Here is a 57242-nt window from a genome sequence, read left to right on the forward strand (position 1 = left end):
CCTGCGCAGTCAGAATTGCCATGAAGTACAAGGTTTTTATTATCACCAACCTTTACCTGCCGAACAACTCGAGCAGCTGTTGATGAAGTCGGCGGAAATCAAAACCAATTCGCAAAGGTGATTCGATGAAAAAGAGAGTGTATACCCTGCTGGTCGAACATTTTAAAAATTGGGGAATTACGCACGTATTCGGCATCCCTGGAAAGTCCATTTCCCCGCTCATGCTGGAGCTCGAGCGTTATGGCATTGAATACGTGCTGGGGCGGCACGAGGCCGGCAGCGGATTTGAAGCGTCGGGCTATGCGCTGGCGAAAAAAACGATGGGGATCGCGATCGGCACTTCCGGACCGGGAGGCACGAACCTGATCACGGCAGCGGGGCAGGCCAAGGAGTTCCAGGTGCCTGTATTGTTCATCACCGGACAGCCGTCGATGCAAGAAACCGGACGCGCTTTAAGTCAAGACTCAAGCCAATTCGGCGCGGATCTGGTTAAGATGTTCGAACCCGTCACCTTGTTCAGCGCTCGCATCGAGCGGGGGGGGATCTTCTTCACCTGTACCTGAAGCATGCTTTGGAAAAAGCCTACACGGGCGAAAAGGGTCCCGTTCATCTTTGCATCCCGTTCGATGTGCTGATGGAGGAGGTGGAGTCCTTCTACCTGCCTTTGCCGGACCACATTTCGCCTGTCGTATCGCGCGATATCGATAAGGCCCTAGCGCTGATCAACGATGCGAAGAAGCCGGTCCTCTTCTTGGGCAAAGGCGCCGTCATGTCGGAGACCTATCCCCAATTGCGGACGATTGCCGAGCACTGGGGCATTCCCGTCATGACCACGCCTGGCGGAAAAGGGGCATTTCCCACCAATCATCCCTTATATTTGGGCGGGTATGGTCTCGGCGGATCCAAGCATGCGACGGAATACCTGAAGTCCGGCATTGACCTGATGATCGTCGTCGGCAGCAAGCTGTGCGACATGTCCCTGTCCGGATTTACGGCCGACATGGAGCCGGAGAAGGTTTTGCAATTCGAGTACGACCTTAAGTTCGCGGGCAAAACCATTCAAGTACCGACGCAATTGGTCCTTGGCGATATTCACTCCAACCTGACGCAGCTCATTTTGCAAAGCGGCGCATCGTCCAAAGCGCACGAAGCGTTTGCATCCCGGGCCGAAGCGGCGGCAGCGGCCGCCTCCGGCACGGAATCCGCGTTATCGGCGGGAACGGCGTTCCGGAGCTTGCGGTCCGTGCTTCCGAAGGACGCGGTTTTGTTCGGGGATGCGGGGAGCCACTCCTTCCATGCCGTACAAAATTTCGAAATTATCGAGCCCGGGACGTTCTTCTTCGATGAGGTGTTCATCGCCATGGGCGCGGCCATCGGCTATTCGATCGGGGCCAAAATCGCCATGCCCGACCGCCCTGTCGTCTGCGTGACCGGCGACGGCTGCATCATGATGCACGGCACCGAGATCTCGACGGCCGTTAACCATGGCATTCCGGTTATTTTCTTCGTCCTGAATAACGGTCGTCTGGATATGGTGGATAAGGGAATGTCCTACAACACGGGGCGCTCCGTCGGCGCTGTCTATGAGCGGCCGCTGGATGTCAGCTTGTTTGCCCAATCCATGGGCGCATTGGCCTATCGTTGCCACACCGGAACAGAAGTCGAGCGCGCGGTTCAGTCCGCCTTGCAGTCCCATACGGCAACGGTCATCGAGGTCATGGTGGATCCGCAAGAAATCCCGCCGATTCTGACCAGACTGCTTAGCTTAGATTAAAGCTTACGGAGGACGCATATGGACACGAATCGTCACGATAAAGGAATCGAAGTTTTAAAAAAGATGGTCAGCGAAGAGACGTTGAACGCCACGGTTAAACGAATGGAACAATTCAGTCCGGATATGGCCAAGCTGATCGTCGAGTTCCCTTACGGCTCGCTTTATGCCCGGCCAGGCCTGGATTTGAAACAAAGAAGCCTGCTTACCATAGCGGCTATGCTTGCTTCGGGAGCTGCCAGTCAGCTTGATTTTCATATTAAAGGGGCTCTGAATGTCGGGCTTACGCCAAACGAGATTGTAGAGGCCGTCATGCACTGCGTCTCCTATGCGGGCTTCCCCAAGACGCTGGATGCCATGTTCGTGGTCATGAAAGTGTTCGATGAGCAGGGAATTACATACGAAGAAGGGTGACGCCCGAAGGATGACGCCAGCCGTCATCCTTTTTTTATTGCCATACCAGCGTTAACGATTTATACTAGATTCCATTCGTATAACCTCGCAGGCAGATGCAAGACACAGGGCGAGGGTCTCTACAGGAGCCTAAACTTCCTAACTACGAAGCCACGAGACAAGCTTAACGCTTGTTTCCGGCGACGGGGTTAGGATTTTTTTGCGTTCAAATCGTTGAAAGGGAGTTATTGAAGCCATGAAATATTATGCGGCCGTTCTCGCGGGAGCGATGAGCTACGGCATCTTATCGACGATCGTGGTCTTGGCATACGGGCGGGGCTATCGGCTGGGCGAAGTCGTGGGCAGCCAGCTTTTAACGGGCGTCATCCTATCGTGGCTGCTCGTCATCTATATCGGATTCAAGCGGCGCCTTAACGCTCGCAAGGAAGGACATGAGCAAGGGGCAGCAGGCATGACTCGGGTTTTCCCGCGGCTCAAGTGGAAGCAGCGCCTCATTCTGATGATTGCGGGCACGCCCACTGTCGTCACGGGGCTGGTTTATTATCAATCGCTCCGGTATATTCCCGCATCGCTCGCGATTATCCTGTTGTTTCAATTCACATGGATAAGCGTGCTGATTCAGGCTCTAATCAAGCGCCAGCGGCCCGATAAGGTAACGCTTCTTACGCTTCTGATCTTGTTCGGCGGCACGCTGGTCGCTGCGGGATTCCTGGAGCAGGGGCTTAGCCGGGTCAATGCCTGGGGCATCGCATTGGGCCTCATGTCGGCGGTGAGCTACTCGCTGTTCGTCCTGTTTAGCGGCAAGGTCGTGCCGACGGCGCATCCCGCTTACCGAAGCGCTTGGATGGTGACCGGCGGCTTCATTCTGCTCTGCATCTTGTTCCCGCCGACGTTCCTCTTTAACGGATCGATCTGGAGCCCGCTGCTCCTGATCGGCTTGCTGCTCGGCTTCTTCGGCGCGTTCATCCCGCCCGTCCTGTTCGCGTTCGGCGCTCCTCATATCGGCGGGGGGGATGGCCGGAATCTTGGGGGCGATCGAGCTTCCGGTGGCCGTGCTTATGTCCGCGACCGTACTTCGCGAGCAAGTCAGCGGATGGCAGTGGTTAGGCGTGGCCGTCGTGCTGATCGGCGTCGCGCTGCCCGAATGGTACCGTTTTTCGAAGGGGCGGAAGGCTCATCGATATAGGCGAATCGGCGCTTATGCCGACCGCTGATTTTGTTTGTCCGGCGGTGCGCATGGCTTGCTATCTCGCGGTTCGCTCCATATAATTTCCATATCATACAAAATTCCGATTGGAGGAATCATCGTGCTTCGGAAAAAAGTACCCCGCTAAGCCCGTGCTCCGCCTCCTTTCTTTTTTGAGTCTTGCATCATCGGACTAAAAAAAAGAGAGGAAGAGCAAGATGAGACCTGCGCTGATGGATTGGAAGGAACTCCGGTTTGGCGTCGAAATCGAGTTCGTTGGCGGTAACCCCGAGCGTGTCGAGCTGTTGCCGGGCTGGATCATGTCGTTCGATGAACGACAGATCGATGATACTGGAGCTGAATCGGGCAGCGAGCTTAAGCCGCCTCCGATCAAGTGGGAGGATCGCGGGCAAATTCGCGAGATGTTGGCGAGGCTCCAAGCTTATTACCGGCAGTCCTATATGGGAGAATCGGCGGAGGCGGACTATAAAGCCGATATCGGCGGCGATTATACCTTTTACCGCAGAATTGTGCGGATTGGAGACTAACCCATAACCTACACGCATTTGGGCAGATTAAAAGCAACCGAGGATTCCGACGATATTTGACTCGAGGCTTGGACGAGGTAAGCCTCGAGGTCTACCGAACTCGTTCCAGGCCAAAAGATCGCTTGGCACATTGTAGAAAACTACTTCAACTTCGTAAAGCATAAGAGCGAGTGGACGGATACCGACATTGTCTTTGAAATCGCCAAGAAGGGCGAACAAACATGGTATAGCAAACGCTTAAAAACCCCATGCCATAGACCGAAGTTCGGCGCTTAGCAACCAACGCTTAAGGTTCTCCTTTACGGTTCTATCGGGGAAATAAACGGCGGCCCTGCGGCCCCCGTTCTTATATTAGGGCTAATCCATGGTATGATTGGATCAAAGTTGTCCGTCAAAAGGAGACCGCGATACGTGCCGGATTGGTCTTATCAAACCTTGTTTCGCCCGCTGCTGTTCCGTCTTCCGGCTCGAACCGCGCGGCGAATCACGCTCCATGCCTTCGGGGCTGTCGGACGCATGCCAGGCGGCGCGTTCCTCATTAAGACGCTAGGCCACCAGGAGCCTTCCGCTTTGCTCGAGACGGGATGGTCGGCGACGCCGGTAGGCTTATCCGGCACGATCGATCCGCTCGGGACGGCCCAACGCGGGCTTGCCAGGCTTGGCTTCGGCTTCGTGGAGATCGGTCCGGTCACCGTGCACCCGATCGAATCCCGCGAACCGCTCGGACTCGATGCGAAGCAAGAGCGGATTCGTTTTCCCGAGCCGCTCGAAAACGAAGGCCTGGCAGCCGTCCTGCCAAAACTCGCGAATGCAGGACACGATCTGCCCAAGTACATACGGATCGCGCCAATGCCCGGGGCTTCCGACGATGAAGCCGTTACCCAGTTGGTTCACCTGATCGACCAGCTGGCGGCGGTTGGCGTCGCGGGTTTTTATGTAGATACCGCATCCTTTAATTGGGACTCTCCTTCGTGTTATCGCATACTGAACCGAATGACCGATTCTTTGAAAATAAATGGCTCGCTTTTTTTATACCTGCCGCCTGACTTATCGGAGGATCAACTTCGTAATCTGCTGCAGCATTTGGATTGTTATGCCTGGGACGGCGTCGTGGTCGGGGGAGAGCAGTCTGTGGAAGGCGGGGCCGCGGTCCAAGGGCTTTGCGTGCAATCCTCGGGCCTCGAGACGCTTCGGCTCGTGCGGCAGCTCGGCCCTGCAACTTGGATCGTCAAAGTCGCCGCCGGCGTCCACGAGCCTCAGGATGCGACGCTTCTGCTGCAGAACGGCGCGGATGCCGTGCTTCTGGGCAGCGGATTTATTTTCGCCGGGCCCGGCCTGCCTAAGAGAATTAACGACGCGGTTATTCACGACAAGGTAAAAAAGCGCCGCCAAACCTGAAACGCCATCCTTCTGGAGGCATTGGGGCTGGATGTGTCTGCTGGGGATCGGCATGATCGTCGGTGGGTTCATGGCTTGGATGATCGCATTATCGAGCGTGCTTCTTCCTTACGACCTGAGCTTCCTTCAGATGAAACGGGACGAGCTCCTTGCCTTCAACGCGCACTTGCTCCACTTTATGTCCCACGACCGCATCACCTTAAGCGGGACGATGGTCTCCATTGGCATACTTTATTACCAGCTGGCCAAGCATGGATTGCGCGACGGATTGCATTGGGCCAAAACGGCTGTTGCAGCCTCTTGCATGGTCGGCTTTCCAAGCTTCTTTCTCTATCTGGGCTATGGCTTCTTCGATCCCTTGCACGCCGCGGCGGCCATCATCCTATTGCCGCTGTTTCTTCTGTCGCTGAGAAGGAACCCGGACCGGCCATACCGGGGATCCGTTAGTTTAGTTAACGATCGAATTTGGAAACGAGCGATGTGGGGACAGTTCTGTTTTGTCGTGCTGGGCGTGTCTTTAGCCATCGGCGGTCTGACGATTGCCGCAATCGGCGTGACGCGCGTATTCGTGCCGACGGACTTAACGTTCATGCAGGTGACTTCCGCAGAGCTGAACGCCTTCAATTCCCGGCTCGTTCCGCTCATCGCCCACGACCGCGCAGGCTTTGGCGGCGCATTATTCTCAGACGCCGTCGTGCTGTTAATTACGGCTTTGTGGGGGATTCAACGCGGACAAAGCTGGCTGTGGAGAACCCTCCTCTTCGGCGGCATGCCCGCTTTTTTCGCCGGTCTAAGCGTCCATTACGGGATCGGCTACACCGACTTCATCCATTTGCTGCCCGCTTGGTTTGCCTTCGCGCTTTATGTCGCCGGATTGATTTTGTTGTATCCGTATATGCATGGCAAGGATTGAGGAGCTTATGCTGGCAGGGACAAGCTGTCGGAGCTTGCCCCATGATCGTCGCCGGCAGGAAGATCGCCCAAGGCGCGCCTTCTCCGCTTAGGACTTGCCTAGCTGCTCGCGCCACCTGTACTTCGGCTTCCAGCCGAGCAGTTTCATCGCCTTCTCGCTGTTCAACAACGCTTCATAGCCTTCCAGGGGCGCGCGGAATTCCGTCACCTCCGGGTAACGCGCGGCCATCAGTTCGCGGCTGGGCACATCCATGCTTGTCTCGTCCGAACCGAGATTGAGCGCCACGGAGCCCAGGCCCTCCGCTTCGATCGCCAAGCGGCAGGCTTCCGCGGCGTCGCGGGTGTCGATGTAGCTCCACAAAATCCGCTCCCGCTCCTCGGGGTTATGCATCCAAGAGGGGGAAGCGCTCGTACCATTCCGGCGGAATGACGTTGCCGAGCCGCAGGGAGACGACCTGAATCCCGGAACGGCGGTGGAACATATCCGCAGTCAGCTCGCCCACGACCTTGGACAAGCCATAGCTGTCCTGCGGAAGCTGCGGATGCGCCTCATCCATCGGCACGTATTGCGGACCAAAAGGATGAACGGCGAAGCAGATGCCGTATGACGACTCGCTGGAGGCGATGACCGCCTTCTTGATGCCGAGCCCTGAAGCCGCTTCCAACACGTTGTACGTGGACATCACGTTATTGCGGAACGTGGCTTCGGGAGGCACCATGCCCGCTCTCGGAATAGCCGCCAGATGGACGACCGCGTCCGCGCCGGCCAGCGCGCCGTAGGTCTGGCCCAAGTCTTCCAGATTCACGATCAGCGTCGGACTGACCGGTTCTTCGGGCTGTCTCGTATCGACGTTCAGCACCTCATAGCCTTGCTCGACGAAATGCTTGACTACCCAACTTCCCAACATCCCGCTGCCGCCGGTAACGACGACTTTTTTTCCTTGGTTCGCCATGGATCGGTTCCCTCCGTGTCTCGAATGCGCTAGCTTTCTATTGGCGGTCTATTCGAAGGTCTGCTTGACTAGATTATCAGACTTTGTTTATCCAGTAAACAATTATGAGGCTCTATGTGGCATTCCGCCACGACGTTTCTGGGATAGCTTCGTATCTCGATTCATGATCTGTCACAATTCGACAAATCGTAGTATAATTGAACCGTATAACCTTCGATAGAGGCAAACTGGCCGAAAGGCCAGGACGCAAAGCTGCAGGCCTAAAGGTGAATGCCTATGGCGGCTGAGTTGCCGGAAGTTTGAATTCTTGCCAAAAGCAACCCTTCTTACTTTGCGGGAATGACTTTTAATTTCAGCTATGAATGACTCACCCGTGGAGTGAACGATATGCGCGAACGGTACAGATCCAGCATGCATGTCTATTTTACTGTGGCCTTCATCGTTATTTTCTTTGCCTGGACCGCTGCTTTTCACGACCATAGACTGCTGAAAAGTGTCGGCATAACGCTATTCCCCGTTATCGGAGCAGGTTTTGCCTTCGCCTGGACGCTCCGTACCTCCCTTCGCTTGACCGATAAATCGAGATATACCTGGCTGCTGTACGGTATCGGCATGCTATGCTTTATTGTCGCTCAAGGCACCTGGTTCTATGATTTGCTATTCTCCGATGAAGCGATGTCCTACCCGAGCGCGTCGGACTTCTTCTGGCTCATGCAGTATGGCCTGAATTTAATCGCAGCGCTATATCACTTGACTTTGATTCGAAAAGTAACGAGAATCCGTTTTATTTTTAATACGGTCATTTTTATGGTTGTCGCATCATCGCTAAGCTTTCAATTCCTGATTAAGCCGATCCTGGAATCGAACGAACGATCGATGCCGGCACTCATCACTTCTCTTTCCTACCCCATCCTGGATCTCGGCGTTCTCCTTGCGACGATAAGCCTTTACTATCATTCTAAAATCAGCCTGCATAAAAAAAACCATGCTCCTCCTGGCCGCCGGATTCACGCTCCAGATCGTCGCCGATAGCGTGAATAATTTTCTGATCGCGACCGGACAATACCAGCCCGGCAATTGGAACGACCACTTATGGACGGTTGCCGTTCTCCTGGTAGGGTTGGCTGCCGTATATGCGAGACGGCATTCGGCATCCGACTGCAAGGAACAGGATGCCTCTCTGCCGATGGAATCCAAGTATGATTTTCTTCCCTATGCAAGCGCGATTACGCTCTTGTTGATCTTTGTCTTCCTGCAAGATCGCGATGGCATATCCCCGCTTGAAATGGGGCTGTTTACCGTGATCCTGTTCATATTGGTTCGGCAACTATTAATGACCGCGGATAACGGAAAGTTGCTCGTGCGGTTACGGGATAAGAACGAAGAGCTCGGAAAAAGCGAAGAACGGTATCGCGAGCTCGTGGAAATATCGCCAAGCGCGGTGACCGTCATTCAAGAAGGGAACATGGTGTACGTGAATAAAGCAGGGTTGAAGCTGTTCGGCGCAGCCTCGCTCGATGACATCGCAAACATGCCGTTGCTAGAGATCATACATAAAGATCATTGGGACCAGATTCTGCTGCGCAGTCAGTTGGCGAGGGAAAATGGGAACGCGACCAAACCGACTGAATACAAGGTCAATCGGCTGGATGGCCGAACGATATATATTGAATCGGCAGTGACAACCTTTAATTATAACGGCAAAAGCGCGTTGTTGTCCGTAGCGCAGGACATCACCGCTCGCAAGCTGGCGGATGAGAAAATCCAACGCTTGGCCTATAACGATCTGCTGACCGGATTGCCTAACAGAGCGCGTCTTCATGACCGGCTCTCCGAGCAACTAGCGGCGGCCGGTCACAACGGCGCCAGGTTGGGCGTTCTATTCATCGATCTGGACCGGTTTAAGTTTATCAACGATTCGCTCGGGCACAACATTGGCGATTTGTTTCTATGGCAAGTGTCGGAACGATTAACTTCCATTCTCGGCCTTAACAGCGTTCTCTATCGGCATGGCGGGGACGAATTTTGCGTCATCGCGGAGGTTGAAGGCCGGGAGGAAGCCCGCGAGATTGCCGAGCAGATCATTGAAGGTCTGTCGGCGCCGTTCCTTTTAAACCAAAGGGAGCTTTTTTACGTCTCCCAGCATCGGCATCAGCGTGTACCCGGACGACGCGGAGGATCAGGGAACCCTGGTCATGTACGCCGATATCGCGATGTACAATGCCAAGCAGGAAGGGGGCAATTGTTATCGATTTTACGATTCGGCCCAGGACGGCGCCAACGCAAGCAAACTGAATATCGAAAATGACCTCCGGAAGGCGCTCGATAAAGGCGAGTTTATCATTCACTATCAGCCGAAGGTCGATCTATGTTCAGGTGAAATTACCGGGCTGGAAGCGCTCGTCCGTTGGCAGCATCCTGAACGCGGACTGGTGCCGCCTCTTGAATTCATACCGGTAGCCGAGGAGACGGGTCTGATCGTACCCCTCGGAAAATGGGTTCTCGAAGAAGCGTGCAGACAAATGAAGCAATGGCATGAGCGCGGATATGCCAAGCTCGGCATCGCCGTCAATTTCTCGTCACGCCAGTTTAGGGATAAAAACATGGTGAGCCATGTTGCGCGCACCCTGCAGCTCTCCGGTCTCGATCCGGAATGTCTGGAAATTGAACTCACGGAAAGCATTATGCAGAACGTCAAGGAGTCTTTGGTCATTTTGAGCGAGTTGAAACAGCTCGGCGTTCATATCTCGATTGACGACTTCGGAACCGGGTATTCTTCCCTAAGCTATCTGAAGCACCTGCCGATCGATACCTTAAAGGTCGACAAATCCTTTGTAGACGACATCGCCCTCAGCCCTAAAGACGAGGCGATCATTAGAACGATCGTCGATATGGGGAACCACTTGCAATTGAATATCGTGGCTGAAGGCGTTGAAAACAAGCAACAAGCGCAAGCCTTGATGGCCTGCCGCTGCAAAATCGGACAGGGTTATTACTTCAGCAAGCCGCTGCCGCACAACGAAGTGGAACTGCTATTTCGCAACGTGTATTTAAATTCAGACGAATAGTTTTTCCCGATCCACCGGGTTGCGCTGGTTTCCAAAGGGCCATCCTTCAGCCGGATGGCCCTTGGAATCGCGATGGCTTGCACGCTTCAATATTCGCCTTTAATGACGAAGAACGAACCTCGGATGGTACCGGCCAGCTTGGACTTCTGCCTGGCGAATTTGAACTTCTTCTCTTCCAGCTCCCGAGGCACTTCCATGCCCTCGGACAGCTTAAACCCAACGGCCCGCTTCTTCGGATCGTCCAGCGTATACAGCACGTTGACCGCCAGGCCGTCCTCATAGAAGACGAACGCCCAGTCGATATTTTCGACTTGAAAACGCGACGTTTCCAGCGGTCGGGCCGCAAACGCAATACCGCGTTCTTCTTTCAAAATCCGTTCCACATAATCCAGCGTCTCCCGGCTTTCGCCGGCGGGTACGACCGCGAATTCATGCTTGTATTTGTTCATGAAGTAACGGGCCTCGTTCGCGCGCAGACCGGCCAGCGCTTCTGCGACCGGCGAAGATTCCAATCCGGCGGTAGATACGTTTTTATAATCGACGATAGCGGGCATCTTCATTCCTCCTCTGATCTCTTTTACTTTTCGACGACCGGAACCCACATCTCGCCATAGACGAGGCCGTCCCGCTGCCCCATCTCGACCGTCGTATTGGGCCCGCCCACATAGGCGTATTTGTCGGCTGCCGGCAGGGCTTGACCGAAGGCAATGCCCGTCAGCATGCTGCCGAGCTCGTCGGCCGACTTCCCTTCGCCTCTAACGACGAGGTATGGTCCCTTAGGGAACTGGATCACTCTGTGCTCTTCCGGTACCGATGCGTCCGTCATAACGCCGGCGTAATACATCATCTTATGATTGACCGCTTCGTTGACGGCAAAGATGTAGTCGTTCGCGGCGACCGCCTTTAACGTGTCGAGCCTTCCGTCCTGCTCCACGGATCTCCAGAAGCTTTCTTTCTCCTTATTTATGCCGGCATAATCCGTGTAGTCGCTCTTCAGTTCCGTTCCGATCCCAAGCACGATAAAGCTGTCTTTTTCCTCGAAGGTATACGTTGCCATGATTCCAGCTCCCTTTTTTTAAATGTTCGATTGTCGATTGGATGCGTTTCTTCGCTTGATAGGTCTATCATAACCATAAATCGTGTCAAAATCTGCTACGTTTAACGCGCGGCCTTTTAAAGTTTGCGGCTTTTCGGACGCAGCGCCCAGGAGGCGATGGCAAGCGCGGCATAAAAGAGCGGGAGAATCACGTGGAATCCGCCGTCCCCGTAATCGTGGGCGAACATATGAGACAAGGACGCGCCCGTCATGAGGAAGAAGATGCCGCTATACGCCCATTCCTTCAGCCGGGGGGAAGCCCGGGATGAGGATCGCGATGATGCCAAGCAATTTCCACGTCCCGAGGATGTTCGTGATGTATAACGGGAAGCCGATAGCGGTGACCAGATCGACGTTGCCGCCATACCGCATCAATTGCCCGATCCCGCTTAACGCGATAGAAAATGCGAGAATGACGGTGACGATCCAATAAGCGGCCGTTCTTCCGATTGGAGGGGCTTCAACCTTCGCGATTTTCTCATTTCCGGTCATCGTACTCATATCCATTCCTCCTGTGGTTTCGTTTACTTCTTGTTTTTTCTCTTGATGAGCTTATAATAACGATTAATCATGTCAAAATATGATACTGTTTAGAGGCCCCCATGAGAAAAGTTGAACGGATTAACGTCATCATGCGGTACATCAACAACCGCGCCCACTTTACTATCTCGGAAATCATGAATGAGTTCAACATCTCCCGCTCGACGGCAATCCGGGACATCCGGGAGATCGAAGCGATGGGCATGCCGCTGGTCGCCGAAGTCGGCAGAGACGGGGGCTACTTCGTGATGAGCAACTCCGTCCTGCCCACGGTCCGCTTTACCGACAATGAGATTAAGGCGCTTTTTTATCGCCTTCATGGCCACGCGCAATCTGCAGCTCCCTTATCTCAAGAGCCGCCACTCTTTAGCCGAAAAATTGCTCGGTCTCATCTCGCAGAATCAGCAGGACGATCTTGTTCTGTTGAATCAAATCCTGCTCTTCGAGGGCACTAACCCTCATAATCCGGACCTGCTCGACCTATCGGACCTGCCCCATCCGATGTTAGAGCTGCTCATCCGGATCCTTCTTCAAGACCGCTACTTAATGGCTTCGGTCGAAGAAGGGAGGGAAGTCAAGTCTTATCCCATCTATCTCATGCGCCTGTATCGCGAAAAAAGCGCTTGGCAAATCGAAGGCTTCGACCTGGAAGAGGAGAAACGGCTGATTATTCCCGTCGACTATCTCGTCGATGTCAAACCTTATCCCGGGAAAAAAAGATTAAGCCCGAAGAAGATGGCAGAACAACTACGCAAACAGGAAGAAGCCGTCAACCTCGTCGTGGAGCTTGGTCCCAAGGCGATTGCCCAGTTCAAAAAAGTACCATCCTTTAAAAATGACGATTTCCTATACGAATCCTTATCAGACCACGGCGATCTTAAAGACGTTCCTCCATGTCCATCATCCGGAGGAATTGACCGAGATCACGAATTGGCTGCTTTTCTTGGGTGCGGATATCAAGGTCACGGAGATCCCGAAGGAAGTCGTGGAGGGATTGCAGGAGAGATTGGATGTGTTGGGGAGCAATACGCCAGAGAAATGAAGAGCAGGCAGGCCCCCCAAAGCGAACAAGGGAACCCCGAAGGATTCCCTTGTGGCGCTCTTATTTTAATCAGGGGGGTCGTAAGTTAAAGCAGCTTAATCAGCTCTTCCAGCTCATCGACCCATCCTTTTGCAAGTTCAAAATCCGTATCTTTCAAAGCCGATTCTATTTTCATTTCAACCGATTTTTTCTTTTCCTCATTTTCCAGATAATCCCGATCAAAATGGCTGGCATAAATCATCTGCTTAAATTTTCGCATGCTCATTTTTCTGATCGTCTTATCTTCAACGATTAACACATAATCCATCCCGTTTACAACCGAATAGAAATCATGGGAAATCATGAGAATCGCGCCTTTATAGCCTTCAATGGCTTTCTCCAGCGCGACTTGCGTATAGGTGTCTAAATGGCTGGTCGGTTCGTCAAGAAGCAATACGTTTGCTTTACTGGCAGCTACTTTAGCGATTTGAAGCAAATTTTTCTCTCCGCCGGATAAAGAGGCTATCTTTTGATTAACGATTTCTCCTTCAAAGCCATAGTTTGAAAGATAGGACCTAATCTCATCGTAAGTTTTAAATCCGGCCTCGATGAATTCCTCTAATATCGTGTTCGAATCCGTTAGCACTTCGCCTTGATTCTGAGATAAGTAAGCCGCTTTAACATCAGCGTTGATTTCAATTGAATCATGGTTGTTTTTGAAGATATCCCGGAGCAACGTCGTTTTCCCGGTACCGTTTGCGCCGATGATGGCTACTTTATCCGTAGATTTGATCTCGAAGTTAACCTGTTCTAAGAGCAGTTCATCAAAGGCAACCCTGTAATTGCTGACCTGTATAACGGTGCGATCTTCAAGTTCATGATCCAGATCGAAACGGATCGCCGGCTGCTTCAATTCAACGAACGGCGCTTTAATTCTGCGCGCTTCCAATCTCTCTTGAAACCTAACCCGCGCTTTTAAAGCTCTGCCTCTGGAGGCTTCTGAATTATAAGTCGCAATCACGCGCAGATTTTGGATGACTTTCTCGTTTCTCTCGCTTTCTTCGGCCTCGGCGACTGCGAGTTCTTGCAACTCCACTTTCGTCTGAAGCAAGGAGAAGTTATAATCCATATACCGCCCGTCAAACTCCTGGATCTCCGTGTTTTCAAGGTGCAGGATCTTGTCGAAGCAATGATTCAACAGATATCGGTTGTGCGTAACGACCAGCAGCGTGCCTTTGTGAGCATTAATCAGGTTTTTAAGCGCATTGAGGTTGTCAAAGTCCAAAAATACATCCGGCTCGTCCATAATCAGGACGTCCGGACGACGAAGCATTTCCTTCATCACTTGGATAAGTTTGAATTCCCCGCCGCTCAGGTCGGATACCCGATGATCTTTGAGGTTCATGAGGTTGGCTAGATTTAGTTTCTTATTGATGCTGCTTTCAAAATCATCGCCGCCGATTGAATCTAATGCGTCTAAAGCGAGTTGATACTTTTCTAATAACGAATCCATATCCGAGGAGGATTCCATTTCCATACAAATCGCCGTGATTTCATTTTGGATCTTATTGAATTCTTCCCCTAGATACTCGAAAACGGTTGTTTCTTTCGTTTGATCGATTTGCGAGAATTGACTGACAAGCCCCATTTTGCAAGTCGGGTCAATCTCTAACAGGCCTTCGAACATATATTTTTCCGGATCCGTCAGCATGTCTATCAATGTACTTTTCCCGTTGCCGCTTGTTCCGATAAAAGCGCAGTGTTGTCCCTCTTGCAGCGTAAATGAAATGTTCTGATACAGTTCTTTTTGCGGAAAGGAAAAAGATAGTTTATCGACTTTGATCATCGTATTACCTTTCTTTATATGAAATAGAGACGATGGGCAGATGCATTCAAAACATAGCGGTTGCGTTTGCCGTTGTTAGCGTAACACTGATCACAACCAACATCAATCGCAATTGCATCCCCTCCTTGGGGATCAAAAAATCTCCGGGCAGCTTTGCCCGGAGATTTTAGCGCTTTACGCTTGCACAACCTCATGCATACGCTTGCCTCCAAGCGTCGACCAGCCGCTTCTTCTGCAGCAGATGGTGGCGGTAATGCATCTCGACCAGTTGGAACCACTCGAGCGCATTCAAGCCGCCGAGTCGCGGGTGAGCAACCGTATTTTGCGCGAGTTCGAATGCTGCGTCCTTAGCGGCCGCCACCCTCGGCTCGATCTCGGTCATCCGGCTCACCGTATCGCGCAGCCCGGCTACGATTTGTTCCTTGCTGTCCGGCTGCGGCGGCGTGTACTGCGGCGATGGGGGGAACTTGAATGCGTTCCGGCGGAAAGCTTCCCGCCTTGAACATTTCCTCCGCCTGCATGGTCTTTCCCGCAGGAGAACCGGCCGGATCGTCATTCGGCGCAAGGCACAGCGCTACATTCCGCAATTGCATAAATTGCGCGGAGCCGATCAAATGCATATGCATCTGGCCAAGCGACCATTCCTCTTCTGCCGGCTTCCATAGCAGCTGTTCGAGGCTGAAGCCCTCCAAATCCCGAATATAGCCGTTCACGGTAACCTCGAATTTACGCAGCGTTTCCTTCGTATCCATTGCCGAAACCTCTCCTTTGAACTGAGTTGGCTTCAGCATACAACAAGGCTCCTGACACAAGGTTGTCAGTACCTTTTTTCGCATGTTTTCGATTTCCGCGCGCATGCGATCCCGCAGCGATTCAGGCTCCAGCACGCGCACCGCCGCGCCCCAGCCGAGCGTCCACTGAAGCAGCTCCTCGACCTGCCGCACGCGGAACGTCGCCAGCCAGCCTTCCTCCCCCGGCTCGAACGTCTCCATATAGAAGTTGTCCGATCCCTGAACGAGGTCCGCGACAGCCGGATCGACCAGCATCCGCACGATGACGTTCCGGTTGTCCACGTGTCGGCGCTCCTGAAGGTTAAAGCCGGGAAGGACTTCAAACGATGCTTCGAGTATCCTGAGCGCATTCATGCGGGACAGACGGAAGTGGCGAATGTCGCGCCTCAGATCGCAGAACGCGGTAAGCACCCAAGCCCCCCTGGGAAAAAACGAGTCCGTAAGGGTCGGCCGTACGCTCGCTGTGGCGATTGCCATCCGGTCCCGGCAGGTTTTTGGCATAGTTGAAACGAATCTTGCGCTTCTGCACGATCGCCCGGCGCAGCTGTTCGAACGTATTCTTCTCCTCCCCGCGCGTTCTCGCCGTTCTATCGTTCAGCAGCCGAATCGCCGATCGCAACCGGGCTGTCTCCTCGCGCACGCTCTCCGGTAAAATGGCCTCGATCTTCTCCTGCGAGCTGCGGGCGCTCGAGCCGTACTCCGCGTCCAGCCTCATGGCAACGAAGTCCGCGCCTATGAGCAACGCGGTCGCTTCCTCCGCCTTGAAGCTTACCGGGGGAAGAAAGTAGCCCTCCATCAGGGAGTAGCCTACGCCCGGCGCGCCTGCCACCGGAACGCCCATCTCGCTAAGCGCTTGCATGTCGCGGTAAATCGTGCGGACGCTCGTCTCGAACCGGCCGGCCAAATCTTCGGCGCGCAGCACCCCTTTTCGCTGCAGCTCGATGACGATGGCCAACAATCGCTCGGTTTTATTCATCGTCGTCCACTTCCTTTGCCACGCCTACTTTCGTCTAATATATCGCGATCTGTGGGGCTGACGAGCGCCGAACAAAACTGGGACAGACTCGTTCCCGTTTTTTTCTTGAACATTTTGCCGAACGTATGAACGTCGGCGTATCCGACTTGTCCAGCGATCTCGCTGACCGACAGGTTCGTCTGGAGCGCCAGCTCTCTCGCCTTCTGGATGCGCACCCAGGTCAAATATTGCATCGGGGTCAGACCGAACTGCCGCCTGAATTGCACGATGATGTAGTTGCGGCTAAGCCCCGCGATCCGTTCCAGGTCGCCGTGCTGGACATTCTCGGCGAAATGCTCGCGGATGTAATTTTGCAGCAGCAGAAGTTTAGCCTTCGTTCGAGCCTCCACTGCGGAGTCGTCCCGCGTCGTATTCAGCCCTGCAGCCGCCTCTCCGAGCACCTCGAGCAGCAGGCCTTGTGCTTGCAGCTGCGAGGACAGCCCCGGCTGCCGATACAGGTGTACGAGCCGATTCAGTTTTTTCTCGAGCTCGGTACCCGCGTAGTTGCCGAGCAGGTGCGCGTCTCCGAACAGCCGGCGTACCGGGAATTCGCTTTCCCCGAAGTGGAACACGAAGGAGAGGCACACATAAGGCTCTCCCTCCAGGGTGAGGATCGAATGCGGCTCGCCAGGGCGGTGGAACAGCAGGTCGCCTTTAACGGTAGGATACGCATGCCCGCCGACCGGGTAATCCGCCCTCCCTTCCACTACATATTGAAGCACGTACTGCCCCATCGTCCGGTTGCGGATCGACCACCCCTTAGGCGCATCGAACATATGCGCCAACGTGATATAGGGCGGATAAGGGAAGTCCGGCAGGTCCGAAGTCGTATCGCCCGGCGACTGACGGTCCGCGTCCGGTCGTTCTATGTCCTCATCGATCATAGCCAATGCCTCCTTTCCCTCTATCGTATCGGAAAGTGATTTTGGCAACAAGAATCCATGTCCGGACCAAATACTTCGGATCTCTTTTTCGATACAATCTTACTCGAGAGCACGCCCGCGAGACGCAAAAAAAGCGAAAAAAAGGAGACGATTCGATGAGCAAGCCGCAGATAGATATGCGCTACGCCGACGCGCGTACGCAAGACTGCATTACGGAGGAGCAGGCCCGTTTTTTCCTGGATAACGGATTCCTCGTCATTAAAGGGGCGCTTCAGGGGGAAGAGCTTCGGACCGTTCAAGCCGAGATGGAAAAGCAGGTGGCCAAAGGCGTCGCCGGCGTCCAGGACGACCCGGACTATATGTACGGCAAAGGCGGCAAAACCGGCCGCAACGTCCTGCGCCGCATTGAGTATGTCATCGACAAGAGCGATCCGATGAAGGCGCTCCTCGGTCATCCTTTTATTCTGCGCTCGGTCGAGAAGCTGCAGGGTCGCAGCTTCATCCCGACCTGGGACTCGATGGTGCTCAAGATGCCGGGCGAAGGCATCGTCGTACCGTGGCACCGCGACGCGGAAGTTCCGGCCGGCTGCACGGATCCCCGCCCCATTTTTAACGTCGACTTCTACTTGGATCCGGCGGACCTCGCCACCTGTCTATGGGTCATCCCCGGCAGCAACAAGTGGTCGATCGAGGCATGCCAAGCGCGGATTCAACGGGACGGCGCCGAGCGGTTCAGCACGGAGGACGCGATCCCGGTTCCCCTGGAGGCGGGCGACGCCATTTTCCACGACATCACGGTGCTGCACGGTTCTCCGGCGGGAGACGGCAATCCGCTGCGCCGCACGGTCTATTACGAATTCCGCCCGGGCGAGATCGAATGGAACTACGGACCGCATACGCGCGAGTACCTCGGACTGAAGCAGCAGATGCTGCTCGAGTGTCTCGATCGCCGGGCCGCCGCCCCTTATGCGCAAGGCGAGGAGCCGTTCGTCTACAATCCCGAAGGCGACCTTGCCCTCGGCGAGCGTACGAAGGCGGATACGTTCCGTTATCCGCATCTGGCGTATTGGCGGGATTGATCCGGAGGGGCCGTACGGTTCTCCGCGCGACCTGCAACGGCAAATAATAAGGCCATCCTTGGCGGGATGGCCTTAGCTTTTCAGATAGATCCGCTTATTCAAGCGCTACTGGGCAAGAGACAAGATCCCGTCTTCCATATGGTACACCTTGTCGCAATGTTCAAGCATGCGTTCGTCATGGGTAACCATGATCGCGGCCTTTTGACGCGACTTTACTTCTTGCGCGATCAATTTGACCACCTCATAGGCACGCTTGGTATCCAGACTCGCAGTCGGTTCGTCGGCCAATATCACGCTTGGATTATTGACCAACGCCCGAGCGATCGCAACCCGTTGTTTTTCGCCGCCGGACAGACTTTCCGGGAGGCTTTTCAGCTTCGAACCAAGTCCCAGGCCGTCCAACAACTGTCGGGCAAGCGCTTTGTCCGCAGTCGTTACTTTTCCGCCCATCCTTTTCACGACAAGCAGTTGGTCCAGTACGTTCAGATAAGGCACAAGATTCGATGTCTGCATAATAAAGCCGATCTCCTTCAAACGGACGGCGGACAATTCCCGCGCCGATAGCCGGGAGATCGAATGGCCATTTACCTCAACCTCCCCCTTCCGATGCTTGAAGAAGCGCGCCTGCTACGGACAGGAAAGTGCTCTTGCCAGAACCGGATGGGCCGACCACAGCCACAAATTCGCCCGGTTCCACTTCAATAGACACACGATCGAGCGCCGTCAATCGGTTCATGCCCTCGCCGTAATATTTCGTGACATGTTGGATATGCAATCCTTTTGGCATTATTCGACCCTCCCTAGCGCTTGCAGCGGATCTATTTTGGTCATTTTGCGAACGGAGATCAACGAACTGAGCAACGCGATAGCGAGAAGAATAATCGAATATAGAATGACAAGAGCCGGGTTCAGCTGAAACGGCATTTCTATAGGCATGACCGCCGCCGTAGCATAAGTGAGCAATATCCCGACCACAATACTGCTTAAGGACAATACGAATACTTGCGATACGATCGCTCGGCCGAGAAATCCGTTCGTTGCTCCGATGGCTTTCATGATTCCGAATGCGTTCGATTTTTGCATCGTCATCACGTAGAAGAACACGCCGAGCACGAATGCGGATATCGTCAGCAAAAAGGCAAGCATCATCATAATGGAGCCATTTTCTTCTTTATAGCCTGGCAGGCCTTGTACGGCAGCCGCGCGGGTTACGGTATCCGTACGCGATAGGCTGGCTTCAATGTCGCCAGGGCGAATATGTTTGCCTTGCAGCATAACGGCGTTGACCGGATTGGAAATTCCTTTGTCCGACCCGGGAGCCGCGAAAGCGATTTTCCTCCACTCCGATAAAGGAGCAAATACAGATGCCACGTGATTATAGGTCTGATCTTGAACAAAGCCCACGATGGTCAGGGATTCCGTCGAGCCGTCCAATTGAAAGCGGTCCCCCAGCCGGAAGCCTTTGTCCTTCAAAGTCGTATTGACAATGACGCCTGCGGGTTGATCGGGTGACAATCCTTGTCCCTCAACGACTCTCGGCTCTAAGAAACTTCCCGGGATAATGCCGATAATCGCGATATCTACCTTATCCTCATTCCTGCCGCTCTCCCCCTTCAGGGCGGTGGCCATCGAAGTGCCCATCGGCGACGCCGCTTTTACGTTCGGCAATTGTCCGGCCTGCCCTGCCAACTGTTCGGATAATAACGACTTGCTCATGGAAGATTGCGACCCTTGTTCGAAGACGACATAATCGGCATCCATGTTTTTAAACGTCGAGGCTGCGAGCGTAGATAGTCCATTGCCTAACCCGGACAAAATGAAAACCAGCCATGCCGTAAGCACGAAAATAACGGTAATCATGAAAAATCGCATTTTACTGTGAGCGAACTCTCTGATGGCTAAAAACATGATCTCGTACCTCCCTTATAAATTTATGACACATGTGTCATTTTCGGCGCCTCGGTATCGTCCCTTCGAATATTAAACACCATTTTTGACACGTGTGTCAAATAATCTTATTGGCCAGATCCTCCCACCCACATATCGAACAGCATTTGACTCCATTGTAATGCAGGAGCGTTCAGCATATTGGGCGTGTTGAACAGATTGAAGAACGTGCCGACCAGCACGGGAAGAGGCACTTCTTTTCTAAGTTTTCCTTCCTGCTGCGCGCGTCCGATCAGACGCGTAAGCTGCACTTTGAGATCCGCGTGAACTTTCTCTATAAACGCGAGGTCGCGAGCCGCAGCTTCCGAGTTGTTCGTGTTGATTTTATTGGCGTCCCCCAGAAGCTGGTGAAGCTTGGACTCTTCCACGTATATCGTCAGTACTTCTTGAAGAGCGCTCATGGGATCCGTTTCATCAACGGCGGACACTTTCTCGTAAACATTCGAAATGACCCGCTTCATGCAGGCAGCGACAATTTCTTCTTTGTTGGCATAGTATTGGTAAATCGTGCTTCGGGCGCCGGGAAGGTGCTGAGACAACATTTTGAGATGAAATCCATCATAACCATGGTTCAGTACCAATCTCTTGGTTACGTCCAGCAGCTCCGATTCGGCATACAACTGTTTTCTCCCCATGGCTCGTCCTCCCCTGGTCATCATGCTCAACAGTGTATCAAATAAAGAAGCAAAACACGAACAAGATATAGGCGAGAGGTCGATTCGTAATTTATGTTGACGACCACATAAATGCGTGCTATCTTAAGGATAAGAAATATGTTGACGACCACATAAATGGAGGAGAGGCAAGATTGAAGAACAGCAACAACAATGAAGCCACTGAGCCAGAAATCATGGAAGTCGCCGAATTTCCCGTAAGCTTCTCGATCTTCAGCTTGGCTCGTTCCCATCATCGCGTAGCGGGACAGTTGCTGCGGGAAGCAGGACTGTATCCCGGGCAGGAGCTGGTGCTAATGCAGCTATGGCAGCAGGACAGCCAGCCGCAGAGCAGCCTCACGAGAGCGCTGCGCCTGGATCACTCGACCATCGCCAAGTCCGTTCGCCGGTTGGAAGATGCGGGGCTCGTCGCCTGCAGCCGCTCCGAAGAAGACAAGCGCGTCACCCTCGTATCGCTCACCCAGGCCGGGCGCGATATGGAATCCGGCGTCACGCAGGCCTGGAGCCGCATGGAAGAGATGACCATAGAAAATCTAAATGAGGAAGAAAAAGTACAATTCGTGGCTTTGGCCAAAAAAAATCGTCGTTGCGCTGGAAGATTAAACGGAATTTAAACCAACAAAATCAGAGGAGAGATTAAAATGTCTAAAAAGACGATGCAAGCGGTACAGGTTCATGAATACGGCGGCCCGAACGTATTAAAGGTAGGAACGGTGGAGCGCCCTCAGCCTGAAGCGGATGAAGTGCTCGTACGCATCGTGTATGCTGCGATCATTCCGCTTGACTTTAAAATTCGTAACGGCTGGCTGCAGCGCGTGTTCCCCGTAACGCTGCCCTACATCCCGGGCTTCTACGCCTCCGGCGTTGTCGAAGAGGTAGGACCGAGCGTAACGGAGCTCGCGCCCGGCGATCGCGTATTCGGCACTATCAGAGGGGCCTATGCCGAATACGGAGTCGCTAAAGTCCCGGAGCTGGTAAAAGTGCCTGATAACCTCGCCCTCAAGGATGCGGCAACGATTAAAGCAGGCGCCGAAGCCGCCTGGAAAGCACTGTTCACGGAAGGCGAACTTCAAGCCGGCCAAACCGTTCTCGTGCACGCGGCGGCGGGCGGCGTCGGACAGTTTGCCGTTCAGCTGGCCAAGTGGAAGGGAGCGACCGTGCTCGCCACGGCTTCCGCCGCTAACCTGGACTTCGTGAAGTCGCTCGGCGCGGATCAAGTCATCGATTATACCACGACGAACTTCGAAGACGTCGCCAAGGAGGTAGACCTGGTCGTCGACTCCGTCGGCGGCGAGACGGAGACGCGGTCCTGGGCCGTTCTAAGAAAAGGAGGGATTTTCGTCTCTCTGACGCAGGATCCCTCCCAAGAGGACGCGCAGAAGCACGGCGTCACGGCTAAATTCAATACCAAATTCACGAGCCGCGAGGACCTGGAGATTTTAACGGGACTGATCGCCGAAGGTACGATCACAGCAGAAGTCGACTCCGTATTCCCCTTCGATCAAGCGGATCAAGCGCTGGAGAAAAGCGAAGCGCGCCGGGGACGGGGCAGAATCCTGCTCAACGTCAGCGCCGTCTGATAGCTAAACAACACGCGTGCACAGCGCACCGCGTGTTGTTTTTATGTCGGCCAAAACAATAGGGACGAACAACAAGAAGAAGAAGCCTTACCGTAGTAGGCTTCTTTCCTTCTGTTCACGTTGCGCGGTCAGATCAATCCTGATTGTTGAAGCAGTTTTCGGATAATAACCGCTACTTCCGCTCTTGAAATATTAGCTTTTGGCGCCAAGGTTGTAGGACTTCTACCTGTAATGATTCCCGCCTGAATCACATCGGCAACACTGGTCTTAGCCCACTCTGCAACTGTATTTCCATCTGTGAATGGTTTAAGTTCTGCTGCCGATTCTTCAGCGAAGAGCTTGGATTTCAGATCGGTTAATACCATCGCTTGAGCTATCATCTTCATGGCCTGTTCACGAGTAATGTTATCCGTCGGTCTAAAGGTTCCATCTTCAAATCCATCCATTAGCTTGTACTGATATAAGGTTTGAATAGCCCCGCTGAACCAATCCGTCGTTTTCACATCGCTAAATGAAGTGTCGCCGCCAGTTGATTTCAGGCCTAATCCGCGAACCATAATGGCTGCAAACTCTGCCCGCGTAATCGATTGGTCGGGATTGAATAAATCATTGCCAATTCCGTTAATGACCATTCTTGAACCCATGTCGTTTACCGCTACCTTTGCCCAATGCCGATCGACGTCGACGAACGTTACCGGGTGATAAACAAGGGAATAGGTGCTATTCGTTAAGCTATTCACCTTTGCAAAATATTGGTTCTCAATCACGACGATTTGGGTAGGTACATGGCGAACCGAGCCATCCGGCTCCACGACAATACCCGTTGTAATTTTATTCGGATCTACGCCGTCCGGGATCGCTATCGTTCTCTGTACATAGGCTTCAAAGTTGGCAACCTCAATCTTTTTTATCTCCCGAGGAAGCTCTGATCATGAAGTCTATAGATGGGACAACAATGGAAAAGTTGCCTTTCTGCGCCGAACTCTCCGTTAATTTTACGGTATTCTCATTTGGAGCTGCTATTTCGATTTGGACGTTAATATCCTGCAGTGCTATTGTGTTTCCAAGTTGTTTGGAGATGGAGCCCATATTGATTTGTTGTGCCGGAATCGTATAGGTCGCTTTATCGGTCTTGATTTCAATAACGGCTTGCTTCTGTTCCATGCTTTGGATCATTCGGCCGCTAAGCTCTCCGATTACGACGTCAAACTTCGTATTAACCGGGATGGTCACAACGGACTTTTGACCTTCTGCCGCAAGCTTTTGTTCCAGCTTATGCTCGTCTACGATTACGGTCGTGACTGTCTGATTCAATCTCGTTGACGTGGTGGCAGCGCCTATGCTTTCCACCTTGCCGTTGACGAGTACATCGACTCCACGATCCTGGGGCGATGGCGTGGACATTGAAGGTACAGGCGTTGATGGCGACGTAAAGCTCAGCGTCGTGTCCGCTCCGGCGGGCGTCCCCGTTGCCGGATCTGCCGCTACTCTGACTTTGATCGTATGCGTGCCCGAGAGATCCGGCGCATTCGTTCCGTCGTATCTCACATAAGCGCCGCCGTCGATTCGGTACTCCATCGCTGTCGTGAGGCCTATGATCGTGTTGGCCGCGTCATCGGCGCTCACGCTTGGCGCTGCAGGCGGCGCTCCTGCCACAACGGGGTCGGCATCCGACCAGTAGGCGATTTTCTTATCGATCCCATCTTCGCCTTCCTCTTCGTACTCCGCCACGACATAAATATGCTGCCCCGGAGAGACGGCCAGCTCGTCTCCTGACTGAAGCTCCGTGTCGAAGCCGTAAGCGGCTGGATCTTCGCCGACATAAGGCTGTCTGACGCTGCCCGCAGCGCCGATCCGATATTTGAGAGTCAGATCGCCGTAGTGTTCGTCGTGCAGATTCTCGTCCGCGATCGTCGCCTTCGTCGTGCCGATCTCGCTGCCGGGCGACCACGACAATCCTCCGACGGGCGGTGCCGGGTTGACCGTTTCGCCGTGTCGATTGTTCCCCCAGCCGACCAAGGTACCGTCCGACTTCAGCGCGACAATATGGGTCCTTCCCGCCGCGACGGCTACGACGTCGCGAAGCCCAGCCGGCGGTTGCAGCCGTCCGCCGTCGCCCCATACGACAACTTCCCCCGCTATCTTTCAGCACCGCTACGGAGTAGTTATCGTTCGCATAGATCGCTCCGACATTCGACAAGCCTGCCGGCGGCCGTTCAACGCCGTAGTAACCCCACAGTCTGACTGTCCCGTCCTTCAACAGTGCCACCGTGTGATTAACCCCGGAAGCGATGGCCGTCGTTTCAGGAAGATCTTCAGGCACGTCTGTTGCCCCCATCGATGCGGAGCCCCAGCTGACGACGTCGTTATCCCAAGTCAGCGTTGCCGCATGGTTATACCCGCCCGAGACGGATTTGAAGGGCGCATGAATTTTCTCCCATTCCACCGGCATCTTGTACTGTCCAGATCCCCAACTGATCATCGTCCCGTCATTCTTCAGGACCGCAGGAGCGTTCCCGTCGAGCACGAGCCCGACGACATTGCCGTTCGGGACTTCGACTGGAACTGCACAGCCGTCGCCTAAGGCCTCAACGATACCGCCTGCCCTAATCGCATAGCCGCAGTCGTTGGATGCGTAAACCGCCTGTACTTCGGTCAAGTTGTCAGGTACTTCGATCTTGCTGCCCTTTATCCAACCATAGGCTTTGACCGTACCGTCATCCTGAAGAGACAGCGTAAATCCGTCCCCAGCCGCAATGCGCGTATGCGGACTCGGCAGTTGGATAGGCGATGTCGTGTAGGCAATATTCAGCTTGGGCACGAGCGTGTTAAATGAAAGATAGTGGAAGAATCGCATCCCTTCATCCGCCCAGGAACCCGCCAATGCGAGAACGAGTTCGTTTTCTCCTTTGGCGATACTGTCGCGCACCAGCGGGGCAATATTGAATTTTACCCATTCGCCGTCCTTGCCCGTTACATTAAATGTCCGGGAGTGCATTCCGCCGTAAAATGCAGGCAATGCATCCGTCGCTGGTGTCGTACCGGGTGCCGTCCAACTGCCGTTGTACTTATAGATGGTCAACTCGGGACTGCCTTCGTCGTTGGCGTAATTATTGGTCACGAACAGTTCCAGGTCAGCCTCAAGCACCGTTCCGCTAAAACCGCTTAGATCAAACTTGAGCATGCCTGTAAACGATTGTCCAGCATTTGAGCCAATGGATACCGTATCCGGACAATAAACCGTTGAGTTTGAACTGTCCCCGGAATATCTGTACTCGCAGTTTGCCAGCAGCTTGCCGGCAAAAGTGCCCGTGGCATCCGGCTCGGCGTTCGCCGTACCGGCCATCGCGATGGACGGAACCGCCAGAACGATAGCCAGCAACATTTGAAGCTTAATTCTAGACAACAAACGGAACATCGATCGCGCTTTCAAAGTATTCTCTCCTTCTGCAATGGAATCATAGGCTGCATTAGAAAAGAATAGCATCGACCTCTAAACATTTGCCAAACAATTCGACATTTCTCGACGGTTATCGTTGCCTCTCTCGTCACCGTCGCGCCAAAGCCGACGTGCATGACCTCGATGCATAAGTTTCCCGATATCTTCCATAATAGAGGGGACACTCGCTTGGCGAAGGGGGATTCGGAAACCACATGCTCGACAATCTCGAAAGCAACTACGACTGCTCGAACGCAGGGGACGATCTGCATCAACTGAAGCAGGAGCTCGCCGAACTGCGGGGACGCGGCGCGGAGGATCCGGAGTCGCAGGCCGTCATCAACCGGCTCGAGAACCAGATCAACTTCATCCTGAACAAATGCGACTTCAACCCTTCGTCCCTCACGTAAGCTGCCTGCTTCTCGTTAACGTGAACGGCCTCTTCTCCGTTCCTGGAGAAGAGGCGTTTTTCGTTTGCCGCCATGTCTTGCCGCTGCTAGGCCTGCAATCGCCGAACCAGCCCGTTTACTCGGGCTTAACGCCTGGCATGTGTTTTGCTAACGCATCGGCACTTCCCTTCAACCGTGCTTCCAAAATCAAGCGCAGCTCATCGGGAATCCGTTCAAACTCGACCCCTTTCCCCAAGAACAAAAGCCAATCCGCATAATACGCCAGCGACTCGGCATCGGTCACGTCGAGTTGAACGTTGAAAATCCCGCTCGATTGGAACATCCCCGTAAAGGACAAAATGATCCCCGGCGGGTGCATGCGCTTAAAGCGCTGAATCCCAGTCCAATCAACCTTTACAACCAGATTGGACTCGCGCGCGTCAATCCGTTTTTTGCTTAAAATCTCTTGCTCGGACCGCTTCATCTTCAGCACGGAGATGGCCGAATCCCGCAGCATCTCGACAGGCAAATACCGAAACGCATCCGTATCAAAATCATAAACCTCGACCAGCCAATGCGCGTTTGAGTTAAAAATATGAATCAAATAAACGTCCATCAACTGAGGCCAGCCAGGACTCGGCTCATACGTCAAGCGCAAGTGCTTATCCCGCACGGCAAGCGAGATCAGCTGGTTCAACTCCGCAGGCGCCGCATCATCGAGTTCCAGTAGATTCGGATTCGCAGGATTCGTATTTTCAAAAAGCAAGATATGATTCAGCTCGATCAGCTCGTCGTGCTGGGCTTGCGACGCGATGCCGATGAGTTTTTCAGTGATCGAGCGGCGATTTTGCAAATAAGGCAGCTGCGAATTTTTCGAAGCGATGAAGCTGATAAATATCGCTTTGAGTTCCTCCGGCGTGAAACGGACGGCGGACAGATACTGATTTTGCAGGACATTGTAGCCACCCCCGCGCCCAAGCTCGGACGTCAGCGGGAACCCCATCGCCTGAATCTCGTTAATGTCGCGGATCGCCGTCGCGCGGGATATCTTGAACTCCCGCTGAATCTCCGCAATCGTAAAATGCGCGCGATTATTGATGAAGCGCATGATCAGGTTCACTCGTTCGGTCTTTTTCATGATTTGATTGTATCAGAAATGCAGCAAGCTTTTTTTGGCATCCAACAAAAAGGGTATCGTTTTTTTGATACATTTAGCGACTAATATCAGTCTTGTAAAGAATCATCCCAAAGGAGAGAATAAAAATGTCTAGCTACTCCATCCAAACCGTCTCGGAGAACTACAAAATGACTGCTTTCGGCGTTTTACTGGAAGACTACAACGACTGGGCAGGCAATGCGGCAAAAACGGCAGCGAAAAAAACGGAAATCACTGAAAACGGCAAGCTTGCCGAGCTTCTCGCGCTCGCTGACGGGCAGGAATATCAAATCAACTACGTCATCGGCGGCAAGGCTTGGCGCGGCTTCGGCGTGATGGGTGAATACAACGTGGAAGACGCGATCGTCCTCGACTTCCTCGCCGGGGAATACCTCGTGGTGCCTGGCACAGGCGCCGACAAAGACCGCCTTGCCGACGAAATAACAGGCAAAGTATTCGGCGGCCTGCTCCAAGAAATTACGGACTACAAATACGTGGGTCCCGGCAACTCCACATTCGTCAAAGCAGCTGAAGACGGCAAATTTTACGGCGAAATGTGGCTTCGCGCGAAAAAAGCAGGAGACAAATCTTAAACAAAGGAGCGCTCTAATGGAAAGTTACTCCGTCGAACACAAAGCGTCGTTTACATTGACCGCTTATGGTTTTTCGATGCAATCCCATTTCCAAGACGCGCCGGCTATGCAAAAAGAAAAAGCGGCGTTTTGGGGCGGGCTGAAGGCCGACGGGCGTTTCGACAAGCTTAAGGCGGCTGCAAAGGATGATCGCGAATGGTCGGTCAACGAGGTTTATCAAGGCAGACCGTGGAATTATTTCGCGGTAGAAGCTAGCAAATCGGTAGGTGACGCAACGCGCATCATCGAGTTTCCGGAGAGCGAGTACATCGTGGTCGCAGGCACCGGCGACAAGGAAGCTTTGTTCGATCAGCTGACTTACCGCGCTTTTGGCGAGGTCTTGTCGCAAGTCACGGACTATGCTTACATCGGCGGTCCGAATGCCACTTACCGTAAAGAAAATGGCGACGGCACGTTTTACGGCGAATTTTGGGTTCCTGTGGTTAAGAAATAAGAGGGTCATCGTACCGAAAAAGGCCGGATTGCGGACTTTAAATTTGCGGAATATGCGCAGCGGGTAATCGGAACAAACCTTATATCCGGATTCAGGGCCATCCTATTGGATTGGCCCTCTCTCTGTGGGTTAATCTGCGGATGAGTTGACTTGGAGTATACTCCAAGTTATAGAATCGGTTGTGTTAAGAAGACCCATCCATGCTAATGTGAAAAGAGGGTTCAATATGGAGCGCGTAAAGACAGTCTTAATTACGGGAGCGAACAAAGGCATCGGTTACGAAACGGCAAGGCAATTGGGAGTCATGGGCTTTACGATCCTGCTTGGTACGCGAGACGACGAGAAAGGGGGAGAAGCGGCAGCTCGTTTAATTAAAGCGGCTGTGAATGCCCGACATCTCCCCCCTGGACGTCACCAACCAACGGACGCTTGATGCTGCGTTCAAGCACATTGAGGAGGAATTCGGATCGCTGGACGTCCTGATCAACAATGCTGGAATATCCAAGGACGGCGGCGTCTCCCCCAGCCAACTGGAGCCCTCTATATTGAAGGAAACCTTTGAGACGAATTTCTTCGGCATGTTCGCAGTGACGAGAACCATGCTTCCCTTACTGAGAGAACGGCCCAACGGCCGGATCGTCAACCTTTCGAGCGGCCTGGGTTCGCTAACTATAAATAGCGATCCCAATTCGGAATGGTCCCGTTTTAATTTGCTCGCCTATAATAGCTCCAAGACAGCCGTTAATGCTTTAACCGTTATGCTCGCCAAAGAATTCAAGAATACTTCCCTTAAGATCAATGCTGCCGATCCTGGTTATACGGCCACCGATCTCAATCGTCATACCGGTTATCGCTCCGTCGAGCAAGCGGCCGGAATTGTAGTACGCCTTGCGACGCTTCCCGAAGACGGACCGACAGGAGGTTTCTTCGACGAAAATGGCGAAGTTCCGTGGTAAGCAAAGAACAAGGAGATGATCGCATGGAGGATGACATCCCCGAGATGATAACATCCATCGAACAAGCGGCGTACTTAACCGGTTTAACGAAAGATACGATCCGATATTACGAAAAAATCGGTTTGTTGCCTTATGCGGATCGAAAACAAAATGGACATCGAGTCTATAGTAGAGAACAGGTACAGGGTATCTTGTTTTTAACCAGACTCAAAGCCACAGGAATGACGATAGAAGAAATGAAGCGATATCGGGAGCTCTCAAGCCACGGTAACGATGCCATTCCCGAAAAAATGTCCATACTCGAACTTCATAAGCAAAAGATCCAACAGGAAATCTCTAGATTGCTGGAGGTCCAGAAGATCATCGAGTATAAATTAGATCACTATCATGAAATCATCCAGGATCCGGATCTTAACGATACGGGCTGTACGCCTACCCATAAATCGAACGGATAAGGAATTGACATATCGTAAAATGTCGATATAATGCTCGATCAGGTGTCCCTGTCGTCGGTTACATGGGTTGGGATGGTTGGAGTCGCGATTGCGATCGTGCTCGTGGCGATCTTGAAGATACGGATGCGTGCGGGGGAGGCAGAACACGGGAGCGTTACGTGGAAATTAATGCGGAGCCCGCCAGTATGCTGGTTTTCGTCTGGTTGTACAAATCCTGGGCATGTATCCGCAAATCCCTAGAGAATTAAAGATCGAAATTGCTAAAATCGATGCGAGTTTATTTGCTATGCAGCTGATGCTGGTAGCCCGTGCGCATGGGTATGATACCAATCCGATGGCAGGCTTTGATCGCGATCAGGTTGTCAGCGCCTTTGGGTTGGACAACCACAGGTATGTTCCGGTCATGATCCTATCCATTGGAAAAGCCAAAGAGGAAGGCCACGAATCCGTGCGCTTGCATAGCGATAAAATTACCTTTTTGGCGCTAATGTGAACTTTTTTCCCCCTTAAACAGGGAAGATTCGGCCCCATCCGAATCTTCCCTGCGGGAAGTCTATGAATAGGATTAAAAAAATGGGTAGTCTGTCCTAAAAGGAGGGATCGCGTTGCAGCTCCCAGATTCCACTTATTCCGCAATCAGGGCTTTATGTGAACAAGGCGATGACTTAGTGAAGACAGGCGATCTGGAGGCCGCCAAGCAAAAATATTTGGCCGCCCTCCGCTTATTGCCTGAAAATCATCGAGAATGGGAGGCCGCTACCTGGATATACGTAGCTGTCGGGGATGTCCACTATCGTATGAAAAATTACGATAAGGCCTTCAAGTGCTTTTTTAATGCCGTACAGTGTCCGAAGGGGTTGGGCAATCCGTATATTCATCTCCGGCTGGGACAGTTATATTACGAACAGGAAAACTTTGAAAAGGCAGCCGACGAGTTAACCCGGGCTTATATGGGCGCCGGTATGGAGATTTTTATGGAAGACGATCCCAAGTATCTTGATTTTTTGGAGACTAAAATAGAGATTTGAAAATCCTCCCTCAGCGACTACAGTCATGGCTCGAGACCATCAGCGCAGCCGCTTTATTGTGTTGCTCTCTTGCTTGCCTAATCGCCTGCACTCTCGTATGGACGCCCAACTTGCCGTAGATATTGACGGCATGGCTCTTCACGGTTCCTTCCGTAATCTCCAGATGCGACGCGATCTGCTTGTTGGACATCCCTTCGGCCATAAGACGGACAATCTCCATCTCGCGATTCGTCAGCCATTCGACCGTAGATTCGACCGGAGGCACCTTTAAAGCGCGTTCCTCCGCTTGAATCGGTAGTTCCAATATCGCTTGCGACATATTCAGATTCAGCGCCTGAAGCAAGCTGTCGGCATACGCCAATACGACCGCAGGAACTGGCCTCGAAGGACCGTCTTGATACGTTCTCAAATAAGCCGACAGCATCTCCGCCATCTCCTGGCCTTCATCCACGAAGCTGCGAATGAATCCTTCCGGTTCCGCCAAGCGCAATGCGGTCTCCAGCAGACCCATCGCCTCCTGCGTACGGCCGGTGCGATACAGCGTCACGCTTTGCAGGATGACGATTTTGATTCGATCCCGGAGACGATCCTCTTTCCAGAACAACCAATGCAGTCTTTCCGATAAAGACAATGCTTCTTCCGTACGTCCGCATGCGGCGAGTACCCTGGCCAGAGCCACGTACTCCGCCACGCCATTCAGCGATACCTCGTCTGCCGCGTCCATCCCGCACCGCTCCAGCCACTCGGCAGCAGCATGCAGGGCGCCTTGCCGCACGGCCAAGCAAGCTTGCTCCGCTTCTATTTTCCGCAGGAAGAGCTCATAATCGGGAGATTCGATTCGTACCTTCAACCGCTCCAGCAGTTCTGCGGCCCTTGCCGAATGGCCCAGCGATTGTTGAATCCGCGAAGCGCTAATATATATCTGCATCAGACTCCGCGTATTGGTCGCCGCGCCATAAGCGCGAATAACCTGGTTCATGCAACGCTCGGCTTCTTCCAGCCGGTTCCATTCATACAACAGCTTGCTGTAAGAAGCATAGAGTCGTCCGGCAAACGGATGCGCTTTTCGGTGCTCCCATCGAGTCGTCCATTTCAGCAGAAACGCGGCAGCCCCGCGATAATCGTTGATAAACGACAAATGATCCTCGAATTCTTCGTAACCGCTATACCGGTTGTCCCCGATCGTTTGAAAGAAACTGCCCTCTGGCGTATATCGGTCCACCTGCTCGAAGTATTCCGATACTCGTTCCAAGTCCTTTTGGAAATAGCTCGAGGTCGCGCATAAAAAGCAGATATTGCCCATGACGTTGTTCCATTCCGCTTCGTCCATGCTCTCTTGCAGCGCTTCATAGCGGATTTTGGCTTGCTCAATCTTGGCGGAGGCTCGATCCCATTGCCGTATGCCGATCAGAAAGAGAAGATAGAACATCTCGACCATGGGCCTCTTCGATACGAAGCGCTCCGGCAGCTGCAAGATCCATCGGCTTAGCGTCGTAAACTTCTTATGAAGAAAAGCTTGAAGATTGTTCTCGATCACCCGAACGACATCCTCATACTGTCGCCCTGCCAAGTAATGCTCAGCCGCCTCCTCCTCGAAGCCGTGAGACTCCAGCCAGGCGGCTGCCTGGATATGCGCATGCGCCCACTCATCGGGAGCGGTCCGGGCATACAGCTGCTGCAAAAACTCGGACAGCAAAGGATGATAACGATACCAGCTCCTGTGTTCGTCCAGCGGGCTAATGAACAAATTCCATTGCTCCAGCTTTTCCAGCTGCTGCTGACCGTTCGATTGGCCCGTAACAGCTTGGCATAGGGAATGGTTCATGCGGCTTAAAATAGACGTCCGAAGCAAAAAAGCGCGCATCTCATCCGACAGGCGACGGAATACCTCCTCTAGCAGGTAATCGAAAATATGATGCTGATGACCGCTGAATTGCCGGATCGATTCCGCGATATTATCGCTGCTCTTCAGCGTGATCGCCGCTAGCTGCAGTCCGCTGATCCAGCCTTCCGTCTGATTGTACAGCTCCGCTGCTTGCTCTCTGGACAGCGACAAGCCCGTCGTATCCCGGAAGAAGGCCAGCCCCTCTTCCGGATAAAACCGCAAATCCCTCACCGAGATTCGCCGCATTTCTCCTAAGGCCAGAAGTCTGCCGGTAGGCAACGTCAAGTCGGTTCGACTCGCGATATAAATATGGATGTGAGGGGGGCAAATGCTCCAGCAAGTAACTTAACGACTTCTGAATAGCGGGAAGTTCGATGACATGATAATCGTCAAGGACGATCGCGAGTTCGCCGGATCGTCGATTCAGCTCGTTCAGCATGGCCGATATGGCGGATTCCAGGGACACGGAAGTCGCCGACGGCCCCTTCTCCAGCAGCGGCCAGACCGTCTGCGCGAAGCCGGGGATCCTCTCCCCGATCGAAGCCGTGACGCAGCTCCAGAACGGAATCCATTCATCATCCTGCTTATCTAGCGATAACCAAGCCACCGGGATCCCGCATTGTCTGGCCCATTCGCCGAGCGCTGTCGTCTTCCCATAGCCGGCCGGTGCGGAGATCAACGTCAGCTTGGCGCCGAGTCCTTCGTCGAGTTGGCGCATCAACCGCGGCCGCGGCACTAAAGCGTTGCGTACATGGGGAATATATAGCTTCGTCTTCACAATCAACCGGGAACCCTCCGCGACGGCAATCGATTTCTAATGATTTCTATTTCGACAAAAACAGACATAACCCTGCATGCCTGGCGCTGCGCTGCGGGTGTGTCTACAAGTCCCTTTATAGCCTAAGAACTTCATGATCGAAGATGGAGAACAAAGCGTTAAGATCGGACAGACCGTCTCGATTACGAAGGAGCAGTTCATGCAGACATTTCGCCGCTTGGAGGAGGGGGGGGCGGGACGACGCTCGGAACGATCGAAGACGTGCAATATGCGCCACGACACTTATTTGTGCGAGCCATCACGCTTCCATCAGAAAAAGTCCTTCGGGCTGCCGCTTCGCGCAGCGTCCGAAGAACATCCTGAATGCCATGCTCTTACCCGACCTTAACGAGCATCTTCCCGATATTCGATCCCTTGAACAGCTCCAAGAACGCCTCGGGCACGCGATCGAAGCCTTCGATGATGGTCTCTTCATACTTGAGCTTGCCCGCCGACAGCCACTCGCCAAGCTTCCGGGCGCCTTCCGGCAGACGGTCCATATATTCGGCGAGCACGAAGCCCTTCATCAGCGACCGGGTCTTGATCAATTTGATGAATACGCGCGGCCCTACGTCCGCCTCGTCCGATGAATAGTTGTAGGCCGAGATCGCTCCGCACAGCGCGATGCGCGCATAGTCGTTAATCTGGCTGATGACCGCGTCCGAGATCTCGCCTCCGACGTTGTCGAAGTAGACATCCACGCCTTGCGGACACGCCCGCGCCAAGGCTTCTTGCATATTAGTCGTCGTCTTGTAATTAATCGCGGCGTCGAAGCCCAGCTCCTCGGTCAACCAGGCCGTCTTGTCGTCGGAGCCGGCGATGCCCACGACTCTTGCGCCCTGGATCTTGGCGATCTGGCCGACGATAGAGCCGACGGCTCCGGCCGCGCCCGATACGACCACGGTCTCTCCTGCCTTCGGCTTGCCGATATCCATCAAGCCAAAGTATGCGGTCAGCCCCGTCATGCCGATAACGCCAAGATACGCCGAGAGGGGCGCCGCCTGCTCGTCGAGCTTACGGAGCTTGTCCGCATCCGCGACGCCGTATAGCTGCCAGCCGAGCAAGCCCAGCACCTTGTCGCCCGGCTTGAGCTTGTCTGAGCGGGACTCGACGACTTCTCCCACGACGCCGCCTTCGATGACCTCCCCGATCCGGTAGGGCTCGGTATACGATTTGGCCGCGCTCATTCTTCCCCGCATGTATGGGTCAACGGATAAATAGATGGAGCGGACGAGTACCTGCCCCTCCCCCGGCTGCGGCACCGGTTCCTCTTTGAATTCGAACGTCTCCTCGGTCGGCCAGTCTTGAGGACGGGAGCGCAGCAGGATCTTGCGGTTCATCATAGCTCTTCGACCACTCCTTTCTTCGAATTCGTGCAATGATCCGAAATCTCCGCAATATTGATTCCCGTTGCTGTCAGAAGTTATTCCCAAGCACCAGGCGAAGGTTGTTTGCCTTTGACATTCCTATATTGATGACCGGACGGGCAGACTCATTCAATTAATACCAGTGCTGGCCAGCAATGCGTCCGTGCCGCGCGTGCAGATCCGCCAACTTCCTGCCCGTATCCGGCGACACCGTACTCATCGATACATGAATACCGCCTATGCCCAGGCGTTCTAGGAAATCTTCGCTTTTGACGACGTCTTCCATTGCTTCATCGTCCCAAACCAAGGTGACGACGATGCCGCCGGTTGTCACGGCGTCAGCTGGCCGGACCGCCTGCAGCGCACCTTGGGCTACACGCGGTTCCGCTTTTTCTGGGGTGCGGTTGTATACGGTCAACGCATATCCTGCTTGGAGCAGATTGGCGGCGACTGGCAGTCCGAGCAGTCCGAGTCCGATGAATCCAATGCTTTCCCTCATGAATTTAACCTCCTTAGGATACTAATCGTTACGTTAACGTCATGTTTAGAGCAAAAAAAATTATTCGCCTTCATTGTCCTCGAGCCATCGCTCGAAACGATCTATATGCGACTGCAAATCGCTGCGGAACTGCCCAAGCGCTTCAAGCTTCTGGTCCGTGTCGGACAGATGCTGGCGCAGTATGCCGAGGACTTTCCGCTTCGGCAGCACCCCGCTCGTATCCGTAAAGTAAAGCTGGATTACGTCCTGAATTTCCTCCAGACTTAAGCCAAGCTTCTTCAACTGATCGATCTTACGCAGACGAGCAACCGTTTCTTCCGTATAGTAATGATGGCCATTGCCTTCGCGCTCGCCTGAAGGAAGCAATCCGATGCTCTCGTAATAGCGAACCGTGCGCTGGGTTACCCCGGCTCGTTCCGTCAAATCGCCAATTCGCATGCGGTTCATGATGGATCACTCCTTCCAAGATGTAATATGACGTTAACGTCACGTTTGCATAATAGCATTTGAATTGGAAAATGTAAATGCACAGAACTAAAAAGGGCACCTTCTATACGGGTGCCCTGAATTTATTGGAAAGGGTTTTCATACAAGCAATTCAAGCGTTTTGATTCCTAATGACTCCTTTTAACACTTCGCTTATTTTCACTGGCGATCTGCCAATCAAATCGGCCAATGCGGTGCTCGTCTGCTTAAATTCGCCGTTCCGGCTCGCCTGGAACAAACCCATCGTAATGTTAAGACGGGCTTCGGGGGAAGCCTCGAGCGATCAAATGTTTTCGATGCTCTTCGTCCGACACGACCATCCGGCGGATCGGCCTGCCGGTGATGTCCGAAGCCATCGCTGCGATCTCTTCCATATCAAACGCTTCGGAGGCCGTCAGATTGGGAGACAAGCCGTCCCATCTCCGCTGAGTAAGAATGGTCGCCGTGGCTTCGGCTAAGTCCGAGTGCGTTGTCCAAGCAACCGGTCCGTCTTCCGGCAGGATCAACTCTCCCGATTGAAGGGCTCCGCCAAGTAACCACACCAAGGATGAGGCATAAAAACCGTTGCGCAGCGAGGTGAAGGGCATGCCCGATTCCTTAAGCAGCTCCTCTGTCCTGGCGTGATTAAGCATAGGCGGAAAAAGCGAAGTCGAGGAAGAAGCCATGTGACTGGTGTAGAGTATCCGTTCGGCACCGGCTTTCTTGGCGGCGTTAATCGCAGCCATATGCTGACGTACGCCCGCCTCTCCCAAAACACCTGATGAAACAAGGAGAACCTGCGACGCGCCTTCAAAGGCATGAAGCAAGCTTTCTTCGTGATCAAAATCGCCGTGACGAACACGCACACTACGTTTCTCCAGCTCCTGCGCCTTGTCCACGTCCCTCACGCTCACGCCGATCTGTTCTCCCGGCACGCGCTTCAGCAGTTCCTCGACAACCGCGCTTCCTAAATTCCCGTTTGCTCCCGTAACGATGATCAATGTTCGCACGCCATCCTTTCTTTTAGCCCAACTAAGGATTGTTTACCATACAGTCTTGTGTAAACATATGTTGTATAACTAAAAGATAGATGGAATGCGCACGGCCAACAACCAGCAAAACCTCGGTTTTGTCGAGTTCCCAACATAACCGTCCTATTGTCCGATTTGTGATTCCAATAAGAAAGCGTGGTCTCCATGCCGATAAATCCTAACGACCCCCGCGTCAAAAGAACCCGTCAGCTTTTTATGCAAGCCTTTCATGATCTGCTCGGAGAGAAGAGAAACATCTATTCGGTTTCCGTCCACGATATCACGACACGGGCAGCCGTCAATCGTTCTACGTTTTATGCTCATTTCCAAGATAAATTTGATTTTCTGGAGGCCTGGATGACGGACAAGTTTCAAACCATTATCACTAGAAGGCTTCCGGAAGACTCCGTCTTCAGTCCGGACAATCTGAGCGTCCTTGTGCAGGTCGTTTTTCACTTTCTTAAGCAGTTCCGACAGTACATCACGCCGGGTGACAAGCAGTTTGAGCCGATGTTTGAAACCGCCATGCAAAAGGAATTGTATCGTATCCTGCTCAACTGGATAAAAGAAACACCCGTTCAGGGCCATACGCAAGAAAAATTGGAAAACACGGCTCTTGTCGTCAGCTGGGGTTTGTTCGGACCGGCTTTGCAATGGAGTCGGAACACGCAAGACCGCCCGGAGGAAGCGATGGTTAGAGACGTCATGGAGATCATCATGGCGAATTTGGCATATTCAAGAACTTGTACAAGTTAATAGAGGAGGCAGCGCCTATATGGAGAACCATCCGCATTGAGGGACCCGCTTCAGGTGCGATTCTCACGCGTTGAGGCGATATCCGTCTCTTTTGAGAAGATTCATGCGGCTCTTAATGCCGGCTCCGATAATCGATTAACAGCCGCTGCATTTTTTCCACCGTGCCGTCTTGATGGGGAACATGGATGGACACGGTCATATTAGAATCGTTCAAATACTGAAACGATACAAGATCAAAGTTCAATTTCCCGAGATTCGGACAATGCAGCGTCTTGGGAGCATCAATAGCATCGAGAACCTCATGGGAGTGCCAAAACGCTCGAAACTCCCCGCTAGCCCGGGACAGCGTCTCAAACTGCTCGGACCACCAAGGGTCGTCGCCGTGACGCGCATACCCGGCATGGAAATTAGCGACGATCCGTCGTGCATGCAGTTCCCATTGATCTCCCTTAACATAGCGGAAACGGGGAGAAGTAAACGTCATCCAGACCAAATTCCGCTCCCTATCCGACATACCCGCGAGATCTCCGTTCAATGCGCAGTAGGCTTCATTCCAGGCCAGGATGTTCATGCGTGCATCCATGGCATTCGCCGGGGACAGGTTTTGGCTATCTAAAAAACGTTGAAGCTCTGGCGTTACCTTAGCGGATTGCTTCGTATCGACCAAGGGAAATTGCTTGCGGGCCAGATGGTAGAGATGCCTGCGTTCCGATTCATCTAACCGAATCACTTCGGCTATTCGATCAAGAACTTCGGCGGATACGTTGATATGACGTCCTTGTTCCAAGTAGGTGTACCAATCTAATCCTACGTCTGCCAGCAGAGCCACCTCGCTGCGGCGAAGTCCGGGCGTACGTCTGCGTCCGGATTCGGGCAATCCTGCTTGCCTTGGGGTTATTCGTTCGCGACGCGAACGCAAAAAACGGGACAATTCCGCATAACGGTCCAAACTGTTCCCCATGATCTCCATGCCTCCGATCTATACCTGTACGTGGGATTTCCAATCCTACGATAACCGGATCTCTCCCTAGCCTAGTCAGGCTCCTATACATTAGTCTATGTCCTCCTTAGGAGGAATAGCAAGAATGGATAGACAGCGATGGCCGGCCCCGCCTGTTCAACCTCCATTCAGACCAATCTCATTGAGGTGACGAAAATGAAAGTAGCTGCCATTGTCGGAAGCATTCGCAAAGAATCGTACAACTTGAAGTTAGCTCGCTATATTCAAAACCGCTATCGGCATCTTTTTCAGTTGGATGTGATGAACATACGGGATCTCCCTTTTTTACGATCAGGATATGGAGTCTGCTCCGCCGCAGTCGGTTATCGATTTTAAGGGCAACGTCGCTGCTGCCGACGCAGTGTTATGGGTCACTCCGGAATATAATTCGACCATTCCCGGCGTCATGGCGAATGCCATTGACTGGTTATCCCGCGTCGACCGAGTCATGATTGGGAAGCCCTCATGGATCGTAGGATCTTCCATGGGATTGTTGGGGTCGGTAAAGGCACAGGGCCATCTGCGCGACATTCTGTTTGCATCCGGCATCTCCTCGCCGCTGTTGCCTGGAAATGAGGCGTACATCGGCCTTGTCCATGAGAAGTTTAACGAACAGGGCGAGCTGAACGATGAACCTACCATGAAATACCTTGATCTCGTAGCCGACCATTTCGTGAGATGGATGAACGAACTTTCCCAATTGAAGCAGCTTCAGAGTCAAACCTAATCAGGAACCTTGGAGGGAGTAAGATGTTCGAGCATATCGTGCTGTTGAAATTCAAGCCCGATGTTTCTATTGAATTAAAAGAAAGTGCGGTAAAGCGCGCGCATGACTTTAAAGGCCAAATTCCGGGGATCGCGGATCTTAGCGTAGGGATTAACGTCACGGAGGAGATCGCGCATATGCAGGGTTTTACGCTGGGGATCCGTGTCACTTTTGAGGATCAACAGGCTTGCCGGGATTATATTCAGCATCCCCTGCATCAAAGTTTATTACAATCCATAGGCCCGTTTGTCGAAGGAATCGTCGTTATGGATTACCCTTTTGCTTAAAGTTCCCCCCTTCGTGTTAGCCCCTAAAGCGGTTAAATCGCTTTAGGGCTATTTGTTTTTCAAAAATGCTCGTTCTGACATGCGCAGGCGGCTCGCTTAGGAGATCGTTTTCAAAATAGGAACGATCTCCCCCCTCCATATTGGAGTCGTCTATCTTCTGCAGGTATCCAGCTGACCATTAAGTCCATCCAGCGTAGCAACCAGATTGTTTAACCCTTCTTCACCGGCTTCTCCGACTTGCACATAATTGACGAGAGACTTCGACTGGCCCGGCTCAATATTTAAGGTATGAATGAATCCATAGAAATTCGCTTCGTTTCCGGATTCGGCCAACGGCGTCGTGAAGGGATCCTTTTGCTGGTCCCCTAATCCGGTTAATCCATTATCGAACGGATCCGGAGATCCGACCGCAACGCCTAGCGGCTTATTGTTTCTCGCGCTGCTGTCTACAACAACCCATGAATCATCCGTCGTCACCTGGAGATCGTGCGAAGAGGTTGCCTTTACGACAGCTGCATTTGTTGTCGTACCGTAGCCTAATGAGCCCCTGAAAGAGACATCGACCTTTACGGCCACGTTATTTATATTCGTGAACGTATCAAAAAATCTCGTTCTGTTATTTTTGGTATCGACGTAAACCTCTCGTGTGATCAATATATTTCCCAGATTAACAGATTGCGTGGAAACAAATTTATTGACCCCGTCATAGGACAGGTTAAATCCGCGCATCATCTGACCATTCATCAGCGAAGCTGAGGGCGACGACACTTTAACAAAGATATTGCCGAAGCCTTGTACTTGCGTTGAACCGACCGTACGTAAACTTCCCGTGTCCAGGCTAGGGGCAAAAGCATCGTGAATCTCCCATACCGTGCCGCTCTCCGAAGTGACTCGCGTTAAGGCATCCGCAGATTGAAACGGAAACGCGCCCGTTGCGATCACGGATAACGCAATCGAAGCGGCAATCACTTGCTTTTTACCTTGACGCAGACGTTTTAATTTATTCATTATGTAGGTTTCCACTCCTATGTATGTTATGAAACATAACCTTATAATGACTTATAGTCAATAAAACATAGACTTATTTATTATTTTTATTGATAATATACGAAAATCACTGAATTTATTGTTATTTTTTATAACACAAATATTTAATACATTCCATATATATTACACTTCATACAATGAAACCGTTATATACTTATTCCATCCATACGGTCGTCGTTGGATCCCATTTCGCTTCGTCTCCCTGCCAAGTCGGCAACTCTCATCGCGGTACCGTAACCAGGCATGACGGCATCTGCATCGGATACAAATATTCAGGCCCATGCTATCGAGCATGGGCCTGGATTTAGGATTGCGAGTCTATATCATTTTATTGCTGTGGATTACCTCCGGTATGATGCGCAGGCCTTAGCCTTTAACGCAAGCTCTGCCTTGGCGCTCGTCTTCAACAGATCCCCGACATTCTTATTCAGCTTTTCAAGAGATCCCTTAACGCCTATCTTCTTCACAGGAGAAGTCAGATCTGTGCTGAGCGGACCAATTCCTAATTTGGCAATGGGGGGCTGCCTCCGGACAGCCGCCGCTGAAATCTTTCTTCAGCTTGACGCCCAGTGTTAAGGATGCAGGGCCGAATGCAGCCTTGGCCGTCGCTTCAATCGAAGTCCCGTCAGAGGACAAGTCCTCGAAGGGGTTCACCTCCAGCCCTCCCCCCGATCCCGAATCCGATTTCGCCGCAAGCGGACACGCCTTCGTCGGTCACACAGACCTTGCCGCCGCCGCCAACGCCTTCATATGCCGTAAAGCCGATGCAGAACAGGCCGCACGGATCGCGAAGCTCGACCGGATTGTTGTTGACGTAAGCGTACAAGTTCGCCTGACCGCTTTCCAGCAGAACCGGGTCCCGGGCGGTCCATCGGCCGGCTGCCGGGTCGTAGTCCCTTGCCCCGAACCGGACCAGACCGGTCGCGCGGTCCTCCATACCTCCGGCAAACCCGATCAGGAGCTCGAAATCCGGGTTCGAGTCGGACAGCAGAACGCCGTAGCTATCGTAGCTGAGCTTCTTGACCACGTTTCCCGAGGCATCCAGTACCCGCTGCGGCGTACCTACGCCGTCGGTGACGACATAGTACCGATTCCCGCCTCGTTCGAGGCCGATCAACAGGCCTTCGTCATTATAATAATAGTTCGTGGCCGTATGCTGCGCGTCGATGGTTGTCGTCACCATCTGCAGCGCCCCCGGATGTCCGTAATAGTACTTGACCGCACCGCCACCGCCTTCTCGCGCGGTTCTGCGGCCCAGCGCGTCATACTCGTAGCTGTAAGTGACTCCTGTCACCGTGGCCGAGAGCAGCTCGCCCATCGTTCCGTAGTGGAACCGGTCGTCGCCCCGCTGCAGGAGGAAGCCGTCGGCATCGAAGGTGTAAGCCGTATTCCCCACCTGTCGAAGCTGGTCGTTGGCCCCGTACGCATTCTCCACTCTGCCGTCCACGCTCGTTTCCCGGCTTAAGCGGTTTTTGTTACGGTCGTACGTATAAGCTTCGCGGAACGATTCTCCGCCTGGACCGTTCCGGCTCATCAGCAACAGCTGGCCGTCCGCATCGTATTCATACACCTCGGACGATGTTCCCTCCGGCGTCGTTATCGTCCGGCCGGTCAGCAGACCGCGCAGATCATGCTCGTAGGCAACCCGGTATACCTCACGGCCTCCGACCGTATACCGAATGGACTGAACACGGCCCAGCTCGTTGTACGTCACATCCGTCTTCAAGGTCCCGTCCTGAATGACCCCAATCCGCCCCTCGGGACCGTTGCGCGTGAAGCTGAAGGGTCCGGACTGGATCAGGGCGCTGTCCCGATCCCAGAGATATGGGGTATCTAAGGTATAGCTCCGGGGTACCCCATTTACCTGTGTCGTGACAGTAGAGCGGATGTTGGTCAGACGGGACAGGGAATCGTAGGTGTACGCGAACTGACCTTCGGCAGCTCCCGTCCAATTCATGCTCAACACATCGGCTCCGTCATAGGTGTACTCGATGCCTTGAAGGGCATCTCCGCCTGCGCTTTGGGTTTGGAGCGAACGGACACGGTCCGTGTTGTCCGCATACGTGAACGCCCGCTTCAGATCGGGATCATCCATGGCTGTGATCCGCTTGTTGCCGAAGGATTCATATCCATACTGAACAGAACGTCCGCTTGCCAGCACCGACCTCTCCAACATGCCTCCGACGTCGTGTTGCTTCGTCAGCCACGCGACTCCGTCGTTGGCCGCAAATCCGGTAAATTGGCCAAGCGCGCTATATTGCTGCATGTATCCGGTCCCGTCCGGCATGGTCAGGCCTGTGAAATTGCCGACTCCATCGTACGCTTTGCGGTATTCCTTGCCCCGGGCGTTTGAACCCCGATTAGCCGGTCGGCGTCATCGTAGCTGTAGGTGACTACGGCTCCGCTTGCATCCGTTACCGATGCGAGACGATTGCGCCCGTCGTACGTATAGTCGGTGAACTGTCCGCCCTGCGTCATCCGCTTCAGGCGGCCGAGCGAGTCATACTGCAGCTCCGTCGGCGCCACACCCTGGCCCGGAGACTCCACCTTCACCACCCGGTCCTTGCCATCCAGATACGAAACCACGCTTAATCCTTCCGCCGATGTTTCCATAAATTTATTTTCCGCTGTATCGTACCGGACCGTAGAAACGTCCTGATTCACCTTATTCGTATGCACAACCGCCTTCACGGTGCCGTCGGGGTTATATTCCAACGTTCGGGATTCCGTGTACACCGTGGTTCTACCTTCCGGAGATTTGACCTGGAGCTCCTTCAGAACGGGCACTTCCATGCCCCAACGGGGATCAGGCCACAGCTGCTTCGCGATCACCGTTCCGTCGGCAAGCTCCACCCGCTCCTTATCCCCCTGCCGCGTCGCCACGGTTCTGGCTCCTCCCGGATCGGTAGTGATCCGCTGCACTCCCCCCTGGAATGATTTTGGTCTCGTACGCGGTGGTGCGATTGTTGGGATCGGTATAAGTCACAAGCGTGCCGTCCGCCGTCTTCGTCCGGGTCAACCGTTTGATGCCGCCGGCCGGTGTTTTGGCTTCCGTCAGCAGCCCCATACCGTCATAAGCATACTCACTGACTTGCCGGCCGGGATCGGTAAACCGGGTCAGCAGACCGGAGCTGTCGTATTCCATCCGATACGACTCGCCCATTTCATTCGCTATTCCGGTCAATTGGCCTGCGGCATTCACCGTAAGGACCGTGCGCTGCCCGCCGGGAGCGATGATGGCAAGCGGCTTGCCGTCGCCGTCGCGCTCGATCGTCAGGCGGTTCTCGCCTTTGTCCACGATCGCGGTCGCCCGGCCCTTCTCATCGTATTCGATGCGGGTGTGCGTATGGCCAGTCAGGGCATGTGCGGACTCGGTATGACGCCCCGTCTCCGGATCCAGTGCGATCCGCTCCAGTCCGTCGTCGTTCATGACACTGGCCGATTGATTGCCGTCCGTTGCTCGCAAGTACGTTCTCGAATTGCCGTTGGTCAAAGCAAAGAGATGCCGGTCTCCGTCTCCCGTAACGAAAAGAAGAGCAAGGTTACGAAAACTTGAATTTACGAGAGGAGCGGGCACTTCGAATTTCTCGACGGTTCCGTCCGCCAGCGTCCGGTAGATGTCGGGCTGATTGTAAGGCTGGAAATAGATACGATCCTGACGGTCCAGAAAGAAGTTGCTTGCTCGAAACTGTGCCCCTACCGCCTGAACACCATGCTCCAGCGCATGCATTCCCTGCTGATCGGGGCCCGGACTGCCCAGTACCCGCGTCAAGGTGCCATCCGCATTGATTCGACGCACGCGGGCTCGGCTGCCTCCCCCCCATTACATCCATCACATACAACTCACCATTGCGTCCCGCCTTGATTTTCGAAACCCCGCCTATGCCGTCTTTGTCCGCAGGCCCGCTGTCTTTCCCCGTGACCTGCGCGTTGCTCATGACCTGTATCGTGCCGTCAGCAGCCAGTTTGTACAAGGTGAATCCTGCAGCCGTTGCCGGATAAGAGGTGAAATAGACGGATCCGTCTGCCATCGGCATAATATCGTTAACGGTTCTCAGTTTCACATCCAGCGCCCGGGCGCCGTCAGGCAGCGTCTCGGTCGCTGATCCATCTGCAAAGAACGTTCCGACTATCGGGAGAAATTCACTGTCTGACGGCCGTTTCCGCATGATCTGATGCCTGGCCCAATCATAGAGACAGAGCGTTCCCTTGGCATCCGCCATTGCCGGACTGATGATCGAGCCGGATTCGTATTGGCCTGCCTTCGTCAACGTGCCATCCCGGGCTCTCTTGAAAAAATATCGGGTCAGTGACTTATTGAATCCGATATAGATGGAACGGTCCTGGCCTTCGCCCATATCGGGGAATTCAACCTGATATTCCGGCCCCAACACCACACTGCCCGGCACCCCCGGATTGCCGTAGTAGTTCATTTCCGTGTAGGCGGCGGACATGTGCTGCTGCTTCGTTCCATCCCCCATATACAATACCTGCGAGTTTGGGTCATATACTCGCTGGGGGTCCAGGCTCCAGCCGGCAATGCCTGCTTCGGCGAAGGGATTGCTGGGGCTCTCCAGCTTGCCGCGCCACTCCCGCGTGAGGGAGATGGTTGTAGCGCCCCTTTGGCCGATGATACTTGCCGTTGCCACCCGTCCGAAGCTTCTATCGAATTCACTGCTGGACGAGTAGTAGTTCAGCCCATACTGATAAGACACCGTTACCGTATAGTTATGGCTGCCCACAAGCTGCCGGTTATAGGCATCCTTGCCGTCCCAATCGAAGAGGTAGGTCACATTGGCCGCTGCCGGGAAGTTCTTCTCGATCAGCTTGCCTGCAATGGCTACCTGCAACCTCATGCCCAGCATAGAAGCCGGGATAGAATCACCGCTGATCGGAATTTCCAGGCGGGAACGCTCTTTATAGCCCGGAGTACGGTCGCTGCGGTAATTCAACGTATACGGAGTGCCAGCGATCGGGATGCGCTCTCCGAGGCTTTGATTCTGACAGCCGATGATGGAGCCAGCCTGCTCGCAGGGACCCTCCTCTTGCTCCGGGATATTCGCATTCGGACCTTTGTCGATGGGCGGCTCCGCATCCGGCGGCGGGCCATAGGGCCAGTTGCAATCCCAGGGTGTAAAATGGGGAATCGGCACGCGCCACAGGCTCTTACCCGGCGCATACAGCTTGGCGAGCTCTCGCCGCTCTTCCTCGTCTAAGCCGATGGCCAGCATCGCGTCATCCGAGTCCGCTTCTCCGTTCCCATCGATATCGACCATAGCCAATCCGCTCGCAATGTCGGTGATCCCGATGATCCTGCCGTTATCCGAGGGAATCCACTGCCCCAGGCTTCGATCGTAATAGCCGATAGGAACCGTCTCGCCGACATGGAAGTTTAGAAAATTATCCACATAATGATAGACCGGTTGATTGAACCTTACCTCTGTGGCCCCCGCGGCAATGGCTTCATCCGCAGACAGCTCCACGGCATACGTATATCCGACAAAAGAAGGCAGCTCACCCGGCATCGCCTTGGGCCCGTTCTCTCCAACCGTATACTCCGTCGAACGGAAATGCATGCCAGGCAGCGGCACTTCCGTTCCATCCGGCAGCTTCATGACGGCCTCCGTTCCTTTGGGCACAAAGACTGTAGACTGCCGCGTCCCAAGCTCATCCGTTACCGGGCTGCCTTGGGCCACCTGGGGTCCATTCGCATGCTGCAAATCAAGGGTGGTGACCTTGGTGTCATACGCGGTTAATACGACATCGTCCAGCACGTTATAGTCGCCCGGAATCGTGCTGATCTGCCGCTGGACCGTCATATATCCGGCCTTCTCATACTTGACTGTCAGCAGTGCGCCTCCGCCTACCACCATATCGAACCTTCCGTCCGATCGGCTAAGCGTCTGCCCCCACCGTTCCTCGTTCAGAACCGATATGGCTACCCCGGACAGGGCGCTGCCTTGCTTATCCGTTACTTTGCCCCGCAGCACCGCGGCGCTTTCCTCCTGGATCGCCCCTGGAGCAACGCCGGTTTGAATCGGGTTATCCCCGGTGTAGAGGAAATCCACCGTAGAATGGAAGGAAGGAAATCCACTGAACGGAACCGGCTCGGCCGTTTTTGATGGGTCGTCCGGCGGCAGGTCCTCACCCTGATTCCCGGGTACGGCGTTAACCGGCTGCGAACGGCCCGATTCGTTGCCGTTGGTATCATAGGCAGTCAACGCGAAGGTGTACGTGACTCCGTTGGTCAGGCCGCTTACGGTATAGCCCGTGACCTTGCCTGTCGCAGTGCCGGAATCCCAGCTCACACCGCTGTCTGTAGAGGCATACACCTTGTACCCGGCCAGATCGCTCTCGCTGTTGGCTGTCCAGCCAAGGCGCACCGCTCTTTCCTCCGGCTCCGCCGTCAGCCCGGTTGGTACTGCCGGCGGGATCACATCCCTGACAGGTCCGCCCCCCGTGCTTGTTCCACCTCCGGCATTCGGAGCGTATGCTGCTCCAGATGCGAGAATCGTGCCGATGCCCAGCCGCTCGCCGGCTTTGGGTGCGGTGAACGTGCCCGTTACATCCGCTTTGGTGCACCCGCAATCCACGGAGGCGGATTCCCCGGAATCCAGCAGCGCCACAGATACGGCGCTCCGTTCTGCCGACGATAGAGCCAGCTCCGGCTTCCCGCTCTTCTTCACCAGCTCCCGGATCCGCGGGTCGTCGATCAGGGACAGCCGATACGTCTTCTCGGGAAGCACGTAGGCGCTATACGAGCCATCCGTGCCCGTCACGGCATAGAAGGTCGGATTCGTTGTAAAAGCCGCCACGACACCGGCGGCCGGCGCTCCGTTGGAATCCACAATGGTACCTTCCAGTACCGCAGCCTGCCGGGTGATCACCTGAGCGGACGCGTTTTCCTTAGAAAATACGACCTGAACGTAGCCGACCGCCCCCGCGCCTACAGCATAAACATCATACGAGCCGAAAGGAAGCTTGGCATGGTAAACGCCATTGCCATCCGTAAGGCCCCGCAAGAGATACGCTCGCTTGCCGGCAGCGTGAATGGCAATCTCCGCATCCTTCATCAAGGTCCCGTCAGCGGCTTTGGCCGTTACAGCAAAACTAGTCGCAGACGCCGGCTTTAGAACCTGCCAGGTGCGGTGAACGATTACCGCCGCTTCCGCACGGGTCAGCTCTCTCGTCCCTCCGAACGTTCCGTCCTCATACCCGGTCAGCACTTCCGCTTCCTGCAGCTTTGCCACAGATGAAGCAGCCCATGCGGGAATCGCATCACGGTCTCGAAAGGATGGCGCGTGCTGAGCATCCTGCTTCATGAGATTGCCAAGCATCACAGCAGCCTCCTGCCGTTTCACGGGCGCAAGGGGCCGGAACAGTCCTCCCGGCTCCCCCGCCACAATGCCCAGCCGAGCGGCATGACGGACTTCATCGGCGAACCACTGATCCGTCACGTCAGTGAAGGACAGCGTTTGATCGGACGGCTCGATTCCGAGCACGTCGGCCAGACGACTGCTCACCACAGCGATCTCCGCTCGGGTTATCGTTTTGGCCGCACCGAACGCGCCGTCTTCATATCCTGCGAATATGCCCGCCTCCGCAAGCTCCGCTACCTCCCTTTGCGCCCAGTCGGGGACAGCATCCGTCCATGAAGGCATCCCGGACCGGTCGCTTGTTCCAGGAGAGGTGCCGGCCCCTGTAACATTCACCCCGCCCGCAGCAAAGCCGCTGTCCGGAACCGCTGTCTGCAGAAGCAAAAGCAGCGTCACAGCCAGCATCATTTTCTTTCTTAACCAACCGACCCTATTGTGTCGCACTCGCTATCCCTCCCACTCATTCCAAGCCATTGCGAGAATCCTATCCGTCACTCCTTGTGTTCATATACGAGCGCTCCGGCGACGGTCTTGTTGTCCTCTTGATCCAAGCTGAACGTAAACGTGAATGTCTCGTTGCCTCGAGTCCCGGAATACATATAGTAGCCGTCTTCCTTCAATTCAAGGGCTTGCGCATATCCGACGCTTTTGACGTAGTCTTGGTAAAGCTTCACCACTTCATCGAACGGCTTCTTCGATTCTATGGAAACCGTCATGTTGCCGGAATCGTTATGGGCGGAGGCTGTCACTTTGACTCCCTCCGGCTTGGGAATTTCGTTCGGAAATCCCTTCGGCCATTCGGACTCGGAGGATAGCACCGTCTTGCCGGCATCCGTCGTCATCGTCGCGCTTCCCGTCTCTCCGCCTTCCGTCTTCACACCCGCTTTACCGTCCTTTGCTTCAGAACCCCTGGACCCGGAGCAGCCTGCAATAACCGCCGCAATGGTGGCGATGAGGATCATTAGGGCTAATCCGCGTATGGCTCTCAATTTCGTTCCTCCTGTCTGTTCTTGAATGCCGGCTGCGGATTCACGGGAGTTCTGCTAGCTCCTCGGCAGCAGGATCCCAACCAGCCGTTCGCATTCCCCATGGTAAAACCTGTCATATCCCGTCAACAAGGTCACCGTTCCCAGGCCTCCCGGGAAATATGGCGGGAACAAAATTCCCTGATAAACGGGATAATCGCCATGATATACTTTTATTAGATACTGTCTGCTAGAAAGGATTGCCTCCATGGGGAATGTTCGAAATCAAATGCGATTTGCGGGGCGTGCCGGACTTCATGGGATATGGTGGATAGCGGCGGCCGCGTCATTCATCGCCACATTGATCAGCCACGGCCTGGGAATCGGCGTCTATGAAAAGGCGTGCGAAGAAATTCGATGCGCCAGCTTCCTCATGTTGAACACGAATCAGTTGACGGACCTGGCGTCCGTTGGCATCAGCCCCGATTTGTACGGCAGCTTAACCGTCATCTTACTTGCCATGCAGAACATATCGGCGTGGGCCGTAGGCTTTCTGCTGTATCGATACGGTTGGAAGGATCCCTATTGCGTTGTTGCCTCCCTGATGCTGATCGTTACCGGCACCATTTTCAGTGCGGATGAAGCGTTGGTTGCCTTATCGGATCGGTTCAGGTTTCTAGCAGATTGGTTTTTCGCTCTCAATGTGATCGGTTCTACCTATATTTTTTTCCTGTTCCTACTGCCGACCGGGCGCTTCGTTCCCCGATGGACCGTCATCCCCGCAACGATTTGGATATTCGAGATCGTGATCGGGATGCTTCCGCTCCCTCCGATCTTTCAGTACGTAAACGTGCTGCACTTGCCGCCCGCCTTGCTCATGGTCTATACCACGGTCATGCACCTGTTGGTCATGTACGTGCAATGGCACCGTTATCGGAACTTCGCAACACCGGAACAGAAGCGGCAAATTCGTTGGTTCTGGGGAGCGATGAGCTGCTACTTTGTGGCCGGTGCGCTTGGTGCGCTGGAATCGCCCGTGACGAATGGGATTATGAAACTGTTTGATATGGTACTTCTCTACTCCGGTCTGCTGTTTCTGCCGTTCTCGATCGGAATGATCGTACTGGAAATCCGGGTTCGGCACATGTCCTCGGCCTTCAACCGTACGCTGGTCTATTTCGTGCTCAGTGTCATGAGCGTTACACTTTATGCGCTGCTTGTTGGCGTACTCGGGTTCTTTCTGCAAGGAAAAATGCCGACAATGATTGCGCTGATCGCTACCGGATCGGTCGCCGCCATGTTCCAGCCGCTGCGGGAAAAGGTTCAAAGAGCGGTCAACCATCTTGTCTTCGGAGAACGCGACGAACCTTACCAGGTGCTGTCCGACTTAACGAAGCGGATCGAGGTTTCACTCACGCAGCAAGACCTCCTTCCTACGATCGTGGAGATGGCGGCACGTGCGCTGCGAGCGCCCTATGCCGCCATCGAAACTCGCCATGACGGAGATGAAGTGCGCACGCTGACGTCCTTCGGAACACCGGTAGAGCAGAGAAGCACGATCGTGCTGGATGTCAAAGGCGAAGCGGTTGGTCAATTGGTTGTAGGTATCGATCGGGTGAACGAGGCGCTGCCGCCCAGCCAACGCCACATGCTGAACGACCTGGTTCGCCAAATCAGCATTGCCGTCCAAACCATCCGTCTGACGGAGGAACTGCACTTGTCGCGGGAGAGAGTCATTCTGACACGCGAGGAAGAGCGCAGAAGGGTAAGACGCGACCTGCATGACGGACTCGGCTCCACCTTGGCGAGCATCATGCTGCGACTGGACGAAGCGATTCAGCAAGAAGGCTGCCTGCCCGACTCTTCGCGGAAAGCGCTGGAGACGGCCCAGTCTCTTGCGCGCAAGGCTATCACCGATATCAGGCAGCTCGTATACTCTCTCAGACCTCCTGCCCTCGACGAATTCGGCTTGACCTTTGCGCTCAAGGAGTTGGCTCTGCAATTTAAAGATCCGTCGCTGCAAGTCGTGTTGGAAGGATTCGACCGGAGACTTACGTTGTCCGCAGCCGCGGAAGTAGCTGTGTATCGGATTGTTCAGGAGGCATTGACCAACGTCGTCAAGCATGCCGGCGCCAGCCGATGCGAAATCGTGCTCCGGCTGCAGGCGTCCGTTCTACATCTTGATATTTCAGACAACGGCAAGGGACTGCCGGAAACGCTATCGCCCGGGATCGGCATTCGTTCCATTCGTGAGCGGGCAGCGGAATTAGGCGGAACATGCGAGCTGCAATCGAGCTCGGGTCAAGGAACCCACATATCGGTGAAGCTGCCGATGGAGGAGAGGAGATTGCTGTATGACGGAGAACGACAAAGAAAAGCTGCGGATTCTGCTCGCGGATGACCATCCGATGTTCTGTGAAGGGCTGGTTGCCACTTTGCAATCGGTAGAGGATTTCAAAATTGCCGGCATTGCGTCGAACGGAGAAGAAGCCGTACGTCTGGCCGAAACGCTGCAACCCGATCTCGTCCTGATGGACGTCAGCATGCCAGGCATGAATGGAATCGAGGCGGCGCGGGAAATCAACCGTGTCAGTCCCCATATCGGCATCTTAATGCTGACGATGTTCGACGACGACGCCTCGGTCTTTTCCGCCATGCGGGCGGGGGCCCGGGGGTATCTCCTCAAAGGAGCGCAGAAACCCGAAATTGTGCGTGCCATTACCGCCATCGGAGGCGGGGAAGCCATCTTTAGTCCTACCATCGCCCGTAAAATGATGTTTTACTTCGACACGATCTTTAACAAGACGCCCGATGATTCCCTGCTTCCTCAGTTGACCGACCGAGAACGCGAAATCCTGAATTGGATTACGCAAGGATTAACCAACGCGGAAATTTCCCGCAAGCTCAATCTAACACTGAAAACCGTCCGCAACCACGTCTCCAACATTCTGAACAAGCTTCAGGCGGTTGATCGGACGCAGGCCATTCTCATCGCCAAGGATGCCGGTATGGGAAAATTCCCGCGGACGCCTTTTCCATGATGCGTGGTAAGCGACGGCGACATGTCATTGCTTCTTAATGATCGTGTACAAAGTGCTTGGGTCCATGCCCTCAGTGATGACGAAAATTACAAACTCCCTTCAGGCGACCCTTATTTTCACGCAATAGGCGTACCGTTAGGCACTTCAGTATCCGGCTTTAATAGAACAACATCGCCTTTTTCCGGGACTCCTCCCAACACGAGTACCTCCGACTTGAATCCCGCAATGCGCCGAGGGGGGAAGATCAATGAATGCCTGCGAAAATGAAAAAACCGCCATCCGGTTTGGATAGGCGATTTCTCTGATGTGCCGCTATTCGTGGTCTTTTACTTTGAATCGGCGTCCGGACTTGGGCTCAAAATGATCTGCATGACGCTTTCCCGAATGAGATCAATGACGTCGGGCTCGGGCGGGGGCGCCTTACGACTCTGGGCCGTCACGTACAGCCAAGCGGCCGTATTGGCGGAAGCCCAGACCAGATCTGCCGCAGCCTGGGCTGGCACGGCCAGTTTGCCTTCGGCAGCGACCTTCTGAACATTTTGCACCAGCGCCTGGTGCGACTGATCTGCCGCTTCGATATGAGCGCCCTCGAGCAACCGCCTCATCATCGCCGCATAAATCCGGGGACGGGCCGCTGCGAAGCGGACATAGTCATCCCATCCTTGACGAAGAGCCATCTCCGGAATGGTCGACTCCACAGCGGCAATTAAAAACAGTGGTTAACACTTCATCGCAGATCCTTCGGTTCGCGAAGGGATTTACCATCGAAAACCTGGAGCATCCCAAAACCTTCCGCAAAGTGGTCGGTCCTTATGCGGCCTCAAAGTTGGCGCTATCGTTGTGGACGCAAGCCATGGCGCCGCAGCTTGCCAAGGAAGGCATCAAGATCCGCAGCGTTGACCCTGGACTTAACAACACGCTGAAAAAAGGAAAAGATTCGGGAATGCCCGCATGGTTCGAACTGCTATTCAGAGTTCTTTCCTCTCCGCCTACTCATGGCGCCGACCAATTATATGACGCAGCCCTCGGCAAACACCGCGATAAGTCTGGCGTATTTTTGTTGAAAGGCCGCGTTTCGGAATTGAAATTCGCAGAACATGCGCAGCGCGTACTGGACAGAATTTCCGACATCTATAGCCGTGAGTTTCTTGGCGGGAGTGTTCTTCATAACTGAGCTTGCCATGGGTACTTGGGGGGAACTCAATCAAGAGGCGCGTATCTATGGCTATCGTCTAGAACTGCCTTGCCGTTTTTTTTTAACGAGACTTTATCCCGGTATTTCTTCATTCCGGGGTAAGGTCTGTTGCCTGGGTTGCGTTTTCTTCGTAAAATAGGGGCTATTCGTGAAATAGCTTTCGTACGATTTGCGCTACATTTCCCTCTTTAAGCTGCTCCGGCGACACCGCTTTTCCATCCAAAGTAACCGCAGGCCAGGATTCGATTCCATATCCCGCCGCTTTGGCTTGCATTTGCGCTTTGGAGTCTGGGCTGCCTGTGTCGTATACGAGAATGGAGCATCGCGGGCAAGCCAGCTCTCTGACCTGGGCTTCGAGTTCATCCGATTGCTTGCAGATACGGTTCACCACGACACCGACTCCTATCCGTCTTCACAGGATATTGAACACCACTTATTCATAATCCGTTCGGAAGCTGATGGCCTTGTTCGCCTCCAGTTCTTCACGCAATCGATCCAGCTTCCCGGACGCTCTCCGATAAGCATCGCTGCCCAGGAACAATTGAGCCGGAGGGTTCGGCGATTCCGCCAGATCGATGAGCACCTCTGCTGCTTTCACTCCTTTGCGATGATCAAGGGGATGTGTTCAAGCAGATTGCCATGGCTGGGAGCAATTACGCCTCCATTGCAGCGGTGGTCGAGCGGATCAAGAGGGATTACAACCAGCCGCTGCGCATCGAAGAATTAGCTGAGCTGGCGAACATGAGCTCCTCCTCGTTATATCGTCACTTCAAAGAAGTGACCGCCATGACTCCGGTACAGTATCAGAAGCAAATTCGACTACAGGAAGCACGCCGTCGCCTGTTAACCGAATCTACCCATGTGGCAGATATCGCGTTCGAGGCAGGGTATGAGAGCCCTTCCCAATTCAGCCGGGAATATGCGCGCCTGTTCGGCTTCTCCCCAGTGAGTGATATCAAGCGGTTCAGCTAATAAGATCAAGCTGCTTTCAGTTCAACGACATGAAGAATTCGCAGCATGGACGGTAAGTGTATTTTCAATGGATCACGTTGTCGCACTAGCCTATCAAACCATTCTCATAAAATTCTCAAATGCTTTAAATTAAAAAAAGGTGGCGCAGGGAGGCGATCCCCGCACCACCATTCGATATTGTCGATCGATTGCTAGAATCAACGATGCTAAATCTCTTTCTCTTTTGCCGCTTTTATTCCTTTGTTGCGATCAATCTGGCCATGATGGTTGCGAATTCTCCTCTGGTAATGCCTTGTTCAGGCTTAAACGAATTGTCTGTGTAGCCTGTAATAATCTGATTGGATGCGAGTGCGTCAATGTATGCGTACGACCATGCATTTCCTTTAACGTCTTTGAATGACGTTTGTCCGGTTCCCGTTAACTTAAAGGCTCTGGCGATGAGGGCCGCCAATTCGCTGCGACTCATCTTCTCGTCCGGACGGAAGGTGCCATCGCCGTATCCTGTCATCAAGCCCGCTTCGGCCGTTGCGCCGATGAACTTATTCGCCCAGTGCGTGGAGGATACGTCCGCAAAGCTGCTTTCTTTTCCTTCAAGTCCCAGGTAAGCGGCAATAACCTTAATCGCTTCGGCACGCGTCAATCCTGCGTTCGGACGGAAGGTGCCATCGGCGTAGCCCGTCAGCAATCCCTTGGCGATAAGAACGTCAATGCTCGCTTTGGCCCAATGATACGTTGTATCCGTGAAATGAACGACTTCCGGCTCTTCTGTAGGCGTCGTAGTTTCCGGCGGCGTCACGGGCTCTTCTTTAACTGGAGGCGTCGGTCCATTATCGATGATGGGACCCGGATTGCTTGAGACATATGGAAGGGCTGGAACAAACGACGAGAGCAATCGAGCTTGCGTTTGCTGCTCAAGCGCATAGGCCATACCTAGCACCTTGGCATCGTCCCACGCTCTGCCTACAAGCTGCATAGAGATCGAATATCCGCTATCGTTCGTCCCTACGGGAACCACTACCGTAGGCAGACCGACATTAGACGTTAATACGCCCGTGCCGCGGTCGGAGCTTAATTGCGCGGCTGCTGCGTCATTGTTATATACGTCGCTGATAAAACCTGCGTAAACGACGGCATCGACGCCGTTCGCGTCCATCCAGCCTTTAATGACTTCTTTATAGTCCGTTCGATACTTGATGTAATCTTGTACAGCCTGTTCCGTCATACGGGTAGGCGCCGTATAATCTCTTTTATTGTAGATAAGCACCTTGTCCGAAGCTAATACGCTCGCTCCATCGATGTAAGGGAAATCCTTATGAAGCTCAATATAACGTGCCCAACCCTCCGTAGATCCGTTAATACCCGAAGGACGAGCAGGCGCTGCCGGCAATGCCGACATTTCAACCATGGTCGCGCCGGCTGCTTGAAGCTGCGAGAACTTATCCATGACGGCTCGTCCGGTATCATCGTCGGCATAGGTAGATACGAAGGATGAAGGAATATATCCGATTTTCTTTCCTTGCAAGGCATTCACGTCCAGAGATTCCTTCCAGTCGACCGGACGTTTGTGATCGGCATCGGCAGTCACCGTGAAAATATCCTTTGGATCCGTACCCGTCGTCGCATTCAACATAATAGCCAGATCCGTTACCGTTTTAGCGATCGGACCTGCATAATCTTGTCCCCAAGTGAGCGGAATCACGCCCGTCGTACTTGCCATCCCATCCGTACCGCGGAAGCTCTTCAGGCTAGCGCCTGTAGTCGGCGCATAGAGCGATACCCCTGTTTGCGATCCCATGGCCGCCGCCGCAAAATCGGCCGCAACCGATACGGCGGATCCGCCGCTCGATCCAAACGATGTTTTGGATGGATATAGAGCGTTCCATGTCTGCTGCCAGCCACTCTCGCTAAAGCTGCCGCTGTTCGCAAACTCGGAAGTGTTGACCTTACCGATAATGACAGCTCCGGCTTCCCGCAGCTTATTGACTTGGAAGGCATCGGATTCCGGCTGCCAGCCCTCCAGCGCTTTGCTGCCGCCTGTCGTCGGCATATCCTTCGTATCGTAAATATCTTTGATCGCAATCGGAATCCCTAGCAAATCGCCTTTCGCACCTTGTGCGCGAGCAATGTCAGCCGCTTGTGCTTGGCTAAGCGCGGTCTCCGATACATGCAGGAAAGCATGAAATCCTAATTGACCCATATCGTATGCCTTAATCCGATCCAGATAGGCTTGCGTAATTTGTACGGAAGTGGTTCTGCCATTGATCATATCCTGCTGCATTTCTGCAATCGATTTATTGGTAACGTCATAAGGGGATGAAGTTACGAATGAATTGGCTGCAGGCGCATTTGGAATAATCAGCTGATCTCCCGTATCAAGTCCCTTGATGCCGGAAATATCCCAGTTGCTAATCGAACGAATTTGCGCGTTGCTTAGTCCAGTTACATCCAGCTGACCATTAAGTCCATCCAGCGTAGCAACCAGATTGTTTAATCCTGCTTCGCCAGCTTCTCCGACTTGTACATAATTGACGAGAGACTTCG

The 57242-nt window shown here is 53.7% G+C and carries 52 protein-coding genes, 13 pseudogenes and 1 riboswitch (2 of these 66 running past the window's edge); of the genes and pseudogenes, 31 read left to right on the forward strand and 34 right to left on the reverse strand.

Features of this window, described 5'->3' with window-relative positions:
* The 9 genes and pseudogenes from OMP38_RS32900 to OMP38_RS32930 all read left to right on the forward strand — a co-directional run.
* A protein-coding gene (locus tag OMP38_RS32900) for an EAL domain-containing protein (protein ID WP_277569029.1) crosses the window boundary here: on the forward strand, window positions 1-121 show its 3' portion. The gene continues 1535 nt to the left of window position 1, outside the view; only the last 121 of its 1656 coding nucleotides appear in the window; its start codon lies off the left edge, out of view; its stop codon occupies window positions 119-121.
* A 4-nt stretch (window positions 122-125) separates the two neighbouring features.
* Window positions 126-563, forward strand: coding sequence for a thiamine pyrophosphate-binding protein (locus OMP38_RS35365; protein ID WP_338130726.1), 438 nt, complete (start codon window positions 126-128; stop codon window positions 561-563).
* Between the two features lie 8 nt (window positions 564-571).
* Window positions 572-1774 (forward strand): thiamine pyrophosphate-binding protein, encoded by a 1203-nt coding sequence (locus tag OMP38_RS32905; RefSeq protein ID WP_338130727.1) that lies wholly within the window; start codon window positions 572-574, stop codon window positions 1772-1774.
* An 18-nt stretch (window positions 1775-1792) separates the two neighbouring features.
* Window positions 1793-2185 carry a carboxymuconolactone decarboxylase family protein gene (locus tag OMP38_RS32910; RefSeq protein WP_277568801.1) on the forward strand — a complete coding sequence of 131 codons (393 nt, stop codon included), beginning with the start codon at window positions 1793-1795 and terminating at the stop codon, window positions 2183-2185.
* Between the two features lie 235 nt (window positions 2186-2420).
* The gene (locus tag OMP38_RS32915) at window positions 2421-3371 is read left to right on the forward strand and encodes a DMT family transporter (protein ID WP_277568802.1); all 951 of its coding nucleotides are present in this window, start codon (window positions 2421-2423) and stop codon (window positions 3369-3371) included.
* A 218-nt stretch (window positions 3372-3589) separates the two neighbouring features.
* A complete protein-coding gene (locus OMP38_RS32920; RefSeq protein WP_277568803.1) occupies window positions 3590-3919 on the forward strand; it encodes a hypothetical protein in 330 nt (109 codons plus the stop codon).
* A gap of 17 nt (window positions 3920-3936) precedes the next feature.
* Window positions 3937-4011 (forward strand): annotated as a pseudogene (locus OMP38_RS36510) (transposase); the annotation flags it as partial.
* A gap of 319 nt (window positions 4012-4330) precedes the next feature.
* The gene (locus OMP38_RS32925; RefSeq protein ID WP_277568804.1) at window positions 4331-5317 is read left to right on the forward strand and encodes a dihydroorotate dehydrogenase; all 987 of its coding nucleotides are present in this window, start codon (window positions 4331-4333) and stop codon (window positions 5315-5317) included.
* A 130-nt stretch (window positions 5318-5447) separates the two neighbouring features.
* Window positions 5448-6230 carry a hypothetical protein gene (locus OMP38_RS32930; RefSeq protein WP_277568805.1) on the forward strand — a complete coding sequence of 261 codons (783 nt, stop codon included), beginning with the start codon at window positions 5448-5450 and terminating at the stop codon, window positions 6228-6230.
* A gap of 87 nt (window positions 6231-6317) precedes the next feature.
* Here OMP38_RS32930 and OMP38_RS32935 read toward each other — a convergent pair.
* A pseudogene (locus OMP38_RS32935) lies at window positions 6318-7182 on the reverse strand (NAD-dependent epimerase/dehydratase family protein).
* A gap of 211 nt (window positions 7183-7393) precedes the next feature.
* Window positions 7394-7478: riboswitch (cyclic di-GMP riboswitch) on the forward strand.
* A gap of 91 nt (window positions 7479-7569) precedes the next feature.
* Here OMP38_RS32935 and OMP38_RS32940 point away from each other — a divergent pair.
* The 3 genes from OMP38_RS32940 (at window position 7570) to OMP38_RS32950 (ending at window position 10250) form a co-directional block, all read left to right on the forward strand.
* On the forward strand, window positions 7570-8214 hold the full coding sequence (locus OMP38_RS32940; RefSeq protein ID WP_277568806.1) for a hypothetical protein: 645 nt from the start codon (window positions 7570-7572) through the stop codon (window positions 8212-8214).
* Between the two features lie 154 nt (window positions 8215-8368).
* Window positions 8369-9490: a diguanylate cyclase domain-containing protein gene (locus tag OMP38_RS32945; protein ID WP_277568807.1), complete on the forward strand. Its 1122-nt coding sequence runs from the start codon at window positions 8369-8371 to the stop codon at window positions 9488-9490.
* Entirely contained in the window at window positions 9378-10250 is an 873-nt protein-coding gene (locus OMP38_RS32950) for a putative bifunctional diguanylate cyclase/phosphodiesterase (RefSeq protein WP_277568808.1), read from the forward strand. Before OMP38_RS32945 ends, OMP38_RS32950 begins: the two co-directional genes overlap by 113 nt.
* Before the next feature lie 86 nt (window positions 10251-10336).
* On the opposite strand, the gene OMP38_RS32955 is transcribed toward OMP38_RS32950, so the two are convergent.
* The 3 genes and pseudogenes from OMP38_RS32955 to OMP38_RS32965 all read right to left on the reverse strand — a co-directional run bounded on the left by OMP38_RS32955 (window position 10337) and on the right by OMP38_RS32965 (window position 11847).
* Complete coding sequence (locus OMP38_RS32955; protein WP_277568809.1) at window positions 10337-10804, reverse strand: phage tail protein; 468 nt, start codon at window positions 10802-10804, stop codon at window positions 10337-10339.
* Window positions 10805-10827: 23 nt separating this feature from the next.
* Window positions 10828-11307 carry a GyrI-like domain-containing protein gene (locus OMP38_RS32960; RefSeq protein WP_277568810.1) on the reverse strand — a complete coding sequence of 160 codons (480 nt, stop codon included), beginning with the start codon at window positions 11305-11307 and terminating at the stop codon, window positions 10828-10830.
* A gap of 116 nt (window positions 11308-11423) precedes the next feature.
* Window positions 11424-11847, reverse strand: a pseudogene (locus OMP38_RS32965) (DoxX family protein).
* Between the two features lie 101 nt (window positions 11848-11948).
* Here OMP38_RS32965 and OMP38_RS32970 point away from each other — a divergent pair.
* Window positions 11949-12928: pseudogene (locus OMP38_RS32970) on the forward strand (helix-turn-helix transcriptional regulator).
* Window positions 12929-13013: 85 nt separating this feature from the next.
* Here OMP38_RS32970 and OMP38_RS32975 read toward each other — a convergent pair.
* From OMP38_RS32975 to OMP38_RS32990, 4 genes and pseudogenes are all read right to left on the reverse strand, one after another.
* Complete coding sequence (locus tag OMP38_RS32975; RefSeq protein ID WP_277568811.1) at window positions 13014-14753, reverse strand: ABC-F family ATP-binding cassette domain-containing protein; 1740 nt, start codon at window positions 14751-14753, stop codon at window positions 13014-13016.
* A 190-nt stretch (window positions 14754-14943) separates the two neighbouring features.
* Complete coding sequence (locus OMP38_RS35370; protein ID WP_338130728.1) at window positions 14944-15114, reverse strand: hypothetical protein; 171 nt, start codon at window positions 15112-15114, stop codon at window positions 14944-14946.
* 466 nt (window positions 15115-15580) lie between these two features.
* A pseudogene (locus tag OMP38_RS32985) lies at window positions 15581-16520 on the reverse strand (helix-turn-helix transcriptional regulator); the annotation flags it as partial.
* Window positions 16517-17443, reverse strand: coding sequence for a helix-turn-helix domain-containing protein (locus OMP38_RS32990; protein WP_277568812.1), 927 nt, complete (start codon window positions 17441-17443; stop codon window positions 16517-16519). The pseudogene OMP38_RS32985 and the gene OMP38_RS32990, both read right to left, overlap by 4 nt.
* 155 nt (window positions 17444-17598) lie before the next feature.
* Here OMP38_RS32990 and OMP38_RS32995 point away from each other — a divergent pair, with 155 nt between their 5' ends.
* Window positions 17599-18522 (forward strand): phytanoyl-CoA dioxygenase family protein, encoded by a 924-nt coding sequence (locus tag OMP38_RS32995; protein ID WP_277568813.1) that lies wholly within the window; start codon window positions 17599-17601, stop codon window positions 18520-18522.
* Between the two features lie 105 nt (window positions 18523-18627).
* Here OMP38_RS32995 and OMP38_RS33000 read toward each other — a convergent pair.
* From OMP38_RS33000 to OMP38_RS33010, 3 genes and pseudogenes are all read right to left on the reverse strand, one after another.
* Window positions 18628-19309 (reverse strand): annotated as a pseudogene (locus OMP38_RS33000) (ABC transporter ATP-binding protein).
* Window positions 19309-20430 carry an ABC transporter permease gene (locus OMP38_RS33005; protein ID WP_277568814.1) on the reverse strand — a complete coding sequence of 374 codons (1122 nt, stop codon included), beginning with the start codon at window positions 20428-20430 and terminating at the stop codon, window positions 19309-19311. The pseudogene OMP38_RS33000 and the gene OMP38_RS33005 overlap by 1 nt, the downstream one beginning before the upstream one ends.
* 107 nt (window positions 20431-20537) lie before the next feature.
* Complete coding sequence (locus tag OMP38_RS33010) at window positions 20538-21104, reverse strand: TetR/AcrR family transcriptional regulator (RefSeq protein WP_277568815.1); 567 nt, start codon at window positions 21102-21104, stop codon at window positions 20538-20540.
* A gap of 173 nt (window positions 21105-21277) precedes the next feature.
* Between OMP38_RS33010 and OMP38_RS33015 the strand changes: the two genes are divergently transcribed.
* Both OMP38_RS33015 and OMP38_RS33020 read left to right on the forward strand, forming a co-directional pair.
* A complete protein-coding gene (locus tag OMP38_RS33015; RefSeq protein ID WP_277568816.1) occupies window positions 21278-21757 on the forward strand; it encodes a MarR family winged helix-turn-helix transcriptional regulator in 480 nt (159 codons plus the stop codon).
* Window positions 21758-21784: 27 nt separating this feature from the next.
* Window positions 21785-22723, forward strand: coding sequence for an NADP-dependent oxidoreductase (locus OMP38_RS33020; protein WP_277568817.1), 939 nt, complete (start codon window positions 21785-21787; stop codon window positions 22721-22723).
* A 128-nt stretch (window positions 22724-22851) separates the two neighbouring features.
* Here OMP38_RS33020 and OMP38_RS33025 read toward each other — a convergent pair whose 3' ends face one another.
* The 4 genes and pseudogenes from OMP38_RS33025 to OMP38_RS36520 form a co-directional block, all read right to left on the reverse strand.
* The gene (locus tag OMP38_RS33025) at window positions 22852-23535 is read right to left on the reverse strand and encodes an S-layer homology domain-containing protein (protein WP_277568818.1); all 684 of its coding nucleotides are present in this window, start codon (window positions 23533-23535) and stop codon (window positions 22852-22854) included.
* Between the two features lie 85 nt (window positions 23536-23620).
* Window positions 23621-24454 carry a hypothetical protein gene (locus OMP38_RS33030; RefSeq protein ID WP_277568819.1) on the reverse strand — a complete coding sequence of 278 codons (834 nt, stop codon included), beginning with the start codon at window positions 24452-24454 and terminating at the stop codon, window positions 23621-23623.
* A 297-nt stretch (window positions 24455-24751) separates the two neighbouring features.
* Window positions 24752-24865 (reverse strand): annotated as a pseudogene (locus OMP38_RS36515) (hypothetical protein); the annotation flags it as partial.
* A gap of 673 nt (window positions 24866-25538) precedes the next feature.
* A pseudogene (locus OMP38_RS36520) lies at window positions 25539-26210 on the reverse strand (DNRLRE domain-containing protein); the annotation flags it as partial.
* A 167-nt stretch (window positions 26211-26377) separates the two neighbouring features.
* Here OMP38_RS36520 and OMP38_RS33040 point away from each other — a divergent pair.
* The gene (locus OMP38_RS33040; protein ID WP_277568821.1) at window positions 26378-26572 is read left to right on the forward strand and encodes a DUF2524 domain-containing protein; all 195 of its coding nucleotides are present in this window, start codon (window positions 26378-26380) and stop codon (window positions 26570-26572) included.
* 115 nt (window positions 26573-26687) lie between these two features.
* Here OMP38_RS33040 and OMP38_RS33045 read toward each other — a convergent pair whose 3' ends face one another.
* Complete coding sequence (locus tag OMP38_RS33045; protein ID WP_277569041.1) at window positions 26688-27404, reverse strand: WYL domain-containing protein; 717 nt, start codon at window positions 27402-27404, stop codon at window positions 26688-26690.
* A gap of 165 nt (window positions 27405-27569) precedes the next feature.
* Window positions 27570-27689: pseudogene (locus tag OMP38_RS33050) on the reverse strand (HTH domain-containing protein); the annotation flags it as partial.
* 125 nt (window positions 27690-27814) lie between these two features.
* Between OMP38_RS33050 and OMP38_RS33055 the strand changes: the two are divergent.
* The 7 genes from OMP38_RS33055 (at window position 27815) to OMP38_RS33080 (ending at window position 31232) form a co-directional block, all read left to right on the forward strand.
* Entirely contained in the window at window positions 27815-28300 is a 486-nt protein-coding gene (locus OMP38_RS33055) for a hypothetical protein (RefSeq protein ID WP_277568822.1), read from the forward strand.
* Between the two features lie 16 nt (window positions 28301-28316).
* Entirely contained in the window at window positions 28317-28793 is a 477-nt protein-coding gene (locus OMP38_RS33060) for a GyrI-like domain-containing protein (RefSeq protein ID WP_277568823.1), read from the forward strand.
* 226 nt (window positions 28794-29019) lie between these two features.
* On the forward strand, window positions 29020-29226 hold the full coding sequence (locus OMP38_RS35375) for an SDR family NAD(P)-dependent oxidoreductase (protein WP_338130729.1): 207 nt from the start codon (window positions 29020-29022) through the stop codon (window positions 29224-29226).
* On the forward strand, window positions 29180-29749 hold the full coding sequence (locus OMP38_RS33065) for an SDR family NAD(P)-dependent oxidoreductase (RefSeq protein ID WP_338130730.1): 570 nt from the start codon (window positions 29180-29182) through the stop codon (window positions 29747-29749). The genes OMP38_RS35375 and OMP38_RS33065 overlap by 47 nt, the downstream gene beginning before the upstream one ends.
* Window positions 29750-29772: 23 nt before the next feature.
* On the forward strand, window positions 29773-30204 hold the full coding sequence (locus tag OMP38_RS33070; RefSeq protein ID WP_277568824.1) for a MerR family transcriptional regulator: 432 nt from the start codon (window positions 29773-29775) through the stop codon (window positions 30202-30204).
* Window positions 30205-30424: 220 nt separating this feature from the next.
* Window positions 30425-30697 carry a nitroreductase family protein gene (locus OMP38_RS33075; protein WP_420869791.1) on the forward strand — a complete coding sequence of 91 codons (273 nt, stop codon included), beginning with the start codon at window positions 30425-30427 and terminating at the stop codon, window positions 30695-30697.
* Between the two features lie 112 nt (window positions 30698-30809).
* Window positions 30810-31232 carry a tetratricopeptide repeat protein gene (locus OMP38_RS33080; protein WP_277568825.1) on the forward strand — a complete coding sequence of 141 codons (423 nt, stop codon included), beginning with the start codon at window positions 30810-30812 and terminating at the stop codon, window positions 31230-31232.
* A 10-nt stretch (window positions 31233-31242) separates the two neighbouring features.
* Here OMP38_RS33080 and OMP38_RS33085 read toward each other — a convergent pair whose 3' ends face one another.
* The 6 genes from OMP38_RS33085 to OMP38_RS33110 all read right to left on the reverse strand — a co-directional run bounded on the left by OMP38_RS33085 (window position 31243) and on the right by OMP38_RS33110 (window position 37266).
* On the reverse strand, window positions 31243-33288 hold the full coding sequence (locus tag OMP38_RS33085; protein WP_277568826.1) for a winged helix-turn-helix domain-containing protein: 2046 nt from the start codon (window positions 33286-33288) through the stop codon (window positions 31243-31245).
* Window positions 33188-33901: a hypothetical protein gene (locus OMP38_RS33090; protein ID WP_277568827.1), complete on the reverse strand. Its 714-nt coding sequence runs from the start codon at window positions 33899-33901 to the stop codon at window positions 33188-33190. Before OMP38_RS33090 ends, OMP38_RS33085 begins: the two co-directional genes overlap by 101 nt.
* Before the next feature lie 368 nt (window positions 33902-34269).
* Window positions 34270-35277 (reverse strand): NADP-dependent oxidoreductase, encoded by a 1008-nt coding sequence (locus tag OMP38_RS33095; RefSeq protein ID WP_277568828.1) that lies wholly within the window; start codon window positions 35275-35277, stop codon window positions 34270-34272.
* 157 nt (window positions 35278-35434) lie between these two features.
* A complete protein-coding gene (locus OMP38_RS33100) occupies window positions 35435-35800 on the reverse strand; it encodes an NAD(P)-binding domain-containing protein (protein ID WP_277568829.1) in 366 nt (121 codons plus the stop codon).
* A gap of 60 nt (window positions 35801-35860) precedes the next feature.
* A complete protein-coding gene (locus tag OMP38_RS33105) occupies window positions 35861-36247 on the reverse strand; it encodes a MerR family transcriptional regulator (protein WP_277568830.1) in 387 nt (128 codons plus the stop codon).
* Between the two features lie 290 nt (window positions 36248-36537).
* Window positions 36538-37266: an NmrA family NAD(P)-binding protein gene (locus OMP38_RS33110; protein WP_277568831.1), complete on the reverse strand. Its 729-nt coding sequence runs from the start codon at window positions 37264-37266 to the stop codon at window positions 36538-36540.
* Window positions 37267-37461: 195 nt separating this feature from the next.
* Between OMP38_RS33110 and OMP38_RS33115 the strand changes: the two genes are divergently transcribed.
* Window positions 37462-38052, forward strand: coding sequence for a TetR/AcrR family transcriptional regulator (locus OMP38_RS33115; protein ID WP_277568832.1), 591 nt, complete (start codon window positions 37462-37464; stop codon window positions 38050-38052).
* A 112-nt stretch (window positions 38053-38164) separates the two neighbouring features.
* Here the strand turns inward: OMP38_RS33115 and OMP38_RS33120 are convergent, their stop codons facing one another.
* Window positions 38165-39013, reverse strand: coding sequence for a helix-turn-helix transcriptional regulator (locus OMP38_RS33120; protein ID WP_277568833.1), 849 nt, complete (start codon window positions 39011-39013; stop codon window positions 38165-38167).
* 195 nt (window positions 39014-39208) lie between these two features.
* On the opposite strand from OMP38_RS33120, the pseudogene OMP38_RS33125 reads away from it, so the two are divergent.
* Window positions 39209-39779: pseudogene (locus OMP38_RS33125) on the forward strand (NADPH-dependent FMN reductase).
* 23 nt (window positions 39780-39802) lie between these two features.
* Entirely contained in the window at window positions 39803-40105 is a 303-nt protein-coding gene (locus OMP38_RS33130) for a Dabb family protein (protein ID WP_277568834.1), read from the forward strand.
* Between the two features lie 150 nt (window positions 40106-40255).
* Here the strand turns inward: OMP38_RS33130 and OMP38_RS33135 are convergent, their stop codons facing one another.
* The 5 genes and pseudogenes from OMP38_RS33135 to OMP38_RS33160 all read right to left on the reverse strand — a co-directional run bounded on the left by OMP38_RS33135 (window position 40256) and on the right by OMP38_RS33160 (window position 49406).
* On the reverse strand, window positions 40256-41113 hold the full coding sequence (locus OMP38_RS33135; protein ID WP_277568835.1) for a hypothetical protein: 858 nt from the start codon (window positions 41111-41113) through the stop codon (window positions 40256-40258).
* A 664-nt stretch (window positions 41114-41777) separates the two neighbouring features.
* Window positions 41778-43945: pseudogene (locus OMP38_RS33140) on the reverse strand (RHS repeat domain-containing protein).
* 67 nt (window positions 43946-44012) lie between these two features.
* Window positions 44013-44618 carry an RHS repeat protein gene (locus tag OMP38_RS33150; RefSeq protein WP_277568838.1) on the reverse strand — a complete coding sequence of 202 codons (606 nt, stop codon included), beginning with the start codon at window positions 44616-44618 and terminating at the stop codon, window positions 44013-44015.
* 76 nt (window positions 44619-44694) lie between these two features.
* On the reverse strand, window positions 44695-48936 hold the full coding sequence (locus OMP38_RS33155) for an S-layer homology domain-containing protein (RefSeq protein WP_277568839.1): 4242 nt from the start codon (window positions 48934-48936) through the stop codon (window positions 44695-44697).
* Window positions 48937-49019: 83 nt separating this feature from the next.
* Entirely contained in the window at window positions 49020-49406 is a 387-nt protein-coding gene (locus OMP38_RS33160) for a hypothetical protein (protein ID WP_277568840.1), read from the reverse strand.
* A gap of 355 nt (window positions 49407-49761) precedes the next feature.
* Here OMP38_RS33160 and OMP38_RS33165 point away from each other — a divergent pair, with 355 nt between their 5' ends.
* Both OMP38_RS33165 and OMP38_RS33170 read left to right on the forward strand, forming a co-directional pair.
* Window positions 49762-51894, forward strand: coding sequence for a sensor histidine kinase (locus tag OMP38_RS33165; RefSeq protein ID WP_277568841.1), 2133 nt, complete (start codon window positions 49762-49764; stop codon window positions 51892-51894).
* On the forward strand, window positions 51848-52534 hold the full coding sequence (locus tag OMP38_RS33170; RefSeq protein ID WP_277568842.1) for a response regulator: 687 nt from the start codon (window positions 51848-51850) through the stop codon (window positions 52532-52534). Before OMP38_RS33165 ends, OMP38_RS33170 begins: the two co-directional genes overlap by 47 nt.
* A 116-nt stretch (window positions 52535-52650) precedes the next feature.
* Here OMP38_RS33170 and OMP38_RS33175 read toward each other — a convergent pair.
* Together OMP38_RS33175 and OMP38_RS33180 are read right to left on the reverse strand one after the other, a co-directional pair.
* A pseudogene (locus OMP38_RS33175) lies at window positions 52651-52776 on the reverse strand (tRNA-binding protein); the annotation flags it as partial.
* 84 nt (window positions 52777-52860) lie between these two features.
* A complete protein-coding gene (locus OMP38_RS33180) occupies window positions 52861-53142 on the reverse strand; it encodes a hypothetical protein (protein WP_277568843.1) in 282 nt (93 codons plus the stop codon).
* A gap of 107 nt (window positions 53143-53249) precedes the next feature.
* Here OMP38_RS33180 and OMP38_RS33185 point away from each other — a divergent pair, with 107 nt between their 5' ends.
* Window positions 53250-53708, forward strand: coding sequence for an SDR family NAD(P)-dependent oxidoreductase (locus OMP38_RS33185; protein ID WP_277568844.1), 459 nt, complete (start codon window positions 53250-53252; stop codon window positions 53706-53708).
* A 163-nt stretch (window positions 53709-53871) separates the two neighbouring features.
* Here the strand turns inward: OMP38_RS33185 and OMP38_RS33190 are convergent, their stop codons facing one another.
* Window positions 53872-54120 (reverse strand): hypothetical protein, encoded by a 249-nt coding sequence (locus tag OMP38_RS33190; RefSeq protein WP_277568845.1) that lies wholly within the window; start codon window positions 54118-54120, stop codon window positions 53872-53874.
* A 42-nt stretch (window positions 54121-54162) separates the two neighbouring features.
* Complete coding sequence (locus tag OMP38_RS33195; RefSeq protein WP_277568846.1) at window positions 54163-54312, reverse strand: hypothetical protein; 150 nt, start codon at window positions 54310-54312, stop codon at window positions 54163-54165.
* Between the two features lie 2 nt (window positions 54313-54314).
* On the opposite strand from OMP38_RS33195, the pseudogene OMP38_RS33200 reads away from it, so the two are divergent.
* Window positions 54315-54701, forward strand: a pseudogene (locus tag OMP38_RS33200) (helix-turn-helix domain-containing protein); the annotation flags it as partial.
* 232 nt (window positions 54702-54933) lie between these two features.
* Here the strand turns inward: OMP38_RS33200 and OMP38_RS33205 are convergent.
* Window positions 54934-57242: the 3' portion of an amidase family protein gene (locus tag OMP38_RS33205; protein ID WP_277568847.1), read on the reverse strand. The gene runs 745 nt beyond the window's last position; only the last 2309 of its 3054 coding nucleotides appear in the window; the start codon falls outside the window, past its right edge; its stop codon occupies window positions 54934-54936.

It is taken from the genome of Cohnella ginsengisoli, from assembly GCF_029525555.1.
GTDB classification, from domain to species: domain Bacteria; phylum Bacillota; class Bacilli; order Paenibacillales; family Paenibacillaceae; genus Cohnella; species Cohnella ginsengisoli.

What these genes read in the sequence shown, in the direction of transcription:
- OMP38_RS33075 (WP_420869791.1), top strand. Translation starts at nt 30,425, where the DNA reads ATGTATCCGCAAATCCCTAGAGAATTAAAGATCGAAATTGCTAAAATC.
- OMP38_RS33165 (WP_277568841.1), top strand. Translation starts at nt 49,762, where the DNA reads ATGGGGAATGTTCGAAATCAAATGCGATTTGCGGGGCGTGCCGGACTT.
- OMP38_RS32990 (WP_277568812.1), bottom strand. Translation starts at nt 17,443, where the DNA reads ATGATCGATGAGGACATAGAACGACCGGACGCGGACCGTCAGTCGCCG.
- OMP38_RS33095 (WP_277568828.1), bottom strand. Translation starts at nt 35,277, where the DNA reads ATGATGAACCGCAAGATCCTGCTGCGCTCCCGTCCTCAAGACTGGCCG.
- OMP38_RS32960 (WP_277568810.1), bottom strand. Translation starts at nt 11,307, where the DNA reads ATGGCAACGTATACCTTCGAGGAAAAAGACAGCTTTATCGTGCTTGGG.
- OMP38_RS33130 (WP_277568834.1), top strand. Translation starts at nt 39,803, where the DNA reads ATGTTCGAGCATATCGTGCTGTTGAAATTCAAGCCCGATGTTTCTATT.
- OMP38_RS33060 (WP_277568823.1), top strand. Translation starts at nt 28,317, where the DNA reads ATGGAAAGTTACTCCGTCGAACACAAAGCGTCGTTTACATTGACCGCT.
- OMP38_RS32945 (WP_277568807.1), top strand. Translation starts at nt 8,369, where the DNA reads ATGGAATCCAAGTATGATTTTCTTCCCTATGCAAGCGCGATTACGCTC.
- OMP38_RS32915 (WP_277568802.1), top strand. Translation starts at nt 2,421, where the DNA reads ATGAAATATTATGCGGCCGTTCTCGCGGGAGCGATGAGCTACGGCATC.
- OMP38_RS32930 (WP_277568805.1), top strand. Translation starts at nt 5,448, where the DNA reads ATGAAACGGGACGAGCTCCTTGCCTTCAACGCGCACTTGCTCCACTTT.
- OMP38_RS33020 (WP_277568817.1), top strand. Translation starts at nt 21,785, where the DNA reads ATGTCTAAAAAGACGATGCAAGCGGTACAGGTTCATGAATACGGCGGC.
- OMP38_RS33115 (WP_277568832.1), top strand. Translation starts at nt 37,462, where the DNA reads ATGCCGATAAATCCTAACGACCCCCGCGTCAAAAGAACCCGTCAGCTT.
- OMP38_RS33055 (WP_277568822.1), top strand. Translation starts at nt 27,815, where the DNA reads ATGTCTAGCTACTCCATCCAAACCGTCTCGGAGAACTACAAAATGACT.
- OMP38_RS33105 (WP_277568830.1), bottom strand. Translation starts at nt 36,247, where the DNA reads ATGAACCGCATGCGAATTGGCGATTTGACGGAACGAGCCGGGGTAACC.
- OMP38_RS32910 (WP_277568801.1), top strand. Translation starts at nt 1,793, where the DNA reads ATGGACACGAATCGTCACGATAAAGGAATCGAAGTTTTAAAAAAGATG.
- OMP38_RS33065 (WP_338130730.1), top strand. Translation starts at nt 29,180, where the DNA reads ATGCCCGACATCTCCCCCCTGGACGTCACCAACCAACGGACGCTTGAT.
- OMP38_RS35365 (WP_338130726.1), top strand. Translation starts at nt 126, where the DNA reads ATGAAAAAGAGAGTGTATACCCTGCTGGTCGAACATTTTAAAAATTGG.
- OMP38_RS32955 (WP_277568809.1), bottom strand. Translation starts at nt 10,804, where the DNA reads ATGCCCGCTATCGTCGATTATAAAAACGTATCTACCGCCGGATTGGAA.
- OMP38_RS33135 (WP_277568835.1), bottom strand. Translation starts at nt 41,113, where the DNA reads ATGAATAAATTAAAACGTCTGCGTCAAGGTAAAAAGCAAGTGATTGCC.
- OMP38_RS32995 (WP_277568813.1), top strand. Translation starts at nt 17,599, where the DNA reads ATGAGCAAGCCGCAGATAGATATGCGCTACGCCGACGCGCGTACGCAA.
- OMP38_RS33120 (WP_277568833.1), bottom strand. Translation starts at nt 39,013, where the DNA reads ATGGGGAACAGTTTGGACCGTTATGCGGAATTGTCCCGTTTTTTGCGT.
- OMP38_RS33180 (WP_277568843.1), bottom strand. Translation starts at nt 53,142, where the DNA reads ATGATGAGGCGGTTGCTCGAGGGCGCTCATATCGAAGCGGCAGATCAG.
- OMP38_RS32940 (WP_277568806.1), top strand. Translation starts at nt 7,570, where the DNA reads ATGCGCGAACGGTACAGATCCAGCATGCATGTCTATTTTACTGTGGCC.
- OMP38_RS32975 (WP_277568811.1), bottom strand. Translation starts at nt 14,753, where the DNA reads ATGATCAAAGTCGATAAACTATCTTTTTCCTTTCCGCAAAAAGAACTG.
- OMP38_RS33005 (WP_277568814.1), bottom strand. Translation starts at nt 20,430, where the DNA reads ATGTTTTTAGCCATCAGAGAGTTCGCTCACAGTAAAATGCGATTTTTC.
- OMP38_RS33010 (WP_277568815.1), bottom strand. Translation starts at nt 21,104, where the DNA reads ATGGGGAGAAAACAGTTGTATGCCGAATCGGAGCTGCTGGACGTAACC.
- OMP38_RS32920 (WP_277568803.1), top strand. Translation starts at nt 3,590, where the DNA reads ATGAGACCTGCGCTGATGGATTGGAAGGAACTCCGGTTTGGCGTCGAA.
- OMP38_RS33155 (WP_277568839.1), bottom strand. Translation starts at nt 48,936, where the DNA reads ATGATGCTGGCTGTGACGCTGCTTTTGCTTCTGCAGACAGCGGTTCCG.
- OMP38_RS33170 (WP_277568842.1), top strand. Translation starts at nt 51,848, where the DNA reads ATGACGGAGAACGACAAAGAAAAGCTGCGGATTCTGCTCGCGGATGAC.
- OMP38_RS32950 (WP_277568808.1), top strand. Translation starts at nt 9,378, where the DNA reads ATGTACGCCGATATCGCGATGTACAATGCCAAGCAGGAAGGGGGCAAT.
- OMP38_RS33100 (WP_277568829.1), bottom strand. Translation starts at nt 35,800, where the DNA reads ATGAGGGAAAGCATTGGATTCATCGGACTCGGACTGCTCGGACTGCCA.
- OMP38_RS33040 (WP_277568821.1), top strand. Translation starts at nt 26,378, where the DNA reads ATGCTCGACAATCTCGAAAGCAACTACGACTGCTCGAACGCAGGGGAC.
- OMP38_RS35375 (WP_338130729.1), top strand. Translation starts at nt 29,020, where the DNA reads ATGGAGCGCGTAAAGACAGTCTTAATTACGGGAGCGAACAAAGGCATC.
- OMP38_RS33070 (WP_277568824.1), top strand. Translation starts at nt 29,773, where the DNA reads ATGGAGGATGACATCCCCGAGATGATAACATCCATCGAACAAGCGGCG.